At 63.9% G+C, this 57002-nt stretch carries 52 protein-coding genes (1 of these 52 running past the window's edge); 18 read left to right on the top strand and 34 right to left on the bottom strand.

Annotated features, from left to right (window positions below; genetic code table 11):
* From KLP42_RS23500 to KLP42_RS23445, 12 genes are all read right to left on the bottom strand, one after another.
* Window positions 1-407: the beginning of a FecR family protein gene (locus tag KLP42_RS23500; protein WP_215570120.1), read on the bottom strand. It extends 607 nt beyond the left edge of the window; 407 of the gene's 1014 nt are visible here — the first part of the coding sequence; the start codon lies at window positions 405-407; the stop codon falls past the left edge of the window.
* A gap of 143 nt (window positions 408-550) precedes the next feature.
* The gene (locus KLP42_RS23495) at window positions 551-1066 is read right to left on the bottom strand and encodes an RNA polymerase sigma factor (protein ID WP_215570117.1); all 516 of its coding nucleotides are present in this window, start codon (window positions 1064-1066) and stop codon (window positions 551-553) included.
* 221 nt (window positions 1067-1287) lie between these two features.
* A complete protein-coding gene (locus KLP42_RS23490) occupies window positions 1288-1938 on the bottom strand; it encodes a GntR family transcriptional regulator (protein WP_215570115.1) in 651 nt (216 codons plus the stop codon).
* 25 nt (window positions 1939-1963) lie between these two features.
* A complete protein-coding gene (gene hpxZ, locus KLP42_RS23485; protein ID WP_215570113.1) occupies window positions 1964-2338 on the bottom strand; it encodes an oxalurate catabolism protein HpxZ in 375 nt (124 codons plus the stop codon).
* A complete protein-coding gene (locus KLP42_RS23480) occupies window positions 2338-3126 on the bottom strand; it encodes a 5-formyltetrahydrofolate cyclo-ligase (RefSeq protein ID WP_215570111.1) in 789 nt (262 codons plus the stop codon). Before KLP42_RS23480 ends, hpxZ begins: the two co-directional genes overlap by 1 nt.
* A complete protein-coding gene (locus KLP42_RS23475) occupies window positions 3119-3802 on the bottom strand; it encodes a cysteine hydrolase family protein (RefSeq protein WP_215570109.1) in 684 nt (227 codons plus the stop codon). The genes KLP42_RS23480 and KLP42_RS23475 overlap by 8 nt, the downstream gene beginning before the upstream one ends.
* A 14-nt stretch (window positions 3803-3816) precedes the next feature.
* Window positions 3817-5358 (bottom strand): ABC transporter ATP-binding protein, encoded by a 1542-nt coding sequence (locus tag KLP42_RS23470; protein ID WP_215570107.1) that lies wholly within the window; start codon window positions 5356-5358, stop codon window positions 3817-3819.
* On the bottom strand, window positions 5355-6089 hold the full coding sequence (gene biuH / locus KLP42_RS23465) for a biuret amidohydrolase (RefSeq protein ID WP_215570106.1): 735 nt from the start codon (window positions 6087-6089) through the stop codon (window positions 5355-5357). Before biuH ends, KLP42_RS23470 begins: the two co-directional genes overlap by 4 nt.
* Before the next feature lie 9 nt (window positions 6090-6098).
* Entirely contained in the window at window positions 6099-7031 is a 933-nt protein-coding gene (locus KLP42_RS23460) for an ABC transporter permease (RefSeq protein WP_215570104.1), read from the bottom strand.
* Window positions 7028-8137: an ABC transporter permease gene (locus KLP42_RS23455; RefSeq protein ID WP_215570178.1), complete on the bottom strand. Its 1110-nt coding sequence runs from the start codon at window positions 8135-8137 to the stop codon at window positions 7028-7030. The genes KLP42_RS23460 and KLP42_RS23455 overlap by 4 nt, the downstream gene beginning before the upstream one ends.
* 369 nt (window positions 8138-8506) lie before the next feature.
* The gene (locus tag KLP42_RS23450) at window positions 8507-9613 is read right to left on the bottom strand and encodes a BMP family ABC transporter substrate-binding protein (protein ID WP_215570102.1); all 1107 of its coding nucleotides are present in this window, start codon (window positions 9611-9613) and stop codon (window positions 8507-8509) included.
* Between the two features lie 342 nt (window positions 9614-9955).
* Entirely contained in the window at window positions 9956-12616 is a 2661-nt protein-coding gene (locus KLP42_RS23445) for a nitrate reductase (RefSeq protein ID WP_215570100.1), read from the bottom strand.
* 56 nt (window positions 12617-12672) lie between these two features.
* Here KLP42_RS23445 and KLP42_RS23440 point away from each other — a divergent pair, with 56 nt between their 5' ends.
* Window positions 12673-12858, top strand: a complete 186-nt coding sequence (locus KLP42_RS23440; RefSeq protein WP_215570176.1) for a type II toxin-antitoxin system HicA family toxin — start codon at window positions 12673-12675, stop codon at window positions 12856-12858.
* An 11-nt stretch (window positions 12859-12869) separates the two neighbouring features.
* Window positions 12870-13268: a type II toxin-antitoxin system HicB family antitoxin gene (locus tag KLP42_RS23435; RefSeq protein ID WP_215570098.1), complete on the top strand. Its 399-nt coding sequence runs from the start codon at window positions 12870-12872 to the stop codon at window positions 13266-13268.
* 16 nt (window positions 13269-13284) lie between these two features.
* Here the strand turns inward: KLP42_RS23435 and nirD are convergent, their stop codons facing one another.
* The 7 genes from nirD to KLP42_RS23400 all read right to left on the bottom strand — a co-directional run bounded on the left by nirD (window position 13285) and on the right by KLP42_RS23400 (window position 21549).
* Complete coding sequence (nirD, locus tag KLP42_RS23430; RefSeq protein WP_215570096.1) at window positions 13285-13617, bottom strand: nitrite reductase small subunit NirD; 333 nt, start codon at window positions 13615-13617, stop codon at window positions 13285-13287.
* Window positions 13618-13749: 132 nt separating this feature from the next.
* On the bottom strand, window positions 13750-16212 hold the full coding sequence (nirB, locus tag KLP42_RS23425; protein ID WP_215570094.1) for a nitrite reductase large subunit NirB: 2463 nt from the start codon (window positions 16210-16212) through the stop codon (window positions 13750-13752).
* Window positions 16213-16216: 4 nt separating this feature from the next.
* Complete coding sequence (locus tag KLP42_RS23420; RefSeq protein ID WP_215570092.1) at window positions 16217-17017, bottom strand: ABC transporter ATP-binding protein; 801 nt, start codon at window positions 17015-17017, stop codon at window positions 16217-16219.
* An 11-nt stretch (window positions 17018-17028) separates the two neighbouring features.
* Complete coding sequence (ntrB, locus tag KLP42_RS23415; RefSeq protein ID WP_215570091.1) at window positions 17029-17925, bottom strand: nitrate ABC transporter permease; 897 nt, start codon at window positions 17923-17925, stop codon at window positions 17029-17031.
* Window positions 17926-18002: 77 nt separating this feature from the next.
* Window positions 18003-19292 carry a CmpA/NrtA family ABC transporter substrate-binding protein gene (locus KLP42_RS23410; protein WP_215570089.1) on the bottom strand — a complete coding sequence of 430 codons (1290 nt, stop codon included), beginning with the start codon at window positions 19290-19292 and terminating at the stop codon, window positions 18003-18005.
* Window positions 19293-19643: 351 nt separating this feature from the next.
* Entirely contained in the window at window positions 19644-20909 is a 1266-nt protein-coding gene (locus KLP42_RS23405) for a CmpA/NrtA family ABC transporter substrate-binding protein (RefSeq protein ID WP_252193214.1), read from the bottom strand.
* 52 nt (window positions 20910-20961) lie between these two features.
* The gene (locus KLP42_RS23400; RefSeq protein ID WP_215570088.1) at window positions 20962-21549 is read right to left on the bottom strand and encodes an ANTAR domain-containing response regulator; all 588 of its coding nucleotides are present in this window, start codon (window positions 21547-21549) and stop codon (window positions 20962-20964) included.
* Window positions 21550-21741: 192 nt separating this feature from the next.
* Between KLP42_RS23400 and KLP42_RS23395 the strand changes: the two genes are divergently transcribed.
* Window positions 21742-22044: a WGR domain-containing protein gene (locus tag KLP42_RS23395; protein ID WP_502941345.1), complete on the top strand. Its 303-nt coding sequence runs from the start codon at window positions 21742-21744 to the stop codon at window positions 22042-22044.
* Here KLP42_RS23395 and KLP42_RS23390 read toward each other — a convergent pair.
* The 10 genes from KLP42_RS23390 to KLP42_RS23345 all read right to left on the bottom strand — a co-directional run bounded on the left by KLP42_RS23390 (window position 22032) and on the right by KLP42_RS23345 (window position 32595).
* On the bottom strand, window positions 22032-22943 hold the full coding sequence (locus KLP42_RS23390) for an ABC transporter permease (RefSeq protein WP_215570087.1): 912 nt from the start codon (window positions 22941-22943) through the stop codon (window positions 22032-22034). The genes KLP42_RS23395 and KLP42_RS23390 overlap by 13 nt on opposite strands.
* Window positions 22940-24034: an ABC transporter permease gene (locus KLP42_RS23385; protein ID WP_215570086.1), complete on the bottom strand. Its 1095-nt coding sequence runs from the start codon at window positions 24032-24034 to the stop codon at window positions 22940-22942. The genes KLP42_RS23390 and KLP42_RS23385 overlap by 4 nt, the downstream gene beginning before the upstream one ends.
* Window positions 24031-25554 carry an ABC transporter ATP-binding protein gene (locus KLP42_RS23380; protein WP_215570085.1) on the bottom strand — a complete coding sequence of 508 codons (1524 nt, stop codon included), beginning with the start codon at window positions 25552-25554 and terminating at the stop codon, window positions 24031-24033. Before KLP42_RS23380 ends, KLP42_RS23385 begins: the two co-directional genes overlap by 4 nt.
* 3 nt (window positions 25555-25557) lie before the next feature.
* Window positions 25558-26655 (bottom strand): BMP family ABC transporter substrate-binding protein, encoded by a 1098-nt coding sequence (locus KLP42_RS23375; protein WP_215570084.1) that lies wholly within the window; start codon window positions 26653-26655, stop codon window positions 25558-25560.
* A 26-nt stretch (window positions 26656-26681) separates the two neighbouring features.
* On the bottom strand, window positions 26682-28073 hold the full coding sequence (locus tag KLP42_RS23370; RefSeq protein WP_215570083.1) for an amidohydrolase: 1392 nt from the start codon (window positions 28071-28073) through the stop codon (window positions 26682-26684).
* A 1-nt stretch (window position 28074) separates the two neighbouring features.
* Complete coding sequence (locus KLP42_RS23365; RefSeq protein ID WP_215570082.1) at window positions 28075-28740, bottom strand: glutathione S-transferase family protein; 666 nt, start codon at window positions 28738-28740, stop codon at window positions 28075-28077.
* Window positions 28737-29582: an aromatic ring-hydroxylating oxygenase subunit alpha gene (locus KLP42_RS23360; protein ID WP_215570081.1), complete on the bottom strand. Its 846-nt coding sequence runs from the start codon at window positions 29580-29582 to the stop codon at window positions 28737-28739. Before KLP42_RS23360 ends, KLP42_RS23365 begins: the two co-directional genes overlap by 4 nt.
* A complete protein-coding gene (locus KLP42_RS23355) occupies window positions 29579-30232 on the bottom strand; it encodes a Rieske 2Fe-2S domain-containing protein (protein WP_502941344.1) in 654 nt (217 codons plus the stop codon). Before KLP42_RS23355 ends, KLP42_RS23360 begins: the two co-directional genes overlap by 4 nt.
* A 291-nt stretch (window positions 30233-30523) precedes the next feature.
* Window positions 30524-31717, bottom strand: coding sequence for a LysR family transcriptional regulator (locus KLP42_RS23350; protein ID WP_215570079.1), 1194 nt, complete (start codon window positions 31715-31717; stop codon window positions 30524-30526).
* The gene (locus KLP42_RS23345) at window positions 31714-32595 is read right to left on the bottom strand and encodes a DUF1932 domain-containing protein (protein WP_215570078.1); all 882 of its coding nucleotides are present in this window, start codon (window positions 32593-32595) and stop codon (window positions 31714-31716) included. Before KLP42_RS23345 ends, KLP42_RS23350 begins: the two co-directional genes overlap by 4 nt.
* A 157-nt stretch (window positions 32596-32752) precedes the next feature.
* Between KLP42_RS23345 and KLP42_RS23340 the strand changes: the two genes are divergently transcribed.
* From KLP42_RS23340 to KLP42_RS23325, 4 genes are read left to right on the top strand one after another with little or no spacing between them, the layout of a single operon-like run.
* Window positions 32753-33499, top strand: coding sequence for a PIG-L deacetylase family protein (locus KLP42_RS23340; protein ID WP_215570076.1), 747 nt, complete (start codon window positions 32753-32755; stop codon window positions 33497-33499).
* A gap of 59 nt (window positions 33500-33558) precedes the next feature.
* Window positions 33559-34527 carry a VOC family protein gene (locus KLP42_RS23335; protein WP_215570074.1) on the top strand — a complete coding sequence of 323 codons (969 nt, stop codon included), beginning with the start codon at window positions 33559-33561 and terminating at the stop codon, window positions 34525-34527.
* 1 nt (window position 34528) lies between these two features.
* Window positions 34529-35200, top strand: a complete 672-nt coding sequence (locus tag KLP42_RS23330) for a 4-carboxy-4-hydroxy-2-oxoadipate aldolase/oxaloacetate decarboxylase (RefSeq protein ID WP_215570072.1) — start codon at window positions 34529-34531, stop codon at window positions 35198-35200.
* Window positions 35193-36245, top strand: coding sequence for a 4-oxalomesaconate tautomerase (locus KLP42_RS23325; RefSeq protein ID WP_215570070.1), 1053 nt, complete (start codon window positions 35193-35195; stop codon window positions 36243-36245). Before KLP42_RS23330 ends, KLP42_RS23325 begins: the two co-directional genes overlap by 8 nt.
* Before the next feature lie 244 nt (window positions 36246-36489).
* Here KLP42_RS23325 and yghX read toward each other — a convergent pair whose 3' ends face one another.
* The 3 genes from yghX to KLP42_RS23310 form a co-directional block, all read right to left on the bottom strand.
* Complete coding sequence (yghX, locus tag KLP42_RS23320; protein WP_215570068.1) at window positions 36490-37377, bottom strand: YghX family hydrolase; 888 nt, start codon at window positions 37375-37377, stop codon at window positions 36490-36492.
* Window positions 37378-37501: 124 nt separating this feature from the next.
* A complete protein-coding gene (locus tag KLP42_RS23315; protein WP_215570066.1) occupies window positions 37502-38752 on the bottom strand; it encodes an ATP-binding protein in 1251 nt (416 codons plus the stop codon).
* Complete coding sequence (locus KLP42_RS23310) at window positions 38749-39474, bottom strand: response regulator (protein WP_215570063.1); 726 nt, start codon at window positions 39472-39474, stop codon at window positions 38749-38751. Before KLP42_RS23310 ends, KLP42_RS23315 begins: the two co-directional genes overlap by 4 nt.
* A gap of 311 nt (window positions 39475-39785) precedes the next feature.
* Between KLP42_RS23310 and KLP42_RS23305 the strand changes: the two genes are divergently transcribed.
* The 5 genes from KLP42_RS23305 (at window position 39786) to KLP42_RS23285 (ending at window position 49083) form a co-directional block, all read left to right on the top strand.
* Complete coding sequence (locus tag KLP42_RS23305; protein WP_215570170.1) at window positions 39786-41042, top strand: efflux RND transporter periplasmic adaptor subunit; 1257 nt, start codon at window positions 39786-39788, stop codon at window positions 41040-41042.
* Window positions 41043-41050: 8 nt separating this feature from the next.
* Window positions 41051-44218: an efflux RND transporter permease subunit gene (locus KLP42_RS23300; RefSeq protein ID WP_215570061.1), complete on the top strand. Its 3168-nt coding sequence runs from the start codon at window positions 41051-41053 to the stop codon at window positions 44216-44218.
* 9 nt (window positions 44219-44227) lie between these two features.
* Window positions 44228-45736: an efflux transporter outer membrane subunit gene (locus tag KLP42_RS23295; RefSeq protein ID WP_353844917.1), complete on the top strand. Its 1509-nt coding sequence runs from the start codon at window positions 44228-44230 to the stop codon at window positions 45734-45736.
* Between the two features lie 488 nt (window positions 45737-46224).
* Window positions 46225-48390 carry a TonB-dependent hemoglobin/transferrin/lactoferrin family receptor gene (locus KLP42_RS23290; RefSeq protein ID WP_252193213.1) on the top strand — a complete coding sequence of 722 codons (2166 nt, stop codon included), beginning with the start codon at window positions 46225-46227 and terminating at the stop codon, window positions 48388-48390.
* 90 nt (window positions 48391-48480) lie between these two features.
* Window positions 48481-49083: a biliverdin-producing heme oxygenase gene (locus tag KLP42_RS23285; RefSeq protein ID WP_215570058.1), complete on the top strand. Its 603-nt coding sequence runs from the start codon at window positions 48481-48483 to the stop codon at window positions 49081-49083.
* 15 nt (window positions 49084-49098) lie between these two features.
* Here KLP42_RS23285 and KLP42_RS23280 read toward each other — a convergent pair whose 3' ends face one another.
* Complete coding sequence (locus KLP42_RS23280) at window positions 49099-50115, bottom strand: LacI family DNA-binding transcriptional regulator (protein ID WP_215570055.1); 1017 nt, start codon at window positions 50113-50115, stop codon at window positions 49099-49101.
* Window positions 50116-50253: 138 nt separating this feature from the next.
* Between KLP42_RS23280 and KLP42_RS23275 the strand changes: the two genes are divergently transcribed.
* The 6 genes from KLP42_RS23275 (at window position 50254) to KLP42_RS23250 (ending at window position 56480) form a co-directional block, all read left to right on the top strand.
* Window positions 50254-51309: a Gfo/Idh/MocA family protein gene (locus KLP42_RS23275; protein WP_215570054.1), complete on the top strand. Its 1056-nt coding sequence runs from the start codon at window positions 50254-50256 to the stop codon at window positions 51307-51309.
* 3 nt (window positions 51310-51312) lie between these two features.
* A complete protein-coding gene (locus KLP42_RS23270; protein ID WP_215570052.1) occupies window positions 51313-52215 on the top strand; it encodes a sugar phosphate isomerase/epimerase family protein in 903 nt (300 codons plus the stop codon).
* An 80-nt stretch (window positions 52216-52295) separates the two neighbouring features.
* The gene (locus KLP42_RS23265; RefSeq protein WP_215570050.1) at window positions 52296-53531 is read left to right on the top strand and encodes an ABC transporter substrate-binding protein; all 1236 of its coding nucleotides are present in this window, start codon (window positions 52296-52298) and stop codon (window positions 53529-53531) included.
* A gap of 143 nt (window positions 53532-53674) precedes the next feature.
* A complete protein-coding gene (locus tag KLP42_RS23260) occupies window positions 53675-54577 on the top strand; it encodes a carbohydrate ABC transporter permease (protein ID WP_215570048.1) in 903 nt (300 codons plus the stop codon).
* Window positions 54574-55401 (top strand): carbohydrate ABC transporter permease, encoded by an 828-nt coding sequence (locus KLP42_RS23255; protein ID WP_215570046.1) that lies wholly within the window; start codon window positions 54574-54576, stop codon window positions 55399-55401. The genes KLP42_RS23260 and KLP42_RS23255 overlap by 4 nt, the downstream gene beginning before the upstream one ends.
* Entirely contained in the window at window positions 55398-56480 is a 1083-nt protein-coding gene (locus KLP42_RS23250; protein WP_215570042.1) for an ABC transporter ATP-binding protein, read from the top strand. The genes KLP42_RS23255 and KLP42_RS23250 overlap by 4 nt, the downstream gene beginning before the upstream one ends.
* A gap of 214 nt (window positions 56481-56694) precedes the next feature.
* Here KLP42_RS23250 and KLP42_RS23245 read toward each other — a convergent pair.
* The coding region (locus KLP42_RS23245) for a hypothetical protein (RefSeq protein ID WP_215570041.1) at window positions 56695-57002 on the bottom strand (308 nt) is incomplete at its 5' end.

The raw sequence follows: 57002 nt of genomic DNA, 5'->3' as shown, positions 1-57002 counted from the left end.
GTCATGGTGACGTAGTCGGACTGCCAGCGCAGCATGAGGACCGGATACTGATGCACCACGGCGATGGCCAGGAGGAGGGCAGCGGCCGCTGCCCCGACAAGCCTGCCACGCCCAAGGCCTCGCGCGCTGCCTTTCCGCTTTGCTCCGCCCGATCCGCGCTCCTGCGCACGCAGCCTGGAGGCATCGGCAAGCGTGGCGCGGCGCAGCGAGGGCATGGCATGCAGGCGGACGAGTTCGTCGAAGGCGGCGGCTCGCACCGGGTCGCTTCGGCACCACTTGTCGAAGGCGGCGAGCGTTTTTGCGTCCCGGTCCTCGCCGAGGCGCAAAAACCAGTCCAGCGCCTCGTCTGTCGCCTGATCCGGATGCCGATAGCTGCTGCCAGCCCTGTCTTGTCGATCCTGTTTCACTCAGGCTGTCCGTGCATTTGCCGATTGCATGCTCTTATGGGACGTTCGGCAGGGGCCGCCGTCACAATTTTCCCGTCACGACAGTGGCGTATCAGCCCATGGAACGGTTGTGGATGCATGGTGCCCTGCTTTCCTTCCATCTCTCAGCCCCGCTCCAGCCGGGCAATGACATCCCGGCAATGCCCCATCACGAGCTTGATGTCGTTATAAACGGTGTTGCGCGAAACCCCCAGGTGATCGGCGATCTGCTGATAGGTCCAGCCTTCCGCCTGGGACAGGGTCCAGGCATGGCGTGCCCGTGCCGGGAGTTCCTGTAATGCGGCTTCCAGAAGACGTTGTCGCTCCCGCTCCATCAGTTCTTCTTCCGCCGACGCGGCCTCAACGGCCACGTTCTCGACATCGTCCCAGCGGATGTCGCGATCCTCGAAACCCTCGCGGAAACGCCGCTTGCGGGTATGATCAAGAGCCAGATTGCGGGCCGTCTGGTAGAGATAGCTCTCCAGATGCTGGATCGGCGTCGCCTCCAGGGCATGAAGGGTTCTGACATAGGTTTCCTGTGCCAGATCATCGGCCGTCTGCGGGTCCCGCACGATGCGCATGACCAGCCACCACAGCGAGCGGCGGTGCCGCGCAAAGATCGCCCCCAGCATCGCCGTCATCGGCGGCATGCCGCCGCGGCGCTGGCCCTCGCAAGAGAGGCGGCCTCAAGAAAGGCGGGTTCCATCGCGGCAGGTGGCATCGAGCGGCGGCTTTGCGAGACAAAATATGATTGCCCGATGCATGTTTTAAATGTCGCGGCCTGTCAACCGTCTCGCCGCTGTTTATGCCGCCGTTTCGCACGGCTGTCTGCCGCATCGACAGACCGCGGAAGGCGGCGATGCTATCCGCTGATCAGGCTGTGGTAGGCGCCTTCAACCTGGGTGATGTGCGCATGCATCATCCGCTCGGCTTCACTTTGGTTGCCGCGCAGGATCGTCTCGACGATCAGCCCGTGCTCGGCATGGGAACGGGCGAGGCGGCCAAGCGTGGAAAACTGGGCGCGTCGAAAGGGTTGCAGCCGCTGGCGGGTCGAAAGCGTGATTTCTTCCAGATAGGGATTGTGGCTGCCGCGATAGATGGCGCCATGAAAACGTTCATTGGCATGGATATAGGCCTGCCGGTCGCCGGCGGAGACGATCACGGCCATGTCGCCATGCAGGCTGTCCAGCGCGTCGCGTTCCGCGGGTGTCATGCGCAGCGCGCTCAGGCCTGCGCAGAGTGCTTCCAGATGCCCCATCAGCTCGAACATGCCGGTCAGCTTCTCGTCATCCGGCTGGGCGACGACAGTGCGTGCATGCGGTCGCTGGTCAACAAGGCCGCTGGCCGCCAGCTGCTTCAGTGCCTCGCGCACCGGCGTTCGCGATACCGTGAACTCGGCGGCCAGCTGCGTCTCGTCCAGCACGGTGCCAGGCGCAAGCTCGCTGCTGATGATCCGTTCGGCCAGCTGGCGCCGGATGTCCTCTGCCGATGTGCGGGGCGTCTTCTTCAGCACGCTTGCGTCTCATTTCCAGTCGTCTTCATGCGGGCATCATGCTGACATGGGCCGCCACAACCTTCCAGCCATCGGCTGTCCTGACCCATGTCTGCATCTGCCGGCCGATCTCGCCCGGCAGGTCCGGCCGCAAAAAGAGTGTCGAGGCGGTCGCGAAATCGCGGCCATAGGTGGTGATCACCGTTTTCTCCAGCCGACGCGTAAATGGCGCCTGGCTCTTGCGAAAGGCTGTGATCTCGCCATAGCCGTGTTGCACTTCGCTTACCCCGTAGCGGACGGTGGCGGCATTGTCGAGAAACATGGAGAGCAACGTGTCGTTGTCATTGGCCAGCAGCGCCGCCTCGTAGGCGGCGAAGACCGCTTCGACCTCGGCCTGGGTTTCAGGGTGGTTGATCTCCATCAGCCGGTCTTTCTGCGGTTGAGCATGCGGGTCTTCAGCTCGGTGAGGAAGGGAATGGTCTCGAACTGATCCGGTCGAACCCGGTCCCAGTCGACGCCCGCCGGCCGCGGCTGGCGGTTGCCGGTGATGATCAACTCGCTCTCGGTCGCCACCATGTCGAGCGGGCTGTCATGCGGCTCGATTACCACCTCGGGGTCTTCCACCAACTGCACGGAATGCACGGTTGTCACCAGCGGTGTGTCGTCGCTGATGGTGCCGAGTTCGCGGAAGATCGCCGTTTCCAGATCGGCAAAACCGGCACCCTTGCCGGTACGGCCGCCAGCGCGCGAGACCGCGACCGAACCGACGACACAGAAATCCAGCGGCTCGACATCCTCGAAACCGATGCGCTCGCCGTGTTCGACAAACCCTTGGGCGACGGCTGCGAGTTCGAAGGAAATGCCTTTCTCGACCAGCTTCTTGGGATCAAGTCTGAGATAGGGAAAATCCTTGGTCAGATAGGGAACCGGCGCATAGACCGTCTTGCCCTCGTAGAGCGCGCGCAGCCGGATCGGGATCTGCGGCGCGTCCGGGTTCGTCTTGACCGTGCGTGCCTTTTTCCAGGCGTCGGTCCCGGCCAATCGCCAGGCGGCAACATCGGCGCCGACAAAGTTCGGGATCATGCTCCAGGCGGGGCCTATGGCAACGCCGGTCTCCTCAAGTGCGGTCCAGATCCGGTTGCGCACCACATCCTTGCCCGTATTGCGGCCGGCCCAGCGTCCTCTATGCGCGTGTTCTTTCTCAGACATGAGCCATCTCCCGTGTGACGGCGGCTTCCAGCTCGGCAAACGGCGTCGCCCAGCCGACGATGCCGCCCTGTGCGACGATCATCTCGATCGCCATCCGCTTGAATTCAGGGAAATAACTTTCGGTGGCATCCTCCACCAGCAGGCATTCGTAGCCCCGGTCATTGGCCTCGCGCATGGAGGTCTGCACGCAGACTTCTGTCGTCACTCCGGCAAACACCAGATGCGTGACGCCCTTGTTGTCGAGGATCGACTGGATGTCGGTGTTCCAGAACATGCCCTTGCCGGGCTTGTCGATGACGACCTCGCCCATGATCGGCTTCAACGCATCAACGATCTGGTTGCCCGGTTCGCCGCGCACCAGAAGCCTTCCCATCGCACCTTCCTCGCCGATCTTCAGCGGCGCGTCGCCGCGGCTGATCTTCGAGGGCGGGCAGTCGGAAAGATCCGGCAGATGCGCCTCGCGGGTATGCACCACCGGCCATTTCTTGCGGCGGAACAGATCGATGAGTTTCGCGGTCGTCGGAATGATCGCCTCCAGCCGTGTCACGTCATTGCCGAGACTGTCGCCGAAACCGCCCTTCTCGATGAAATCGCGCTGCATGTCGATGACGACGAGTGCCGTGCGGCCGGGCACAAACGGGAAGGGATAGGGGCGGGCGGGAACGGGAAAGGTCATGATGCTCATCCACCTCAATGGCCGGCCATGTGCTGGCCGATGGTGTTGCGGTCGGTCTCTTCGATGGGCGCAACATAGGAAATCGTGCCGCCGGACATCACTGCCACGCGGTCCGCCAGTTCGAGGATCTCGTCCAGGTCTTCCGAGACCAGCAGCACGGCGGCACCGCGATTGCGAGCCTCCATGATCTGGCTGCGGATATCCGCGACCGAGGCGAAATCGAGTCCGAAGCACGGATTTGCGACGATCAGGACGTCCACATCGCCCGACAGTTCGCGCGCCAGCACCGCACGCTGCACATTGCCGCCGGACAGAGTTTCGATGGGCGCGTCGGGGGAGGTGGTCTTCACCCGGTAGCGGGCGATCAACTCCTCCGCCTGGCTGCGCATCGGGCCTTTCGACATCCACCAGCCGAGACTGGTGATCGGCGGCTTGTCGAAAGTACGGAAGGCAATGTTTTCGGCCACACTCATGCGCGGCACGGTGGCATTCTTCAGCGGCTCTTCCGGCAGACCGTAGACCTTGAAGCGATCGAAATTGCCGCGCTTTGGGGTGAAGATCTCGCCATGAATGGTGATTTCGCCATCCGTCAGCGGTCGCTGACCGGCCAGCACCTCGACGAGCGCACTCTGCCCATTGCCGGAGACCCCGGCAATTCCGACAATCTCGCCGCCCTTGATCTTCAGGTTGACACCCTGGATGGCGGGTAGCCCCGCATCGTCCTCGGCGCAGAGGCCGGCCAGTTCCAGCACATCCTTCCGGTCGACCTGTTCGCTTCGTGCCGCCCGTTCGCGCACTTCCGTATCGCCGATCATCATCCGGCTCATGTCCTCGACAGGCGCGGATTTGGCGTCACCCTCGCCGGTCAGTCGGCCGCGCCGGAGAACCGAGAAGCGGTCGCAGAAGGTTTTCACCTCGCGGAACTTGTGCGAAATCATCAGCACGGTGATCTCGCCGCGGTCGCACATGCCGTGCAGCAGACCCAGCATTTCGTCCGCTTCACCTGGCGTCAGCACCGAGGTCGGCTCGTCGAGGATCATGAAGCGCTGGTCGAGGTAGAGAAGCTTCAGGATTTCCAGCTTTTGTTTTTCACCGGCGGAAAGGCTCGCCACCTGCGTGTCGAGCGGCACGCGGAAGGGCATGGTCTCCATGAAGCTGTCGAGCAGCCGGCGCTCCTTCGGCCAGTTGATGACCGAGGGGGTGTCGGCCCGCGAGATGACCAGGTTTTCCGCCGCCGTCAGGCAGGGCACCAGGGTGAAATGCTGGTAGACCATGCCGATGCCATGGGCACGCGCATCACGCGGCGACCGGATGATCACCTCGCGACCATCCAGCATCACCTGGCCCTTGTCGGCGGAATAGAAGCCCATGATACATTTGACGAGGGTGGATTTGCCCGCACCGTTTTCGCCGAGCAGGGCATGGAAGGAGCCGGCCGCGACATCGATCGACACATCGCCCAGCGCCGTGAAGCTGCCAAAGGTCTTGGTCATGCCGATGGCCGACAGCGACGGGGCCTTTTTCAGAGAGGCGGTCTCAACCGCCAGCGCGCTCATGATGGGCCTCCCGGCAGCACCTTGATGAAATCGACCGAGTTGGAAACGGCGCCGAACACGCCGCCCTGCATCTTGATCATGTCGACGGCGGCCAGATGGTTCTCCACCTTCGTCGCCGCACAGCAGTCTTCCAGCAGCAGGCATTCGTAGCCGCGGTCATTGGCGTCACGCATGGTGGTGTGCACGCAGACATCGGTAGTCACGCCGGTAAAGACGATGTTGCGGATGTGCTTCATCTGCAGCACGAGGTCGAAATCGGTGGCGAGAAACGTGCCCTTGCCGGGTTTGTCGATGATGGCCTCGCCCGGTTCCGGCTGCAGTTCCGGAATGATCTCCCAGCCCGGTTCGCCGCGCACGAGAATGCGCCCGCACGGCCCCTGGTCGCCAATGCCGGCGCCGATGCGTTGCGAGCGCCAGCGCTTGTTGGCGGGAAGGTCGGAGAGGTCCGGCTTGTGACCTTCGCGGGTGTGGATGATCGGATAACCCTTGGCGCGCATGGCGGCGAGCACGGTCTGGATCGGTTCGATCGGCTTGCGGGTCAGCGAAATGTCATAGCCCATGCTGTCGACATAACCGCCCGGTGCACAGAAATCCGTCTGCATGTCGATGACGACGAGCGCCGTGTTGTGCGGCCCCCAATTGCCGTCGAAGGGCCAGGGATAGGGGTCGGCGGAAAGCGTCGTGCCGCCGGGAATGAGCGCCTGTTCGATCCGTTCGTCGAGAGACTTCATGTCATGACCTCACTTGGTGATGGAAAGCTCGCCCGGTGCCTCGCGCGCCGCGACCTTGGACCGCGCCGAGGCGATCATGATCAGCAGCGTCAGGATGTAGGGGGCGGCGTTGAAGAAGTAGTAGCCTTGGGAAATCCCGACCGATTGCAGAGAGGGACCAAGCGCGCCGGCGGCACCAAAGAGCAGTGCCGCGAGAATGCAGCGCAAGGGTCCCCAGCGGGCGAAGATGACGAGCGCAACCGCCATCAGGCCCTGGCCGGAGGACAGGCCCTGGTTCCAGGAGCCCGGATAATAGAGCGAGAGGAAGGCGCCGCCGATGCCGGCCATGAAGCCGCCGATGGCGGTGGCGATGAAGCGCACGAGATCGACGGAGACGCCCATGGCCTTGGCCGCCGGCGCGCTGTCGCCGGTCATACGCACGATCAGGCCCCAGCGCGTGTTGCGGAAGGCCCACCACATAAAGACGGCAAGTGCCACCCCGACGAAGAAGAGCGGGTTGACTTCGAGCGCCTGGGCAAGACGCGGATCACCGGTCCAGTCGCCGAGATGGATGGCCTCGAGCCGCGGCGCCTGCGGCTGGATGTAGGGTTTGCCGAAAAAGAAGGCGAGACCGGTGCCAAAACTCATGAAGGCAATGCCGATGGCGATATCATTGACCCTCGGCAGCTTGCAGATGAAACCGTGCAGGGCACCGAGTACGAGACCGGCGCAGCCCGCGAAAAAGACGCCGGCCCAGGGATTGCCGGTCAGGAAGGAGCCGGCATAGGCCACCATGGCGCCAAGCACCAGGCTGCCTTCGAGGCCGAGATTGATGCGGCCGGATTTTTCCGTCAGGCATTCGCCCAGCGCCACGAACATGAAGGGCGTGGAGACGCGGATCGCGCCGCCCAGCATGGCAATCAGAGCGGTGATGAGCGCGCTATCCTGCAGGGTCTCGTTCATGTGCGGTCCTCCGCGCGTTTCGGCTGCAGGAAGGAAATGCGGCCGTAAAAGGTTTCGCTGGTCAACAGCACGACAAAGATCAGACCTTGCAGCACCAGAACGGTGGCATCCGGCATACCCATGCGTCGCTGGATGATGCCGCCGGCAGCGCTGAGCGCGCCGAAGAGTACGGCCACCGGAATGATGGCAAGCGGCACCTGGCGGGCGAGAAACGCCACCAGGATGCCGGTGAAGCCGTAACCCGCCACCAGCGAGGCGTTCGCCTGACCATGCACGGCGGCAACCTCGTAGAAACCGGCCAGACCGGCACAGGCGCCGGCAATCATGGTGCAGGCGACGATCAGCCGGCCGACGGGAAGCCCCTGTGCGAGCGCTGCGCGCGCATTGCCGCCGGTGACGCGGGCCGCAAACCCGAAGGTGGTTCGGGTCATCAGGATATGCAGTCCAATCGCCAGAACAAGGCCAGCCGCCAATCCCCAATGCACCTCCGTGCCTGGAATGGAGCCGATCCGGTAGGCATCGCCGATCGGCATGGTGGAGGGCTTGTTGGCCGAGGCCGGATCACGCAGCGCCCCCTCCACGAAGAAGTTCATGGTGGCGATTGCGATATAGGATAAAAGCAGCGAGGAGATCGTCTCGTTGACGCCGCGATAATAACGCAGCCATCCGGCAAAACCGATCCACAGGCCGCCGGCGAGCATTGCGGTCATCGCCATGATGGGAAGTGTGAGGAACGCCGGTACACCGGCCGTGACGAGGGGAATGGCCATCGCCGCGGCCGACAGTCCGCCCAGTACCAGCGCTCCCTCGCCACCGATCATGGTGAGCCCGATGCGGGCGGGAACCGCAAAGGCAAGTCCCGTCAGGATCAGCGGGGCTGCCCGCTGCAGGGTGTTCTGCAGCGAAAACCCGGACCCGAAGCCGCCGACCCAGAGCAGTTGGAAGAACATCAGCGGCGACTTGCCGAGAAACAGAAGGAAGACGGAAAACAACGCCGCAGAGGCCAGCAGCGCGGCCACCGGGATAAAGATGGATTCGGCGAATTTGAGCGTGCCGACGCTGGGTCTACGCCTCAACGACGTTGCCGAAAGAGATTGAACCGTCATGTCTGCCACGTGTGCTCTCCTCTCACCGGAGATCTGCCCGGACGACGGGCGAACCTGCCTCTTGATGACCCGGCCTGCCGGAACCGGCCCTAGCCGCTGGTGACCGTGCTTTCGCTGCTTATGGGGCAGAGGGACGTCTGGTGTCCCGTCTGCGCTGGCATAGGTGGCGGATCGTCTTAAGACCCCTCCCCAACCCCTCCCCACAAGGGGGGAGGGGCTAACCTGCCGCTCCGTCGCTGCCCCAAATGTCTGGGAACCCGGGTCGGGCAGGTCGGTGCCGCCTGTCTTCTCCCGCTTGTGGGGGAGATGGCCGGCAGGCCAGAGGGGGTCTTTAACGGATTATCCTTCCGCCTGTTGGCAGGCAGCGTCTCAGGTGATCGAGCCCTGGACCCCCTCCAGCAGCCAGTTCATGCCGTCGAGATAGGGGTCGTAATTGTCATAGGTCTTGTCGACCACGACCTTGCCCTGGTTGTCCTTCAGCGTGCCCTTGTAGATCGGCTCACCCTTGACGAGGGCTGCACGTGCGGCATCCGCCGCCTTCTTCGCCGCATCCGTTGCACCGGCGCCATAGGGCGTGGAGCGCAGCATGTCCTTGTCGAAACCGCCGACGAGGAAGTTCGGCAGCGTCTTGGAGGCGGCGATATCGGCGGCAAACGACTTGTAGATCGTCTCCCACTTGTATTCCGCGCCGGTGATGAAACCCTTCGGTGCGAGCGGCGCCTGGGAGGCATTGTGACCGAGGCTCTTTACGCCGCGCGCTTCCGCCGTCTCGATCACCACCTTCGGGCTGTCGACATGGCAGGTGATGACGTCGCAGCCGGCATCGACCAGCGCGTTCGTGGCTTCGGCTTCACGGACCGGCAGCGACCACTCGCCGGTGAAGATCACGCGGACCGTCGCATCCGGCTTGACCGAACGGGCGCCGAGCAGCACGGAATTGATGTTGGAGAGCACCGACGGAATGGGTTTTGCCGCCACGAAGCCAATCTTGCCCGAGGCGGAAGACAGACCGGCGGCGACACCGTTCACATAATGCGCCTGGTTGAGATAGGGGAAATAGGAACCGGCATTCTTCGGGTCCTTGTCCTTGCTCCACAGCGGCGCCGCATGACGGAACTCAACCTTGCTGTATTTCTTGGCAAGATCGACGACGAAGGGATTATAGTAACCGAAGGAGGTGGCGAGGATGAGGTTTGCGCCATCGAGGTTGATCATGGATTCCATCGATTTCGCGACGGCATCCGTTTCCGGCACGTTCTCTTCCTCGATCACGGTGACGCCCGGCACTTCCTTCAGCGCCTTGGCGGCAACCGCGTGCGCCTGGTTCCAGCCGAAATCATCGCGCGGGCCAACATAAACGATGCCGACGGTGACGGCGGCTTGCGCGCGGGCAATATGGTAGGGCAGGGCGCTTGCGGCGACACCGGCAAGGCCGGTCTTCAGCAGCGAGCGACGGGACAGATCGAATTTGGACATGGACACTCCCCTCTTTTCCAACCCGTCATGGGTCGTTCTGGAAACTGGTCTGCAAGGGGCGTGCCAGATGCCTGGCGGATGGCCACGGCCGCGAAGTCCCTGAAAAACAACGGCAGGGTAGGGTCACTCTGCGTTGAATGAAGAGCGTAATTAATAGGCGTAAGTTTTATGATGCATATTTTTTATCCTTTATCTGTTCTGTTGCATACAATTGCGGCGGGCGCGACACAGGGCGGCGACGGTCGCGCTGGGTGATCCTGATGGGTATTGAAGCGGCAGTGCCGACGGATCGACAGCCGGTCCTGCCCGATCGGGCTCGATGCAGGGCCCGTCCGGGCATGATCATTCGGCCGCGATAGGCTGCATGGACTGGAGGATCTTGCGGATCTCGGGGCGGCAGGAGCCGCAATTCGTTCCCGCCCCCGTCCGCGCCCCGATGGCCTGTACGCTGAGACAACCGCTTTCGGCGGCGATGGCGATCTCGTTGACACCGATGCCGAGGCAGGAGCAGAGGATCGCCCCCTTGTCGGGCTGGTCTGCCGGAGGTCGCCCGGCAATCAGGCGGCCGCGTGTGCGGCGGTCCGGATGAGGCTTTGCCAGCTGCTCGACGGCCCAGGGGCGCGAGACAGCGACCGGCTCATCCGAAACGAACAGCAGAGCAAGCAGCCGGTCCGCGGCAAAGACCGCCAGCCGCACGTCCCGCCCGTCGCGGGCAGTATAGCCGGTCATTTCCGCCTCCGGCGGCAGGTCGAAGGCGGTCTGCAGCCAGGGTTGCCAGCCGGTTTCGGGGGCTGCTCCCGCCAGTTCCATTCGGTAGCCCCCCTCGCATCGGGCGAGCGCCCAATAGGTGAAGGGAAGATGATCCGGTTTGCGGATGCTGATTGCGAAGCCCTGGCAGGGGGCTGCGTGCCGACGCAGCGAAACGGCCGCATGCTTCAGGGCGGGCTGGCCGGAGAGACGGTCGCGCCGCCCGGGGATCAGCGCGTCTATGCGCCCGCAGGCGGCGGTTTCATCCGTCCAGTGCATGGGAACGAAGACGGCGCCGGCGGCCTGTCGCGGGGTCACAAGCGCGCGCACCACCACCCGCCCGCCGGTCGTGCTCTGCAGTTCCACCAGGTCGGCGTCGGAGATCCCTTGCGCTGCGGCATCCTCCGGGTGAATTTCCGCAAAGGGTTCGGCCAGGTGCGCCGACAGCCGGGCGCTTTTGCCGGTGCGCGTCATGGTGTGCCAGTGATCGCGCACCCGACCGGTATTCAGCACGAAGGGGAATGCCGGGGAGGTTCGAGTTTCGGTGTTTGTCGTCACGGGCACGAAGCGCGCCCGTCCATCGGAATGGAAGAAGCGACCATCGCCGAAGAAGCGCTGGCCCGATGGTGCGCTGTCCTGCGGCTGCGGCCACTGGAACGGTTGCAGCGCCGCATAATCCGTCTCCGTCGCGCCGGCGTAAGCGCCGATGTCGAAATCCCGGCTGCCGCCATTCTCGAAGGCGGAGAGGGCCGCATGTTCGGCAAAGATCTCGTGCGGCGCCTGATAGGCAAAGGCATCGGCAAAGCCCAGCCGCCGGCCCACTTCCGCCATCTGCCACCAGTCCGGCCGTGCCTCGCCGGGGAGCGGCAGGAAGGCGCGCTGGCGGGAAATGCGACGCTCCGAATTGGTGACGGTGCCGTTCTTTTCGCCCCAGCCGATGGCGGGCAGCAGGACATGGGCCAGACGCGCCGTATCGGTCTCAGTTTCGATGTCGGAAACGACGACGAAGGGACAAGCTTCGATGGCGGCCTTCACGCGGTCCGCATCCGGCATCGAGACCACCGGGTTGGTCGACATGATCCACAGCGCCTTGATGCGGCCGTCGGCCACCGCCTCGAACAGATCGACGGCCTTCAGGCCGGCATGATCGGCAATCGCCGGCGCCTGCCAGAAACGCTGCACCCGGTCACGATCCTGCGCATCCTCGATCGACATATGGGCTGCCAGCATGTTGGCAAGGCCGCCGACTTCGCGTCCGCCCATGGCATTCGGCTGGCCGGTCAGCGAGAAGGGACCCATGCCGGGGCGACCGATGCGCCCCGTGGCAAGATGGCAGTTGATGATGGCATTCACCTTGTCCGAGCCGACGGAGGACTGGTTGACCCCCTGGCTGTAGCAGGTGACCACCTTTTCGGTTTCCGAAAACAGCTGGAAGAACTGCCGGACCTGCGGGGCGGGCAGGCCCGTCGCCGCGGCGACCGTCGCCGGCTCCGACTGCCCGGCGGCCATCAGCGCGCCGGCAAAGCCATTGGTATGGGCGGCAACGAAATCCTGATCGATGTGGCCCGTATAGGCGAGATGGGCCAGAAGGCCGTTGAACAACGCCACGTCGCCGTCCGGCCGCAGGGCGAGATGCAGATCGGCTAGATCGCTGGAAGCGGTGCGGCGCGGATCGATCACCACCACCTGCATGGCGGGCCGTGCGGCCTTGGCGGCGGCAAGACGCTGGTAGAGGACCGGGTGGCACCAGGCCATGTTGGAGCCGACCAGCACCACCAGATCGGCAAGCTCCAGATCCTCGTAGGTTCCGGGCACCGTGTCCGAACCGAAGGCGCGTCTGTGTCCGGCAACCGAGGAGGCCATGCAGAGCCGGGAATTGGTGTCGATGTTGGCCGAGCCGATGAACCCTTTCATCAGCTTGTTGGCGACATAGTAATCCTCGGTCAGCAACTGGCCAGACAGATAGAAGGCGACGGCATCCGGCCCGTGGTCGCGGATGGCGGCGGAAAAGGCGGAGGCAACCGTATCAAGGGCAATGTCCCAGCTCGCCCGCCGGCCACGGATCATCGGATAAAGCGCGCGCCCGTCCATATCGAGCGTTTCGGCAAGCGCCGAACCCTTGGAACACAGCCGGCCGAAATTGGCCGGATGATCCGGATCGCCGCGGACGCTGACATCGCCCTTTTCATCGACCGTGGCGATCACACCGCAGCCGACGCCGCAATAGGGACAGGTGGTGCGGGTTTCAACGGGCATGGGCTTGGCTTCTCTGATTTCCATGCGCATATATATGCGTATCGGAAGACTGAGGCATCGAACGAGATTGCCGGGAGATCATCCTGCGCCTCAAGGACGAAGGTTTCGAACTGGTGGCGGTGCGGGGCTCGCACCACAAGTTCCGCAAGGAAGACCAGACCGTCGTCGTTCCGCACCCGAAGAAGGATGTGCCGCCGGGTATAGCGCGCGCTATTGCCAAACAGGCCGGCTGGATCGAGTAGGAAGACAGCGCATGCGTCATTACATTGCCCTCGTGCACAAGGATGCGGACAGCGCCTTTGGTGTCAGTTTTCCGGATGTGCCGGGCGTCTTTTCCGCTGCGGATGCGGAAGAGGACATCATCGCCAATGCCATTGAGGCGCTGCGGCTCTGGGCGGAGGATGAAGCGCTGCCTGCACCCTCGGCAATCGAACAGATCATCAAGCGCGACGATATCCGGGCGGAACTGGCGACTGGCGCCTTCCTTCTGCGTGTGCCGTTGATCGAGGACGACAGTCGTGTCGTGCGCGCCAACGTCACCTTTGAGGCCGGCATGCTGAAGGCCATCGATGCGGAAGCGGCTCGCCGCGGACTGACTCGGTCGGCCTTTCTCGCCAGCTGCGCGCGCAAGGAAATCGAAGCGGTCGGATAGCTTCGCCCCATCATCCTCACTCCGCCGCCACCATCATCGGGGCCTTCAGCAGGATCGACAGAGCGCCATTGTCGTTGCGGATCTCGAAGGTCTGCACTTCGCCCTCGTCCGCACCCTGGGCCATGCCGTTTTCCAGCGAGATTACCCAGTTGTGCAGCGGGCAGGTGACCGACTTGCCGTGCACGATGCCTTCCGACAGCGGGCCTGCCTTGTGCGGGCAGCGGTTTTCGATGGCGAAAACCTCGTTCTCGCTCGTGCGGAAGACGGCGATCGTGAGGCCGGGCGTCTTCACACAGCGGGCGCCGCGCAGCGGAATGTCGTCGATATGGCCGATGTCTGTCCAGTTCATGGGATATGTCCTCTTCGGGATGTGATCCCCTCTCCCCGCATGCGGAGAGAGGGCTAGGGTGAGGGGCAGAGATCGAAAACAGCCCCTCATCCGCCCTTCGGGCACCTTCTCCCCGAGGGGAGAAGGGGAGCCTCATTCCGCAGCCTCGCCGTAACCCACGGTCGCCATCGGCTTGAACTCGTGCTTGTCCTTGCCCGAAACACGCTCCGACCAGGGGTCGACCTGCGCGAATTTCTGGGAGAAGACGAAGCGGTCGTAAAAGGCCTTGCGCCGCTCGACATCCCCGAGGATCTGCCGGCGGATCTCGTCATGGCCGATGCGTTTCGCCCATTTGTAGATGCGCTCCAGATAACGCGCCTGCTCGCGATACATCTGCGTCAATGCCACGATCACTTCGAGCGCCTCGTCCTCGGTCTTCACCAGACCCAGAACATCCGTCCCCTTGATGTCGAGGCCGGCGGCCCCCGCAAAGTGGATCTCGAAGCCTGAATCCACGCAAATGACGCCGATATCCTTGCAGGTGGCTTCGGCGCAGTTGCGTGGACAGCCGGAAACGGCGAGTTTCAGCTTGGCGGGCGTCCAGGACCCCCACATGAATTTTTCGATGCGGATGCCGAGACCGGTCGAGTCCTGCGTGCCGAAGCGGCACCAGTCGGAGCCGACACAGGTTTTGACCGTGCGAAGGCCCTTCGCATAAGCCTGACCGGAGATGAAACCGGCCTGTCCGAGATCGGCCCAGACGGCAGGAAGATCTTCCTTCTCGACGCCGAGCAGATCGATGCGCTGGCCGCCGGTCACCTTCACCATCGGGATCTGGAATTTGTCGACGACATCGGCGATCGCCCGCAATTCCTTGGCATTGGTCACCCCACCCCACATGCGGGGAACGACGGAATAGGTGCCGTCCTTCTGGATATTGGCATGCACACGCTCGTTGATGAACCGCGACTGGTAGTCGTCGGCATATTCATCCGGCCAGTCGCAGACGAGGTAGTAATTCAGCGCCGGGCGGCATTTGGCGCAGCCGCAGGAGGTCTTCCATTCCAGTTCCTGCATGACGGCCGGAATGCTCTTCAGGCCCTTGGCCTTGATCAGGCGGCGCACATCATCATGGCCGAGATCGGTGCAGGTGCACATCGGGGTGACAGTGGCGGGATTGTACTTGTCGCCGAGCGTCAGCGTCATCAGCTGCTCGACAAGGCCGGTACAGGAGCCGCAGGAGGCAGATGCCTTGGTGTGTGCGCGCACCTCGTCCAGCGAGGTCAGGCCCTTGCCCGTGATGGTGGACGTGATCTTGCCCTTGCAGACGCCGTTGCAGCCGCAGATTTCCGCATCATCCGGCAAGGCTGCAACGGCCGCCATAGGGTCCAGCGGAGACCCTCCCTGATAGGCCTGGCCGAAGATCAGCGTATCGCGCATCTCGGAGATGTCGGTCTGCTTCTTTTTCAGGTCGTTGAACCAGGCGCCATCGGCCGTTTCGCCGTAAAGCACCGTGCCGATGATGCGGTTGTCCTTGATCACCAGGCGCTTGTAGATGCCGGCGGTGGCATCGCGCAGGACGATTTCTTCGCGATCCGGGCCTTCGGCAAAGTCACCCAGCGAATAGAGGTCGATGCCGGTGACCTTGAGTTTGGTCGGCGTGTCGGAATGCTTGAAGGCGGGCGTCTTGTTGCCGGCAAGATGCGCGGCGGCAATGCGGGCCATCTCGTACAGGGGAGCTACGAGACCATAGACCTGGCCGCCGACTTCTGCGCATTCGCCGAGCGCCATGATGTGGCCGTCGGAGGTCAGCATGCCGTCATCCACCACGATGCCGCGGTTGACGGCAAGGCCTGCCTCCTTTGCCAGCTGAACGCTCGGGCGGATGCCGACCGCCATGACGACAAGCGAGGCGGGAATGGTGCGTCCGTCATCCAGTTCGACGGCTTCAACTTTACCGTCGCCCAGGATCGCCTTGGTATTGGCCTTGCAGATCACCTTGATGCCGCGGTCTTCCAGCGCCTTCTGCAGGAGATAACCGGCGGCCGGATCGAGCTGGCGTTCCATCAGGTTCGGCATCACATGCAGCACGGTCACGTTCATGCCGCGGGCCTTGAGGCCGGCTGCAGCCTCAAGGCCCAGCAGCCCGCCGCCGATCACGATGGCGTCTCCTCCCATCTCGGCAGCGGCAAGCATGGCCCCGACATCATCCAGGTCGCGATAGGCAACGACACCAGGCAGGGTATGGCCCGGCACGGGAATGATGAAGGGGTTGGAACCGGTGGCAATCACCAGCCGGTCATAGGCAACCGTGATCCCGTTCTGCGATGTCACGGTTCGGTTGGTTCGATCGATCGAGACGATCTTTTCGCCGCGATGGAGCGTCACGCCATGGGTTTCGTACCAGGCATCGCCATGGATGATGATGTCCTCATAGGTCTTTTCGCCGGAGAGAACCGGCGACAGCATGATGCGGTCGTAGTTCACCCGCGGTTCGGCGTTGAAGATGGTGACGTCAAACTGGCCGGGTGCCTGTTCGAAGAGATGCTCCAGCATGCGCCCCGGCGCCATGCCATTGCCGATGATGACGAGTTTTTCGGTTTTTCCGTCCGGCATGGGGTCACTCCGCCGCTTCCACGAAGCGGTGACGCTCGTAGAGGAACTTCAACACCGCCTCGCGGCATTTCAGGTAGGTGCGGTCCGATGCCAGCTCGATGCGGTTGCGGGGGCGTGCGATCGGCACGTCGAGGATTTCGCCGATCTTCGCCGCCGGGCCATTGGTCATCATCACGATGCGGTCGGAGAGCAGGACGGCTTCGTCCACGTCATGGGTGATCATGATCATCGTGTTGCCGAGCCGGGCATGGATCTCCATCACCGCATCCTGCAGGTGGGCTCGGGTCAGCGCGTCGAGCGCGCCGAAGGGTTCGTCCAGCAGCAGCACCTTGGGCTCCATCGAGAGCGCGCGGGCAATGCCGACACGCTGCTTCATGCCGCCGGAGATTTCCGCCGGGCGCTTGTCCTTGGCATGCGCCATCTGCACGAGATCGAGATTGTGCATCACCCAGGCATGGCGCTCGGCCTTGCTCTTCTTGCCGCGGAAGACCTTGGAGACGGCGAGATCGATGTTTTCGTAGACGGTGAGCCAGGGGAGCAGCGAATGGTTCTGGAAAACGACTGCCCGTTCGGGGCCGGGCGCATCCACATGTTTGCCATCGAGAAATACGGCGCCGGAGGTGGCGTCGATCAGGCCGGCAATGATGTTGAGCACGGTGGACTTGCCACAGCCCGAATGGCCGATGATCGAGATGAATTCACCCTTGTCGACGCCGAGCGAGATCTGCTTGAGAACTTCGCTTCGGGTGCCGTTGCGCTCGAAGGTCTTGTCGATGAATTCCAGCGAAAGATAAGGTTGTGCCATGACGGATCTCCTCAGGCGTTTGCGGTGCCGCGGGTGACAAGACGCCCGATGAAGGCGATGAAGCGATCGAGGAAGAAGCCGACCACGCCGACGTAGATCAGGGCGACGATGATGTCGCTGATCAGCGACGAGTTCCACGCATCCCAGATGAAGAAGCCGATGCCCACGCCGCCGATCAGCATTTCGGCGGCAACGATTGCGAGCCAGGAGAGGCCGATGCCGATCCGCAGGCCGGTGAAGATGTAAGGGGCTGCCGCCGGCAGCATGATCTTGGCGAAATATTCAAAACCGTTGAGGCGCAGCACCTTGGCAACGTTCTGGTAGTCCTGCGGGATGTTGCGGATGCCGACGGCGGTGTTGATGATGATCGGCCAGATGGCGGTGATGAAGATGACGAAGATGGCGGACGGATTGCCGTCGCGGAAGGCGGCAAGCGACAGCGGCAACCAGGCGAGCGGCGGTACCGTGCGCAGCACCTGAAAGATCGGGTCGAGGCCGCGCATTGCCCACTGGCTCTGCCCGACCAGCACACCGAGCGCAACGCCGGCCACGACCGCAAGCGCGTAACCGATCGCCACGCGCTGAAGGCTGGCGAAAATATGCCAGAACATGCCCTGATCGATGCCCTGGCCGACATAGAAGGGATGGGCGATCAGTTCCCAGCTTTCTTCCAGAACGCGCGACGGCGAAGGAAGGCTCGAGGTTGGCGAAGAACAGACGAGCTCCCAGAGCATGATCATCAGCACAAGCGTGATGAGGGGCGGCAGAAGCTGCGCCATCATCTGCCGGGCATTCCGCATCAGCCGCGTACCGAACGGCTTTGTGGCCGGTGACGGGGTGAACGTGACCACCTGCGCGCTCTGCGCCGGTTTCTTGTCTTCCTTGAGGTTCAGCTGGGTGACGGACATCGCCGCTCTCCTTTTTGTTCACGTCGGGGTCTGGGCGGCGCGCATTGCATGCAGCGCCGCCCGCGGTCGCCGAGGGGTCAGGCCATGCGGGTGATGCTGAGGCTTTTCAGGTAGGCTGCCGGATCTGCCGGATCGAAGACCTTGCCGTCGAAGAAAGTTTCCTTGCCGCGCGAGGTGGAGGTCGGAATGTCGGAAACGCCCAGTTCCTTGGCGGCCTCGCGCCACAGGTCCTCGCGATTGACCTTCGCCACCATTCCCTTGATGTCGAGGCCGGGCTCGAACTTGCCCCAGCGGATGTCTTCGGCCAGGAACCAGGCGTCGTGGCTCTGGTAGGGGTAGGAGGCGTGGTCGCGCCAGAACTTCATGAAATGCGGGCTGTCTTTCACCAGCTTGCCGTTGCCATAGTCATATTCGCCCTTCAGGCGGTCAACGATGTCCTTCGACGGCACGTTGAACCAGGACCGCTTGCCGACGATTTCGGCCAGTTCGTCCTTGTTCTTCATGTCGTCGCACCACTGGGCCGCTTCCAGCACTGCCATCAGCAAGGCCTTGGTTGCCCGCGGGTTTTTCTCCACCCAATCGGCGCGCATGCCGAGCGACTTTTCCGGATGCTTGTTCCAGATTTCCGCCGTGTTGACGGCGGTGTAGCCGATACCCTGATTGACCAGCTGTTCGTTCCAGGGTTCGCCGACACAGAAACAGTCCATCGTGCCGACCTTCATGTTCGCCACCATCTGCGGCGGCGGAACGACGATGGTCTCGACATCCTTGTCGGGATCGATGCCGCCGGCCGCCAGCCAGTAGCGGATCCACAGGTCATGGGTGCCGCCGGGGAAGGTCATCGCCACCTTGGCCGGGTTGCCGGCAGCCTTCTTCTTGGCGAAGGTTTCCTTGAGGACGCCCGAATCCAGGCCCACCTTCAGATCGGCATAGGCTGCGCCGACGGAAATCGCCTGGGCGTCGAGGTTGAGGCGCGCCAGGATCACCATCGGCAGCGGCTGGTTGTTCTGCGTCACCTTGCCGGCCGAGATCAGGTAGGGCATCGGCGTGAGGATGTGCGCGCCATCGATGCCATTGCCGGCCGAGCCCAGCACCAGATTGTCACGCGTCGTGCCCCAGGAGGCCTGCTTGACGACCTCGACATCCGGCATGCCATGCTTGGCAAACAGGCCCTTTTCCTTGGCGACGATCAGCGGCGCAGAATCGGTCAGTGCGATGAAGCCGAGCACGGCCTTGGTGGTTTCCGGGCCAGCTCCTTGCGCAAAGGCGCCGGAAGGGAAGGCCGTCTTGACTGCGCCCATCAGCGCGGCGGTGGCCGAGGTCTTGAGGATGGTGCGGCGTGTCATGCCATCTGTGGTCTTCGTCATGCGCAGGTTCCCCTCTTGCGTCGTAACGTGGATTTTCGGGCACAAAAAAACGCCGCTCGGAGATTGCGCCATCGCGGATCCCTTGGGTGGATCGCGAGCTGCAAAAACCTTGCGACGTCGATGTCTTTGAGGAACGCCTATCGCGCGTTCCGGTGCGCTGGTCGCCGTTGACCGGTGCGATGAGAACTATGCAATGCGCGTGCCAGTTTTCTCGGATTCGTCCAGCGCGTTGATTTCAAATGATGATCTTGAACATCCGCATGCCGCCCCGTCTCCGGGGCGCTATAATGTTTGTGCCTAAATAGGCGGCGATGGTGGTGGACATGCCGATCTGCTGTGCAGCAGCGGTAATCAGACGTCTTCTTCGCTGCGATCCTGGGCAAGCCTGTTGCGCACCGGAAAGGCCTGCGCATAGGCTTCGAGCGCGTCCGGGTCAAAGACGAAACCATCCATGAAACGGTCATCGGTGGAGGCCCCTTCGATGCGCAGATCCCCGTCGGTGGGCATGGCGGCGGAGGGCAGGGCGGCCCGATACAGGTCCGGCCGATAGGCGGCGGCGGCGGCGCTGACGCCCGCGGCGCTGAAGCCTGCCTGGCCCCAGCGGATCATCTGGCTGTAGATCCACAACGCCTTGCTGGGGCGCGGATAATTGGCATGGCCTTCGTGGAAGATGAAATACCGGTCGATCACGCGCCGGTTGCCGCGCGCGTCCAGGCTGAATTCACCGGCAAGCACATGGCGGATGATGTGTACGGGCGCGGCAATGTAGCGGCTGTCCGCCAGCACCTGCGCCAGTGCGTCGTGGTTTTCGGCGCGGTCGCACCAGCGGGCCGCGGCATCCAGCGCGACAATCAGGCGGGAGACGCTCTCCGGATGCGCTTGCGCCCAGTCCGGGCGCATGCCGATGACCTTTTCCGGGGCCGACGGCCAGATGTCCTGCTTTGCCGCCACGATACGGCCGACGCCGCGCTCGGAGGCGACCATGTTCCAGGGGGCCCCGACGCAGAAGCCGTCAATGGCGCCTGCCGCCAGTGCGTCCGAAGTCAGTGGCGGTGGCACCACCACCATCTTGACGTCACGGTCCGGATCGATGCCGCCCGCTGCCAGCCAATAGCGGAATTCGTAATTGTGCGAGGAGAAGGGGTAGGTCATGCCGAGCGTCGGCGGCATCTCGCCGCGCATGCGCATGTCCCTCAGAACGGCGGCCAGTGCCTTTGCATTGTCCAGCGCGGAAGCTGTTTCGGACAGGCCCGCCACTTCCTGCATCCGGGAAAACAGGCGGGTGGACAAGGTGATGGCATTGCCGCCGCGGCCGAGCGAGAAGGGTGTTATGGTCGGCGACGGATTGGAGCCGAGCCCCAGCATGGACGCGACGGGCATCGGCGACAGCATATGGGCGATATCGAACTGCCGGAAGGCAAGGCGATCGCGCACATTGGCCCAGGATACGTCCTTCACCAGATCGAGCGTCAGCCCCTCGCGGGCAGCAAATCCGAATTCCGCGGCGGCGATCAGAATAGAGGCATCGACCAGCGGAATGAAGCCGGCACGCAGGGTCTTCGGGTCACCGGCAGCGATGCGGGCGGGTCCGGACAGGGTACTGCGGTTGTCTGCCATTGCCATCATCTCCACTCCGGTACTCCTGTCGCCGGATGCTGCTGCCGTGTCGTCACATCAGCAATCCGGCGGCCGTGACCACGCTTTGCGCGATCTCGGACATCTTTTTCTTTTCATTCATGGCCGTCTGGCGAAGCAGCGTGAAGGCCTGCTCTTCGGAAAGGCCGCGCATCTTCATGAGGATGCCCTTGGCGCGCTCGATGATCTTGCGCTCCTCGAGCGCCGAGCGCGCGTCGGCCAACTCCCGCTGCAGGCGGGTGAAGGCGTTGAAGCGGGACACGGCCATGTCGAGGATCGGCTTCACCCGCTCCTTCTTCAGCCCGTCCACCACATAGGCCGAAACGCCGGCATCCACGGCCGCCTCGATGGAGGCGGTGTCCGACCGATCGACGAACATCGCAATCGGCCGGCTGACCGAGCGCGTCAGCTGGAAAAGATGCTCCATCATGTCGCGGTTCGGGTTCTCGATGTCGATGATGATGACATCCGGGGCAAGCGTCTCGATCAGCCGCGCGATGCCGTGAACCTCGTGCACGATCGTCACATGGCGATGCCCGGCCTCATGCAATCCTTCCTCGATGATCGCCGCGCGAACGGCGTTCTCATCGATGACCAGGATGGTGAGATCGAGATGGTTCATGGTCTGGACCAATGGCTGAAGGCTTGGGTCTTTGCAAGTGCATTTGCGCAAGATCTAACCAAAAACAAGGAATGATGAAATTTTGCGCAGAATGGCTCATGCGTCGCCAGTCTTGCATCACCAAACGGAATCGGTGGGCGCCGACCGATTCAGAACTCTCGTTGGACGCGGCTATCGTCTGCGGCGATTCTGATGCGCATGACGATCACGCAGCCTTATCATCTTTACATCGAACGGCGCGACAGCACGAAGAACATGGCGCGCTACTACGTCATGGAGATTTCGCCGACCCTGTTCGGCGAAATCTGTCTTACCCGCAGCTGGGGCCGCATTGGAAAGAGCGGCCAGAGCAAGCAGCATCACTTCTCCCGCGAGGAGGATGCGGTGCTCCTGTTCCTCCGGCTGCTGCGCCGGAAGCGTGCCCGGGGTTATGGCCCGAAGCGGCATAGGCCCTTGGGCGACGGGCAGCCGGATGATCAGCCTCAGGGCTTGTAGGGTTCCCCAAGCGAGGCGACGCCGTTCAGCTTCAGCAGGCGCCGGTTGGAGGAGATGATGCCGAGCACCAGGATCGTCACCAGATAGGGCAGGCTTGCCAGCAGTTGCGAGGGCAGTTCCACGCCGCCCGCCTGCGCGGCAAGGCCGGCCAGCGACACCGCGCCGAACAGGCAGGCGCCGAGGAAGATGCGGCCCGTCAGCCAGGTGCCGAACACGACCAGCGCGATCGCGATCCAGCCGCGGCCGGCAATCATGCCATCAGCCCAGAGCGGCGTGTAGACCGTCGAGGCATAGGCACCGGCAAACCCGGCCATCACGCCGCCGAACAGCACCGCCGCCACCCGGATCAGGATGACCGGATAGCCGATGGAATGCGCTGCCTTCGGATTTTCGCCGACTGCGCGCAGCACCAGTCCCAGCTTGGAAAAGGCAAAGCCTGCCCAGATCAGAAGCGTTGCGAGAAGCGACAGCCACACGACGATATCCTGCACGAAAAGCCCGCCGACAACGGGCAGATCCGCAAGGCCCGGCAGGGCGAGTTTCGGCAGGCCTTTCACCGTCAGGCTCTCATAGGTCTTGCCGAACAGGGCGGAGAGGCCCTGGCCGAAGATGCCGATGGCAAGCCCCGCCGCCACCTGATTGGCCTGAAGGCCAAGCGTGACGAAGGCGAAGATCAGCGCCAGCAGGGCGGCGCCCAGCCCGCCCGCGACGAAGGCCAGCAGATGGCCGCCGCCGTGATAGACCACGATGAAGGCGAGCGCAGCACCCAGTGCCATCAAGCCTTCGACGCCGAGATTGAGCACGCCGGCTCGTTCGGCCACCAGTTCGCCGAGGGCCGCCAACAGGAAGGGCGTTGCGGCGGCGAGCATGCCGGCCAGGATGAATTCGACGGCATTCATGCCCTGCTCCCTGTGCTGGCGGACGGCCATTCGAGGCGATAGCGGACGAAGGCCGTCGCGATCAGATAGGCAATCAGCAGGCTGCCCTGAAACACCCGTACGGCGGCAATCGGCAGATCGGCGGAGACCATGGCATTGTCGCCTCCGATCGAGAGCGCCGCCATCACCAGCGCGGACAAGACGATGCCGAGCGGATGCAGGCCGCCGAGATAGGCGACGATGATTGCCGAATAACCGTAGCCGGTGGAAATGGAGCGCTGCAGCTGGCCGAGCGGGCCGGCGACTTCGGCCGCACCCGCCAGCCCGGCGGCAAAGCCGCCGATCAGCAGCGACAGCCAGATGGCGCGTGCCTCCGAAAAACCGGCATAGGCGGCGGCCCGTGGCGCAAGCCCGCCCACTTCCAGCCGATAGCCGGGAAAGCTCCGCTGCATGAACACGAAGGCAAGGCCCGACAGCAGGAAGGCGATCAGCAGCGAGACGTTGACGCGCGTTCCCTCGAAGAGGAGCGGCAGCATGGCATCATACTGGAACATCACCGATTGTGGAAAATTGAAGCCGTTCGGGTCCTTCCACGGGCCGAGCAGCAGATAGTTCAGCACCTGCGCGGCGACGAGGCTCAGCATCAGCGACACGAGGATTTCGTTGGCATTCAGCCGCACGCGCCAGAAGGCGGTGATGGTAGCCCAGAGCGCTCCGCCTGCGGCGCCGGCCATGAGCATGGCGGGCCAGATCCAGGCACCGGTCGCCTCCGGATACCAGACGGGGATCGCGGAGGCGAAGATCGCGCCCAGAATGAACTGGCCCTCGGCGCCGATGTTGAACACCTTGGCGCGAAAGCCGATCGCCAGCCCCTGCGCGATCAGGAGCAGCGGTCCGAGCTTCAGCAGCACTTCGGAAAATGAGGCCCAGGACAGGAAGGGTTCCAGCAGCATGGCGTGGAACACGGCGCCCGGCTGCTTGCCGATCGCCACATAGAGCAGAAGGTTGACAAGGGTTGCGCCGGCAAGCGCAAAGAGCGGCGCCAGCAGCTTGACGGTGAGCGAGGCGCGCTCGCGGCGTACCAGATGCGGCATCGAATGGCGTGCGCTCATGCGGGCTGCGCCTCCCGCGCATCTTCGGCGCCGATCATGTAGCGGCCGATCTCCTCCGGCTTCGTATCGCGGGCATTGAGCGGCGCGCTCAGCATTCCCTTGCGCAGCACCTGGATCTGGTCGCACAGGTCGAACAATTCCTCCAGCTCCTCCGAGATCACGAGAATGGCCATGCCCTCGTTGCGCAGCGCCATCAGCTTGCGGCGGATTTCGGTGGCGGCGCCGATATCGACCCCCCAGGTGGGCTGCGCCACGAAGAGCAGCTTCGGCTTCAGCATGATTTCGCGCCCAACGATGAATTTCTGCAGATTGCCGCCGGAAAGCGCCCCGGCTTCGGCCTCTGCGGAGGGCGTGCGCACGTCGAAATCGCGGATGCAGTCTGCGGTGAAGGTGGCGGCGCGGGCGCGGTCGATCAGCCCGTACCGCTGAAGCCCGAGCGGATGCGCCGTCAGGAGACTGTTGCGGGTCAGCGAAAGCTCGGGCACCGCGCCGCGACCAAGGCGGTCTTCCGGCACGAAGGCAAAGCCGAGCCTGCGGCGTTCCGCCGGACCGAGATGGCCGACGGGCTGGCCCATCATCTGCACCTGTTCCCGCCGCGCGGCCGGCAGCCGGTTTTCGCCGGAGATGAAGGCGGCAAGCTCCGCCTGACCGTTGCCGGAGACGCCGGCAATTCCGAGGATCTCTCCGGCCCGCAGACCGAGGCTGACGCCGGAGAGCGCCACGGCGAAGGGATCGTCCGGCGTGTCTTCGAGACCGATCAGTTCCAGCCGCTTCTCGCCGACCGGTGCCGCCGCGACGGGTAGCGGTTCCGGCATGTCGCGGCCGATCATCATGCGCGCCAGATCGTGGGCGTCATGGGCGCGCGGGTCGACGTGGCCCGTCACCTCGCCGCCGCGCAGGATGGTTGCCCGGTCGCAGATGGCGCGGATTTCCTCCAGCTTGTGCGAGATGAACAGGATCGAGACCCCGCCATCGCGCAGGCGCCGCAGGGTGTCGAACAGCTTCTCGACGGCCTGCGGCGGCAGGACGGAGGTCGGCTCGTCAAGGATCAGGAGCCTGGGGTCGCTCATCAGGCAGCGGATGATCTCCACCCGCTGGCGCTCGCCGACCGAGAGCGCATGCACATGCGCCAGCGGATCGACGTCCAGACCGAATTCCTCGCCAAGCGCGCGGATGCGCGACAGAAGCGCCTGCCTTCGCCCCGGCACCACCAGCGCGATGTTCTCGATCACCGTGAGTGTTTCGAACAGCGAGAAATGCTGGAACACCATGCCGATGCCGAGCTTGCGGGCCGCCGCCGGGGAGGAAAGGCGCATGGGGGCGCCCCTCCAGAGCATCTCGCCCTCGTCAGGCGTTTCCACGCCATAGATGAGCTTCATCAGTGTGGACTTGCCGGCGCCGTTCTCGCCCAGGATGGCGTGAATGGAGCGCTCGCCGACCTCCAGCGAAATGCCGCGATTGGCCCGGACGGGGCCATAGCTTTTCGTGAGGTTGCGGAGGGAAAGAAGCGGCGCCGTCATGGATCACTTCGGCAGCGGCGCCACGACACCCTTGACGTGCCAGTCCATCGCGACGATCTCGCCATCGGCCATGGTCTTGCCGGCGGCAACGCCGACGCTGCCATCCGCCTTGGTGATCGGCCCGGTGAAGGGCGAGAAGCTGCCGGCGGCGATCTTGGCTTCGACATCCTTGATCTTGGCCATGGTGTCGGCCGGGATGGCCGGGTTCCAGTCGACCACTTCGACAACCTTGTCTGCCACGCCGAGGAAGGCATTCGCACCCTTGAACTTGCCCGCCAGATGCGCATCCACCTGTGCCTTGAAGTAGGGCGACCAATCGGTGGCCACGCAGCCGAGATAGGTCTTGGGCGCGTATTTCTTCATCGAGGAATTAAGGTTGAAGCCATAGACGCCCTGCTCCTCGCACAGCGAGATGACGGAGGGCGTATCCTGCGCGTTGGAGAAGATCACGTCGCATTTCTGCGCGATCAGCGCCTTGGCCGCTTCCTGTTCCTTGGCCGGATCGAACCACGAATTGACCCAGACCACGGAGATCTCGATGTTCGGATTGACCGCCTGGGCGCCAAGCGCAAACGCATTGATGGAGGTGATCAGTTCCGGGATGGCGAAGGCCGAGACGGAGCCGAGCTTGCCGGTCTTGGACAGCGCTGCAGCTGCCATGCCCATCAGGTAGGTACCCTGGAAATACTTGGCGGCAAAAGGCGAGAAGTTCGGCGCGACCTGGAAGCCGGAGGCGTGCAGCACGGAGACCTTCGGGTTGCGGCGGGCGATCTGCAGGGCGCCGTTCTGGTAGCCGAAGGAGCCGGCGACGAGGAAATGGTTTCCGTCGGCCACCGTCTTGTTCATGATGCGGTCGGCATCCGGGCCTTCCGCGATGTTTTCCAGTACGGTGATCTTCACCTTGTCGCCATAGGCGGCCTTCACCGGCTCAAGGCCGGCCTTCAGTGCATGGCCCCAGCCCACGTCACCGATCGGCGAGGGCACGACGAGGGCGATGCCGAGCGGTTCGGCAGCGGTGGCGAGACGGCTGCCAAGCGTTGCCGCAACGCCGGTCGCTGCGGCGCTCTTCATCAGGTGTCTGCGTGTGATCGAATAGGACATTCCTGTTCCCCTGTTTTGTGAACGTCTCAGAATTGAACCGTGGCGAGGGCGGCTTCCGCCTCCGCCGCAAGCTTTGCCTCGTCAAGGCCCGGAAACTCGCCCTTCCTCCAGACGATACGGCCGTTGATCATCGTCATGTCGGTCGCCATCCCGACACCGACCTTGGCGAGCAGGCTCAAGGGGTCGTGGCGGGTGCCGACATAATCCATGCGGCGGGTGTCGATCGCGAAGAGATCGGCGGCCAGGCCGGGCGCAAGCCGGCCGATATCGGCGCGGCCGAGCAGCGAGGCACCGCCCGTCGTCGCATAGGCGAGGAAGGCGGCAGGCTCCGGCACCGGATGGCTGCGGGTGGCGGCCACGAGGCATTGCAGCATGTAGCCGGAATGGATGCAGTGCATCAGGTTGGAATTGTCGTTGGAGGCAGCGCCATCGCAGCCAAGGCCGATGCGCAGGTTGAGTGCTGCCATGGCCGGAATGTCCGTCACCTCCGCGCCGACCAGATAGACCGGCTCCGGACAATGGGAGAGGCCGGTGCCATCCGCCGCCATGCGGGCAAGCTCCGCATGCGAGAGCTCCCAGCCATGCGCGTAGAAGGCATCCGGCCCGGCAAAGCCCATCTCGGCGCAGTAATCCACGGTGCGCATGCCGTGCCGTGCGGCAATCACCGGGCTTTCCCCTTCGCCGACATGGGTATGCATCATCACGCCACGATCACGGGCAAGGGCGACGCTCTCCACGAAGGTCTCGCGGTAGCAGTTCACCGGCTGGCAGGGAGCGACCACCACCTGGCGCATACTGAAGCGGCCGGCGTCGTGATAGGTATCGATCACGCGGGCGCAATCGGCGATGAACTCGTCCGTCGTCTCCAGCATCTCGTCCGGAATGGTCGAGCCTTCGGATTTCGGCAGCGTATTGCCGCCCCGGCCGGCGTGAAAGCGCATGCCGAGCAGGTCTGCCGCCTCGAACTGGCGGTCGATCAGTCGCTTCCCGGCATGGCGCGGAAAGCAGTACTGGTGATCGAAGGCGGTTGTGCAGCCATGCTTGATCAGTTCGGCCATCGCCGTCAGCGAGGAGTGGTAGAAGCAGTCTTCGTTCAGCCGCGAAAACACCGGATAGATGCGGTCCAGCCATTCGATGACGGACAGCTTCGTCCAGTCGAGATCGGCGCGGTTGCGCACGAAGGTCTGGAAGAAATGGTGGTGGGTGTTGACGAGGCCCGGATAGACGAACCAACCGGAAGCGTCGATCACCTCGGCGCCGGCGGCTTCCTCCGTTGCCGAAAGGTTCGGCCCGATGGCAAGGATTGCCGGACCCTTGGTCAGAAGGTCGACATGACGCAGAACCGTCTGCCCGGTGCCGTCATCAACGATCACCGCATCGGCGCCGCGCAGCAGATATTTTGTCGGTTGGGTGACCATGTCAGGCAGGCTCCCCTTCCGCGCCATGCACGGGTTCCGGCTTCAGCTCGTGCAGGCGGTGGATGCCCGGCATCTCGATGAAACCCGGCAGCGCACGGATGGCCCGCAGCCACAGGCGGATCGACGGATAGGGATCGAGCGAGACGCTGCCATCGGGTGCCAGCGCCACATAGGGGAAGCAGGCGATATCCGCGATCGTCGGCCGGCCGGCCACAAGGAAGTCCTCTCCGTGCAGGCGCTGCGCGAACAGGGCCGCCTCCAGTTCCCGCAGCGCCGCAATGCCGGCAGCCTGCAGGGCGGCCAGATCGCCGGGACGCAGCAGCATTTCGCAGAGGCGTGCGCCGCCGAGGCTTGCCGTCAGCCGCTGCGCGAAGGAAAGCCACTGCTCGGTGCGGGCGGCCTCGGCGGCCGTGTCGCGGCCCAGCCAGTCCGGGGAGGTGAGGCTTGCCAGATAGACGAGCATGGCAGCACTTTCCGTCAGGCGCAGCTCGCCATCTTCCAGGATCGGGATCGAGCCGGCCGGGTTAAGCGCAAGAAGCTCAGGTTTGCGATGTTCGCCGCCCGGATGGAAATCCACCGCGCGCAGCTCCAGAGGAATGCCGAGAAGGGCTGCCAGCAGGCGCACCTTGTAGCAGCTCGGCGATAGGATGTAGTCGTAAAGCTTCATTGCGCCACCAGTTGCGCGCCATAGGTATAATTGTGCCGCTTCAGCCAGCGCCGATACGCGACGGAGGTGAGGTCGGCGCGGGTGGGAATTTCCATGCCCGGATCGAGCGGCAGGCGGCGCGGGATCTGGTTTTCCAGAATCGAGCGGTCCTGCAGGAAGATCATCTGCTGGAAATGGATGAGATCGGTCATCGGCGTAACGTCGTCATAGAGCGCCATCCACGGCCAGACGTCGCAGAGTTCCTCGGTTAGCGGCTGCACGAACAGGGTAATGACATCCCATTCGCCGGGGCGTGCGGGACAAGTCTTGTAGAGCACGGAACAGGTCGGCGCCGGCACCCGGTACATGTAATCGGTGGTGATGCCGCCGGAGGCGGACTTTGCGGCCTGCGGCTGGTAGAATCTCACCTTGGTCGCCCAGACCTCGTCTTCCTTCTCGCGGATTTCCACCTCGTAGCGCTCCACCTCCGTATGCGGTTCGGCGCCGAGGATGTCGGTATGGACGAACGGGAAATGGGCGATGTCGAGAAAGTTCTCGACCGCCCGCAGCGGCGAGCAGCGCACCCGCACGACGCCCACTTCCACCAGACGCCGGCCTGGCTGATCGGCTTCCGGAATGGCGAACAGCGGCCTCGTCGGCTGTCCGAGCGAGGTCCACACATGGCCGTGGCCGACAACGACCGGCAGCGCCCGGCCATCGGCTGTCTCGACGGCAACCGCGCCGCCGGGCGTTTCACGCAGGCGGATCTGTTCGCCCATCAGCATGGTCTGCTGCCCGCCGGCATCCACCTTGCTGCGCAGACCCACCGGATACCACTCGTCGCGCATCGCACCGGTCGTCATGCTGCAGCCTCCGTGGCGAGCGCCGTTTCCGCTGTCCGTCGCAGCGCTTCAGTGGCACTGGAGATGGCCAGGCGCTCTTCGAGCGTTGCATCCGACGGGGCCAGCACATGCACCATGCTCGTACCGTCCGGCTGCGGGGCGCAAAGCAGGATGACGGATAGACCGGCAAGCTCGCCCTGCATGGATCCGTCAGCGCTCGCCCGCCCGTTGAGCGCAACGAGGATGGCTGTCGGTGCCGCAGCAAAGGCAAGGCTGCGAAGGGGAGTGTGATGGGAGAACCGCGGCGGCTGCGATTCCGTCTGCGCCAGCGCCAGCCACACCACGCCGCCGGTTTCGCAAACCGTTGCCGTTGCGACGCGGATCGCGGCAGGCGGCTCGAGGTCCGGATGGGCGGGAATGCGCAGACAGTGGCCGTCCTGGCTGTAGCTCCAGCCGTGATAGATGCAGGAAAGCGCCTCCCCGCGCACGAACCCGTGCGAGAGCCGCATGCCGCGATGCGGACAGCGGTCGGCGGACATGGAAAGCCTGCCGCTCGCGCTGCGCCAGAGTGCCATCGGACCGCTTGGCGTCTGCAGGGGAATGACGGTCGCCGGTGGTATGTCAGACGACAGCGCTACCGGCATCCATCCTGACGATCCTGTTGATTGCATGGAGATTTCGTCCCGTCCTCTGCCGTGTGCCGCGAACCCTCGCCGGGTACGGAACACGGTCATCTACGGGTTGACTATGCATATTTTATTGGCACAGGCAATCGTGGTTAGAAAATAGGCTGTGCGAAATTTCCCCCTGAATTACAGGGGTCAGGGCAGGGATGTCTTGCCGTGCCGGAACGAAGGCCGCGCCTGGTCCATCGCCAGCTTCTGCGGGCACGGCATCGCGCTGTCAGCCCTTTGTGACTCCGGCGTGCCGTGCGCCCCCTATCAGGGGCCATGGAACAGTTATCATTGTTCGCCGCCCCTGCCTTCAGAGCCGCCGGCGGCGGCAATGAGGCTCAGCATCCGCTTCTGCGCATGGGTCGGGCGCCAGTTCTGCCGGTAGGTCAGCCCGATCGGACGCAGCAGGTGATCGGTCGGAAAGGCAAGCGAGGCCATCAGTCCGCGATCGCATTCGGGTTGAGACTGGTGGCGTGACAGGCAGCCGAGATGCTGCCCGTCAGTCACCAGTTCGCGCATCAACAGCAGCGACCCCGACTCGATGATGCGGGCGGGCGGCGGATGGCCGGTGGCGGTGAACAGGGTTTCGAACTGGCTGCGGGTCGGCGTGCCGGCGCGCGGGACCACCCAGGGATAGGCGAGCAGATCATTGACCGAGATGTCGCGTCGACCGGCCAGGGGATGGTCGGGACCTGAGAGCAGGGCCAGCCGATCGTCGAACAGACGTTCCTGCGTGATGTCGCCGATCGGGGCGGGGTCGCGCAGGGCGCCGATCAGGAAGTCGATCGCCCCCCGTCTCAGCCCGCCCAGGAGTTCGTCATAGGGACCGTCCAGAACGCGCACCGGATAGGTGGGTCTTTCACGGCGGAAGAGGCTCAGCGCATGCGGCAGGAGGACCGATCGCGCCAGCGGCATGGCGCCGATCACCACGCAGCCGGCTTCGCCGCCACTGAAATCCGCAAGTTCGGCCTCCGCCTGATCGAACTCGCAGATCGCCAGACGCGCCGCCTGCACCAGGGCCTGACAGAGCCGCGTGGGCAGAATGCCGAAGGAGGTGCGTTCGAACAGGCTGCGCGCCGCCTGCTGCTCTACCTGGGTTACGGCGCGGTGGACCGTCGGCTGGGCAAGGCCCAGCCTGCGGGCGGCCAGGGTGAAGTTCTCGCATTCGCCAACGGCGATCAGTGCCTGCAGTTGCGCATAGGTGAGCGTGATCTTCAATCGCGGGGACAGTTCGTCGATCACCGGATCGAGCAGCGCGAAGGCGCTGTCCACCCGGTGCTGCAGAAGCTGGCCGCGGGCGGTGAGAAAGAAGCCGTGACGGCTTCGGTCGAAAAGCGGCCCGCCCGCTTCGCGCTCCAGCTTGGCGATTGCCTGTGTCACGGCGGGCTGCGAAATGTGCCAGATCCCGGAGGCGGCGGTCAGCGTCCGCAGGCTGGCGACGGCGCAAAACAGGCGCAGATGACGCAGGTTCCGGGAGATCATAGACGCTCGATCACCCGGTCAGCCCGTGCCGCGAGATCCTCCGCGCCGGGGTCGAGATCGAGCCCGGCGAGGCAGTGCTGCCATTCCACGGTGCTCCGGCTCATCCAGTCCGGCAGGCCGAAGGCCGTCAGCATGGCGCAGACCTCTTCCATTTCGGCGGCGCGACGCCCGCCATGCACCAGCATTCGTTCCAGATTGTAGGCGCCCCGCCGGCGCCAGTCGATGCCGGGATCGGAAGCCTGCAGCGAGGCGATGACGGCCTCCTCCACCCCGGCGCGCCGTGCCGCCAGCAGGCATTCACTGGTCAGGGCCTCCAGTCCCTTGACGATGATCGAGCGCAGCATCTTGATGCTCGATGCGTCCCCCACACGCTCCCCCGCTACCTCGGGCCGCATGCCAAGCTGCAACAGCAACTGGCGGGCGCCCTTCGCATGTGGTCCCGCCAGAAGAACCGGCACCTCGTGGCGTTTCGGATAAACCGGCGCCATGATCGCCATGTCCACATAGCGGCCGCCGGCTGCCGCGATCACCTCCGCGGCCTTCTGCTTGGTCTGCGGCGCACAGGAATTGCCATCCAGCCAAAGCGCCCCGGTGGCGAGTGAGGCGGCGCACGCCTTCGCGGCATCAAGCGCCTGGTCGGCCGTGACGAGGCAGAAGATGAGTTCGGCACCGGCTAGCGCAGGGCCGGGCGAGGCATGGCCTTCCACTCCCGCCTGCCGGCAGCGGTCGCGGACGAGTGTACCGTCCTCCATCAGCTTACAGTCATAAGCGCGGATCGCCGCGGTGCCCGGATTGTGCCAGTGGACGGCGATCGCATGTGACGCCTCGCCGAAGCCGACAAAGGCGATGGCGGGAAAATTGCCTGCGGACTCAGTCATCGGGTTCCTCCTTCCGATGGCCGCAACATTGCCAAACTGCGGCAGGCTTTTCCATGCTCTATAGCATCAACTTATGGTCGCCGCCTGCCTTTCGATTTGATTTGCCCTCCGCTGCGGCGCATGCCTTGCACGACAAAAAAAGCGAGGAGACATGGCCATGTCCAGGGAGAATCCGGCGGCGAAGACCGCTCTTGTCATCAGCGCCCATGCGGCCGATTTCGTCTGGCGTTGCGGCGGCGCCATCGCGCTGCATGCCGCCAAGGGTTATCAGGTCACGGTGGTGTGCCTGTCCTTCGGCGAGCGCGGCGAGTCCGCGAAGCTCTGGAAGCAGCCGGGCATGACGCTGGAACGGGTGAAGGCTGCTCGCCGCAGCGAGGCGGAAAAGGCCGCACAGGCGCTCGGTGTCCATAACCTGATCAGCTTCGATCTCGGCGATTATCCGCTGCGGCTGACCGACGAAGACAAGTACCGGCTGGTCGATGTGATCCGCGACGTGCAGCCGGCCTTCATGCTCAGTCACTCGCAATATGATCCCTACAATACCGACCACATGTATGCGACGCAGGTGGCGCTGGAAGCGCGGATGATCGCACAGGCCTGGGGCCACAAGCCGGGCCAGAAGGTGCTGGGCGCGCCGCAGCTCTATCTGTTCGAACCGCACCAGACCGAGCAGATGGGCTGGAAGCCGGACGTGTTCCTCGACATCACCCCCGTATGGGACAGCAAGCGCGCCGCCATCGAATGCATGGAGGGCCAGGAGCATCTGTGGGATTACTATACCCGTGTTGCCGAAAACCGTGCCAACCACTTCATGCGCAATTCGGGCGGCCAGTCCGGCGGTCGGCAGGCGAAATATGCCGAAGGCTTCCAGGCGATCTTTCCGCGCACGGTGGACGAGCTTTAGGCATCACGGACAGGCCGGCCCCGGCAGGCCGGCGATCTGGCTAAGAGGGAGGAGCCCGCATGTCGCAGCCGTCCAATCCGTCTTTCGATATCGCCCATCTGGGGCATGTCGAAATGTTCACCGACCGGTTCGAGGACAGTCTCGATTTCTTCGTCCGCATCTACGGCCTGAAGCTCTCCGGGCAGGATGAGACCTCTGCCTATCTGCGGGCCTGGGACGATTACGAATACTGCACGCTGAAGCTGACGCGTGCGGCGACCACCGGCGTCGGCCATATCGGTTATCGCGCCGCAAGCCCGGAGGCGCTGGCGCGCCGCGTGGCGGCGATCGAGGCCTCGGATTATACGGTGCATGGCTGGGTCGAGGGGGACCAGAGCCACGGCCGGGCCTTCCGCTTCGAGGACCCCTTCGGCCACATCTTCGAGATCTACTGGGAGACACGCTGGTATGCTCCGCAGGAGGAGGCGGAGCGCGCCGCGCTGAAGAACACGGCCTCGGCCTTTTCCGGCGCCGCGCCGCGCCGCATCGACCATCTCAATCTTCTGAGTTCCGACGTGCGGGAGTTCCGTCGCTTCATGGAAACCTGCCTTGGCTCGCGCGTTACGGAGATGATCCAGCTCGACAATGGCCGCATCGGCGGCTGCTGGTTCACCGTTAACAACAAGACCTATGACCTTGCCTGCACCGAAGAGCATGGCGGCGGCAATGGCCGCCTGCACCATGTCACCTATGCGACGGATCAGCGCGAGGACATCCTGCGCGCTGCCGACATTTTTCTGCAGAACGGCGTGCACATCGAAACCGGACCGCACAAGCATGCGATCCAGGGCACCTTCTTCCTCTATGTCTGGGAGCCGGCCGGCAATCGCGTCGAACTTGCCAATGCCGGGGCGCGGCTGATCCTTGCACCCGACTGGGAACCGATTGTCTGGACCGAAACGGAGCGGCGCAAGGGCCAGGCCTGGGGCCTGAAAACCATCGAAACCTTCCACACGCACGGCACGCCGCCGGTGAAAAAGGAGCATTGATATGGGCGTGGTTGTTCAGAAGATCGAACGCGCGGCGGCCAGCGTCATCGATGGCCTTGCGGCGGCAGGCGTTGCCACCGTTCACGAGGCGCAGGGCCGCAGGGGCATGCTGTCAAGCGCCATGCGGCCGATCTATGCCGGCGCCCAGATCGCCGGCTCCGCCGTCACCATTTCGGCGCCGCCCGGCGACAACTGGATGGTGCATGTGGCGATCGAGCAGCTTAAGCCGGGCGACATCCTGGTTCTGGCTCCGACCAGCCCCTGCGACAACGGCTATTTCGGCGATCTGCTGGCCACCTCCGCCAAGGCGCGCGGCTGCCGCGGCCTGGTCATCGATGCCGGCGTTCGCGACATCCGCGACCTGACCGCGATGGGTTTTCCCGTCTGGTCGAAGGCTGTTTCCGCGCAGGGCACTGTCAAGGAAACGCTGGGCTCCGTGAATGTGCCCGTCGTCTGCGCCGGAGCCCATGTCGAGGCCGGCGACGTCATCGTCGCCGATGACGATGGCGTCTGCGTCGTGCGGCGCCTGGAGGCGGAGGTGGTGCTGGAGGCGGCGCAGAAACGGCTTGCCAACGAGGAGATGAAGCGCCGGCGTCTTGCCGCCGGGGAGCTCGGGCTCGACATCTACAACATGCGCCCGGCACTCGAAGCCAAGGGGCTGAAATATGTCTGAGGGCATCCGCTGCCTGTGGATGCGTGGCGGCACATCCAAGGGCGCCTATTTCCTGAAGGAGGATCTGCCGGCGGACCCGGCCGACCGCGACGATCTGTTGCTACGGATCATGGGCTCGCCCGATCCGCGCCAGATCGACGGCATTGGCGGGGCAGATCCCCTGACCTCGAAGGTCGCGGTATTGTCTGCGCCGAGCCGGCCGGATGCCGACGTGGACTATCTGTTCCTGCAGGTCTTTGTCGACAAGGCGCAGGTCAGCGACGCGCAGGGCTGCGGCAACATTCTCGCCGGCGTCGGCCCGGCGGCGATCGAGCGCGGTCTCGTTGCGGCTTCCGGGGACGTGACCGAGGTGCGCATCCATATGGTCAACACCGGCGAGGTTGCGGTGGCGCGTGTTGCGACACCCGGCGGGCGGGTGGATTATGCCGGCGACACGCAGATTGCCGGCGTGCCGGGCTGCGGTGCCGCGGTGCCGCTGCTGTTCATGAACACGGCCGGCTCCATGTGCGGCGCACTGTTGCCGACCGGCAGGGTCGTGGACGTGATCGATGGCGTGGAAGCCACGCTGATCGACAACGGAATGCCCTGCGTCATCCTGCGTGCCTCGGATTTCGGCCTGAGCGGCGCGGAGAGCCGTGAGGCGCTGGAGGCGGACGAGACGCTGAAAGGGCAGATCGAGGCCCTGCGCCTGAAGGCCGGGCTGATGATGAACCTCGGCGACGTGACGACCGCTTCGGTGCCGAAGATGACACTCGTTTCCGCGCCAAGGGCCGGCGGAGCGATTGCCACGCGCAGCTTCATTCCGCATCGCGTGCACGCTTCGGTCGGCGTCTTTGCCGCCATCACGGTCGCGACCGCCACGCGGATTGCCGGCAGCCCGGCTGAAGCCCTGGCCGTGCAGCCGCCGGACGGGCGCTATCTGGTGGAACATCCGACCGGCGCCATGGAGGTCTTCCTCGACATCGCCGACGACGGAACGCTGCTGGGCGCAGGCTCGGTGCGCACCGCCCGCAAGCTGTTCGACGGATGGGTGTTTCCACGCTGAACTGCCGGGCTGTTTGGCGACAGTCGCGGTGGAACTGCGCAGAGGTTCGGCGTCCGGACCGGCATCAGGAGGGGTAACGAGACCATGCCGGCGCCCCCGCTCGCAGGGCCGCCAGCAGTGGCAGAATGGCGTCCCTTCCACGTCGTCCGTCGCAGGCTCCCGTGAGGCTTGCGTTGTGAATCGAAGAGCTGCGGGACCGGAGCCAACCGGATGGCTGCGGCTGCCGGTCGCTGCTGCCTCTCGTTCAGACGAGATAGCGCCTGAACCAGGCGATGGTCCGCTCCCAGGCGAGCTTTGCTGCTGCCTCGTCGTAGCGTGGCGTGGAATCGTTATGGAAGCCGTGGTTCACGCCGGGATAGATATAGGCCTCATACGTCTTCTGATTTGCCTTCAGCGCTGCCTCATAGGCCGGCCAGCCCTCGTTGATGCGGGTGTCCAGCTCCGCATAGTGAATGAGAAGCGGCGCCTTGATGCGCGCCACGTCTTCGGCGCGCGGCTGGCGGCCATAGAAGGGAACGGCTGCGGCAAGTTCCGGATAGGCAACGGCCGCGGCATTGGCCACCCCGCCGCCATAGCAGAACCCGGTTATGCCAACCCTGCCGGTCGACTGCGAATGGGCCATCAGGAATTCCACCGCCGCGAAGAAATCATTCATCAGCTTCTGCGGATCGACCTGAGCCTGCAGTTCGCGTCCCTTGTCGTCATTGCCGGGATAGCCGCCGACGGAGGTGAGCCCGTCCGGTGCAAGCGCGATGAAGCCTTCCTTTGCCACGCGCCGCGCGACATCCTCGATATAGGGGTTGAGCCCGCGATTTTCATGGACAACGACCACCGCCGGGGCCTTTCCCTCCAGCCTTGCAGGCCTGACCAGATAGGCGCGCACCTGGCCGTTACCCTTTTCGGAGGCGTAGGTGATGTATTCCGCAACGATGTCGGGATCGGTGACCTCCACCTGCTGTGCCAGCGCGTAATCCGGAGAAAGCTGCGCCACCAGCGCTGCGGCCGTCATACCGCCCACCGCGAACTTCGCGGCGCGGTCAAGAAACTCGCGCTTGGTGATCCTCCCATGCGCGTAGAAGTCGTAAAGCTCCAGAAGCTCCTGCGGAAAATCCCTGGCCGTCAGTCTCGTCATCGTCGTCTCCCTCCAGACATTGCGCGTATAACAGCACAGGATTCGGATGCGCGTGCAGAAGGGATCTCTTTTATAAGCGGAGAGGCAATCACGTTTGCGTCACCTGCGAGATGCCGGCCCGTGCTCAGGCCAGCGGCAGGCGAACCGTCTGCAGCAGGCCGCCGGTCGGACGATTGGCGATCTCGATGTCGCCACCGAAGCGGTTGACGATTTCCTTGGCGATGGCAAGCCCGAGGCCGGCGCCCGGAGCGGTCTTGCGCCGGGCCGGATCGACGCGGAAGAAGGGCTCGAAGACCTGGCCGAGCAGATCCTCGGGAATGCCGGGACCGGCGTCGACAATCGTCAGGATGGCATCTGTGGCGCTCGTGTCGAGGGTCCAGTGGGCACCGCCGCCATGGGTGGCGGCATTGATGACAAGGTTGCGCAGTGCCCGCTTCAGCGCCATGGGATGCGCGAGAACCGTTGCCTGTCCCAGATGGTCGAGGCAGACGGAGAAGCCGATCCTGGCGAGCTCCTCGGTGATCAGGCCCACCATCAGGTCGAGACGGATCAGTTCCGGCCCCGCATCGCTGGTTTCTTCCCGTACCAGCCCGATGGCGCTGTCGGCAATCGAATCCAGTTCCTCAAGGTCCGACAGCCATTTTTCGCGCTCCTCGTCGCTCGAAATGAATTCCGCACGCAGCCGCATGCGGGTCATCGGCGTGCGCAGATCATGGCCGGCCGCCGCCACCAGCCGCATGCGGCTTTCCAGCGCGCTGCGCAGGCGGGCGCTCAGCCGGTTCAGGGCACGGGCAGTGGCCCGCACCTCGCGGCTACCCTCCTCCGGGATCTGGGGCAGTCGTCCGTCCTGCCCGATACGTTCGGCGGCCCCTTCCAGAAGCTCCAGCGGCCGGGTGATCTTGGAGGCGATGAAGAAGGAGATGGCGAGGCTGCCGAGCACGATCAGCAGCATCCAGCCGCCGAGGATATAGGGCCAGTCGGAGGGCGGCGCCCGGTGGGGAATGCGGAAGACGGCCCATTCGCCATCCGGCGTGCGAACGCTGGCCATCATCGGAGGCGTGCCGCTGGTCTTGTTGACCAGGGCCTGCATGTGAATGCCGTCCTGCCTCAGCATGTCGAGCAGCGCGTCCGTCAGACGCTCGTGGTACTGACCCTCCGGCGGTCGGCTTTCCAGATCCGCGCCCGCGGCAATCGCGCCGTCCCGATCCGTTGTGATGAGCGCCAGCGTCAGCCGCATCTGCGATACGACCGGGGTCAGGATCTCGCGCGCATCCGGCGGTTCCAGCACCCGGCTCGCGGCAAAGGTGGCAAGTCCCACCACGGAGACGATGGACAGGACGAGAAGGGCGGCAATGCGGTGGTAGAGGGATTTCATCGCGCAGCCGCAAGGGTTCGGACCGTCACCGTCAGCTGATAGCCTCCGTTGCGCACGGTCTTGAAGATCATCGTTTCGGTGTGCTCGTTGAGCTTTCGACGCAGCCTGCTGATCAGAACGTCGATCGAGCGGTCCATCGGGTCGCGGTTGCGGCCCTGCGTCAGGTCCAGCAGCTGGTCACGCGACAGAAGCCGGCCGGGGCGTTCGAGAAACACCTGCAGGAGGTCGAATTCGGCGCCCGTCAGATCCAGCTGTGCCCCGCTCTCGTGGCGCACCAGCCGCAGGGCGGGATCGGCCTCGAAGCCCTCGAAGAAGTAGAGGCGCGCAGCCGCCGGGCTTTCCGGCGCATGCGTCATGCGCCGTAGGATTGCCTTGATGCGGGCCAGCAGCTCGCGTGGGTTGAAAGGCTTGCCGAGATAATCGTCGGCGCCGATCTCCAGCCCGATGATCCGGTCGACGTCTTCCTTGAGTGCGGTCAGCAGGATGATGGCAAGCGACGGGTGCCGTTCCCTCAGCATGCGGCAGATGTCGAGCCCGGATCCATCCGGCAACATCACGTCGAGAACCACAAGGTCGGGCCGGCTGGCGGCGACCATCGCCTCGCATTCCTTCCGGTCCGCGGCCACGGTGACGCGCATGCCCTGCTCGCCCAGATAGCGCGACAGCAAAGAGCGGATTTCACGGTCGTCATCGACGATCAGGATGTGGCCGCTGCCATTCATGGGATGTCCTTTCCTCTCCGCCGCCTCTGCCTAGCCGATCGGCGGAATGGACGTTCAGAAAAATTGTAACCCAATGTTTCTCGCAGGACCGCGGAAACATTCTGTTACAAAAATCCCGATCCACAACATGTTCGGACACAAACAGCCCAAACTCGGAAACGGGAGGCTTGTAAGACAGGGCCAGTAACCGGCTGGGGCGGGCATGCCACGGTGATGGCGCCGGTCCTTTGCTTTCTGGTGCCGGACGGGACGGGAACGATCCTTGTTGTCCCCTCGGCGCATTCTCTTCCGTTGGAACGGTCCCCGTGTCGATGTCACTCTGCCTGTCTTCCCGTCGCGCCTTTCCCCACATTCTGGTGCGCCTGCCCGCGGCTCTTGCCGTCCTGTCGATGATCGGCCTTGCCGGCTGCAGCGACGGCGGCCAGCAGGGCGGCCCGCCCACAGCCAATGTCCGTGCCCAGGTCAGCGTCGTGACACTGCATCCGCAGTCTGTGGTGCTGACGGCGGACGTACCGGGGCGCACCGCCGCCTCGCTGGTGGCGGAAGTCCGTCCACAGGTCACCGGCATCATCCGTGCCCGCAATTTCAAGGAGGGCAGCGAGGTTGCGGCGGGTGACATTCTCTACGAGATCGATCCGGCGGCCTATCAGGCGGCCTATGACAGCGCCGTTGCGGCCCTGAAGAAGGCGGAGGCAGCAGTGCCGAGCGCCCAGGCCAAGGTTGACCGCTATCGCAGCCTGACCTCGCAAGAGGCGGTCAGCAAGCAGGATCTCGACGATGCGGCCTCCACGCTGGCACAGGCCCAGGCCGAAGTTGCCGCCGAAAAGGCCGCCGTCGATTCCGCCCGCATCAATCTCGATTACACCAAGATCCGCGCGCCGATTTCCGGACGCATCGATGCCTCCTCCGTCACGGTCGGCGCGCTGGTGACCGAGGCGCAGACGACGGCGCTGGCCACCATCAACCAGCTTGACCCGATCAATGTCGATGTCACCCAGTCGAGCACCGACCTGCTGGAGCTGCGCCGCGCCATTGCCAGCGGCCAGATCCGGTCCTCCGGCACCAATGTCTCCGTCGCGCTTCGGCTGGAGGACGGCTCGCGCTACGAGCTGCCCGGAACCTTCCAGTTCGCCGAAGCCTCGGTCGCTGCGACCGTCGGCACGGTGACGGCGCGCGCCACCTTCCCGAACCCCGACCGTCTTCTGCTGCCGGGCATGTATGTCCGCGCCACCATCGAGGAGGGCGTCGCCCCCAACAGTTTCCTCGTGCCGCAGCGCGCGGTGACCCGCAATCTGAAGGGTGCGGCCGTTGCCTTCTTCGTCGATGCTGATGGAACCGTGCATCAGCGCGAGCTGACGGTGCGCCGCAGCGTGGGCAATAACTGGCTTGTCGCTGGCGGTGTGGCCGACGGTGATCGTGTCGTCGTCGAAGGCATCCAGCGCATTCGCGACGGTCAGGCGGTGACGGCAAGCGAGGTCGAGATCGACGAGGCAACCGGCGACATCAAGCAGATGGCGCTTGCCGCACCCGCCAGGGATGCCGCCGCCCCCACGCATTCCATCGATTGAGGTGATCCTTGTCCCGCTTTTTCATCGCAAGGCCCATCTTCGCCTGGGTCATCGCCATCGTGATCATGCTGGCCGGCCTGCTGTCGATCAGCACGCTGTCGGTCTCGCAATATCCGCAGATCGCACCCACCACGGTGCGCATTTCCGGCACCTATTCCGGCGCGGATGCGCAGACGGTTGAAAACTCGGTGACCAAGATCATCGAGCAGGGCATGACCGGGATCGACAATCTCGATTACATGACGTCGACCTCGCAGTCGAACGGGCAGACCTCGATCTCGCTGACCTTCACCAATGCGGCCGATCCGGACGTGGCCCAGATGCAGGTGCAGAACAAGCTGCAGCTGGTGGAGGCGCAGCTGCCGCAGAGCGTGCAGAACACCGGTCTGACGGTGAGCAAGTCCAGCTCCAGCTTCATGATGGTGATCGGCTTCGTCTCCACAGACGGGAAGCTCACCACCACGGATCTGGCCGACTACGTCAACAGCACGCTGAACGATACGATCAAGCGCGTCGAGGGCGTCGGCGACACGCAGCTGTTCGGCTCCGGCTATGCCATGCGCATCTGGGTCGATCCGGACAAGCTGCAGAAATACGATCTGATGATCAGCAATGTCACGTCGGCCATTGAGGATCAGAACACGCAGGTCGCGGCCGGCCAGCTCGGCGCGCTGCCGCAGCGAAAGGGGCAGCAACTCAATGCGACGGTGACCGCCAAGAGCCGTCTGCAGACGCCCGAGCAGTTCGAGAACATCATCCTGAAGAGCAACAGCGACGGGTCGCTCGTGCGGCTGAACGATGTTGCGACCGTCGAACTGGGAGCGGAAAGCTACAACACATCGAGCATCTACAACGGCAAGCCGACGGCTGGTCTCGCCATCAACCTGGCCTCCGGTGCCAACGCGATCGATACCGCAGGGGCGGTGCGTGCCACCATCGACAGCCTGAAGGATACGCTGCCGCCGAACGTGGAGGTCGTCTACCCCTATGACACCACGCCTTTCGTGCAGCTGTCGATCGAGGAGGTCGTCAAGACCCTGTTCGAGGCGATCGTTCTGGTCTTCGTGGTCATGTTCGTCTTCCTGCAGAATTTCAGGGCGACGCTGATCCCGACGCTTGCCGTGCCGGTGGTTCTGCTCGGCACCTTCGCGGTTCTTGCCGCACTCGGCTATTCGATCAACACGCTCACCATGTTCGGCATGGTGCTGGCCATCGGTCTCCTCGTCGATGATGCGATCGTCGTGGTGGAGAATGTCGAGCGCGTGATGGAGGAGGAGGGGCTTTCGCCCCGCCAGGCGACGATCAAATCGATGGGAGAAATCACCGGGGCACTGGTCGGCATTGCGACGGTGCTATCGGCGGTATTCATTCCGATGGCCTTCTTCTCCGGCTCCGTCGGTGTCATCTACCGGCAGTTCTCGGTCACCATCGTGTCCGCCATGCTGCTGTCGGTGCTGGTCGCCCTCGTGCTGACGCCGGCGCTCTGTGCCACCATCCTGAAAAAGCCGAGCCATGATGCCAAGAGCAAGGGCATTTTCGGCCTGTTCAACCGCGCCTTCGATCGCAGCACGCGGGCCTATCAAACAGGCGTGGGCGGCATCCTCCGGCGGCGTTTCGTGTTCCTGGCGCTCTTCGTCCTGATCGTCGGCGGCGTGGCATTCCTGTTCAACCGCCTGCCCAGCTCCTTCCTGCCGGAGGAGGACCAGGGCACGTTGATCACCAGCGTCCAGCTTCCCGTCGGCGCGACCGCCGACCGCACCATGAAGGTGCTGCAGCAGGTGACGGATCACTATCTCAAAGACGAGAAGGACTATGTCGCCGGCGTGATGGGCGTCGTCGGCTTCGGCTTCGGCGGGCAGGGGCAGAATGTCGGCATCGCCTTCGTCAAGCTCAAGGATTTTGCCGAGCGCAAGACGCCGCAGGCGAAAGCCCAGGCGATTGCGCAGCGAGCCCGCGCCGCCTTTGCCAGAATCACCGATGCCAATGTCTTTGCGCTGGCGCCGCCTGCCATTCCCGGCTTCGGCAATAATGCAGGTTTCGACTTCTACCTGAAGGACGTCACCGGCGTCGGCCACCAGAAGCTCATTGAAGCGCGCAACCAACTGCTCGGCATGGCCGGCAAGAGCAGCAAGCTCGTCGGTACCCGTCCCAACGGCCAGGATGATACGCCGCAATATTCGATCGAGATCGACCAGGACAAGGCGAGTGCCTTCAATCTCGACCTTTCCGACATCGACAGTACGCTCGCCACGGCCTGGGGCGGCGATTATGTCAACGACTTCATCGACCGCGGTCGCGTAAAGAAGGTCTATGTTCAAGGTGACGTGAGTTCCCGCATGCAGCCGGAAGACTTGAAGCGCTGGTATGTCAAGAATTCCGATGACGAGATGGTTCCCTTTGCAGCCTTTGCCAGCGGACAGTGGAGCTTCGGTTCGCCGCGCCTGGAACGCTACAACGGCTCGTCTGCGGTGGAAATCCAGGGCTCTGCCGGCCCCGGCGTCTCTTCCGGCGATGCGATGAACGAGATCGACGCGCTGGTGGCCAAGCTGCCCAAGGGCTTCTCCCACGAATGGACCGGTCTTTCGGCGCAGGAGCGACTGTCGGGCAGCCAGGCAACGCAGCTTTACGCGATCTCCATTCTGGTCGTCTTCCTGGCGCTCGCGGCCCTTTACGAAAGCTGGTCGATTCCCTTCGCCGTCATGCTCTCGGTACCGATCGGGGTGTTTGGCGCGCTGCTGGCGGCAAAGCTGTTCGGACAGTCGAACGACGTCTATTTCAAGGTCGGACTGCTGACCACCATCGGTCTTGCGGCGAAGAACGCGATCCTGATCGTCGAATTCGCCATCGAGCAGCAGCGGCGCGGGCTGGACATCGTCCAGGCCACGCTGGAGGCGTCGCGCCAGCGACTGCGACCGATCCTGATGACCTCGCTTGCCTTCATCCTTGGTGTTCTGCCGCTCGCCACGGCCAACGGGGCCGGTTCGGGCAGCCAGAATTCCATCGGTATCGGCGTGATGGGCGGCATGATCTCCGCGACCGTGCTCGGGCTCTTCCTGATCCCGCTCCTGTTTGTCGCCGTGCGCCAGGTCTTCAAGGGACATGTCGGGCCGGTCGAAGACGAGGAGACAGCGGGCAGTGCGCCCGCTGCCGACACCCCTTCCGAACACAGCCATTGAAGGCCTGCCATGACGATGATCGCTGCTGACCCCAGACATTCCGACCGCCGCATGACTGTGCGAACCGCCCAACTGGCCGTGCTGCTTGCCACGTCCATGCTTAGCGGCTGTGTCGTCGGGCCGGATTACACGAAACCGGATCTTGCCCTTTTCAGGAACTGGACGGCATCTGCGGGCAAGGAGGTGCTCAAGCCGACGCAGCTTGCCGGCTGGTGGAAGGGGCTTGGCGATCCGCTGCTGAACGATCTGGTCGAGGAGGCGGTGAGGGGCAACCTCGATGTTGCCACGGCCAAGGCGAACCTGCGGCTGGCGCGCGCCACCACGCGCAGCACCGAAGGCGCCCTGCTGCCGAGCCTCAGCCAGTCCGACAGCGCCACGCGCAGCCGCAGTGTCAGCGATGGCGATGCGTCCTACAACACGCAATACAAAGCCGGCTTCGATGCCAGCTGGGAGATCGACCTGTTCGGCGGCAACCGACGGTCGCTGGAAGCCGCGCGTGCCAGTGAAGAAGCCGAGGAGGAGACACTGCGCCAGACGCTCGTCACCCTCGTCGGAGACGTCGCCTCCTATTATGTCGAGGCGCGCGAATATCAGGCGCTGGTCAATCTTGCGGAACGCTCGGCGAAGTCGCAACTGCAGGTCTTGGCGCTGACCAGACGCCAGTTCGAGGCCGGCGAGGCCACGGGCGTGGATGTTGCCAAGGCCGCTGCCACGGCCGCCTCGACCGAAGCCGACATTCCCTCCTATCGCATTTCCTATGCGCAGGCGGTGCATCGTCTCGGCATTCTCATCGGCCAGACGCCGGATGCGGTGGAGGCACGGCTGAAGAAGCCGGCGCCGATCCCCGTGCCGAAGCGGACCATGCCCGCCAGTATTCCGGCCGAAATCCTGCTCAACCGGCCGGATGTGAAGGCGGCGGAGCGTGAACTGGCGGCCTATACGGCAAAGGTCGGGGTGGCGCAGGCCGCGCGCTACCCCTCGATCAGCCTGACCGGCGATGTCACCACCTCGGCGTCCAGCGTTTCCGATCTGGCGCGCAAATCCACCATCGGCTGGACACTCGGCCCGAGCGTGTCGATCCCGCTCTTCCAGGGCGGCCAGTTGAAAGCCGCCGTCGATGAGGCGAAGGCCAGACGCGACACGTATTTCGTCGCCTACCAGTCCGCCGTGCTGACCGCGATGGAGGATACCGAGAACGCCATCATCGGCATGACGCAATCGCGCCTGCGCGAGGAGAAGCTGCGCCAGTCGGTGGCCGGTTATCGGCAGGCAACGGAACTGTCGCGCAGCCTCTTCCAGTCGGGCGCCTCCGATTTCCTCGACGTCCTGGACGCGGAGACCTCGCTCTATTCGGCAGAGGAAAGCTACATCCAAAGCACCGCCAACACCGCCACCTATTTCATCTCGCTGAACAAGGCACTGGGCGGCGGCTGGTCCGGTACGATCGATGCCGATCAGCCTCTGGTCGTGGACAGGAACGAGGGGCCCCATGTGCAGAAGGGAGAAGTGCAGAAGTGAGACGGAACCTGCGCCTTTGCGGCACTCGGCCGGTCCAGCAGCCCTTTAGGCGCATGTCGATGTCTGACGCTTCCTTCGCTTTTGCCGGGCGCTCGCTCGGGCTGGAGATGATATTCGATTAGCAGAAGAGAGGCCCCCCTGCCGCTTCCTCTGCTAGAGGCCGGTCCCAACCTCCGGGACCGGCCTCACCCTTTTCAGGCCGCGCGAAATCAGCGCCGCCGGTGACATGCCAGGCATGTCCGAAGTGCAGGAAAGATCCGTTTGTTGCAAATTTGCGACAGGGCATTTTGAGGGTATTTCCCAATGTTTCTGGCGCCTCTTTTATCTTGATCATCATAATCATGTTTATTTAACCCATTGGCAGAGTTCGAGTTTGCACCGCGTGCGAGCCGACCTGTCGCAGGCGCTACCGGCCCTGCGCGCCGATGTTTCTTTGATGACGAATGAAGGGAAAGACAGTGAGTGTTTCATGCCATCGCAGGGCATTGATGCTGTTCACGGCATTGAGCCTGATCAGCGGGGCCGGCCATGCCGGCGCGCAGGACAGCGCATCCCAGACCGACAAGAAGGAGGAGGCCACGGTCCTGCCGAAAGTGGTCGTCAAGGGCGACCGCGTGAAGGGCAGCGTCGACGACACGCCGCTTGCCACGAAAACCGATCGCGAGACGCTCGCCAAGCGTGACATCCAGTCGATCGCCGATCTTGGCAACACCGAGGAGGCTGGCGTCAGCTATTCGTCACGCTCCAAGGGCTTTGCGCTGCGCGGCCTTGACGACGACCGCATCCTGACGACCATCGACGGCATCGCCATTCCCTATCTCGATGACAGGCTGGCGTGGAATTTCTCGTCCGGCGGCGTCGACAGTTTCGACTTCAGCTCGCTGGCCGGCGTCAGCATCCTGCGTGGTGCCGATTCCAGCCGCGCCGGGTCCGGCGCGCTTGGCGGCGCGGTCGTTCTCAGGACGCTCGAACCCGAGGACCTGATCGGCGAAGGCAAGGACTGGGGCGGCTTTGCCACGACGCTGTATGACGGTTCCGACCGGTCGATCAAGGGTGCGGCGGCGCTGGCAAAGAAAATCGACGGCACCTCGCTTCTGCTGCAGGGCAGCTACAAGCGCGGCAACGAGACCGATACCAAGGGCACCAATGACGGCACGGGCAGCACCCGTACGGTGGCCGATCCGGCCGATACCTATACCTCGAACCTGCTCTTCAAGCTCAGGCAGGAACTGGAGGGCGGACATACGATCGGCCTGACGGCCGAACAGTTCAAGAGCCGGGAAGATTCGGACAAGATGTCGAGCTATTCCTCGACCTATACGTCCTATGACTACCATTCGGACACCACCCGCGATCGTGTCTCCCTCGATTACGAATACGAGGCGATTGCCGAGGATGCCTGGCTGAAGAGCGCGCGTGCCTCGCTGTACTACCAGCACATGGACCGTGACGAAGGCTATCTCGCCACCCGCACGACGGCACCCGTCGGCACCTATGGCCGCTCTACGGAAAGCCGCGAAAACACCGTAGGCTTCATCGGTTCAGCCAGCAGCGAATTTCAGACGGGTCTCTTGAAGCATGAGGTCACCGTCGGCACGGACCTCGCCTTCTTCGGCACCCACAGCTACACGACCGGGACCGACACCTGCGGCACCAATTATGTCAGCGCCTGCGCCTATTATCACGTCAACCAGTCCGACACGCCGGATGTCGACGGCAGCCGCATCGGCGCCTTCATCGATGACCGGATCGAGATCGGCAATAGCGGCGTCTCGGTCACTCCCGGTCTGCGCTTCGACTATTTCGATTATCGCCCGCAGGCGAGTGCGGCCTACGAGGCCAATGACGGCTATTCCGGCCTGCCGGCCTCGGTTTCCGATTCCGCCTTCTCGCCGAAACTGCGTGCCGAATGGGCCGTGTCGCCCGAGGTGACGCTGTTTGCCCAGTGGGCCATGTCGTTCCGGGCCCCGACGGTGGCGCAGCTTTACGGCAATTACGACAACGCTCCCTATTATCGCATGGTCGGCAATCCGGATCTCGATGCGGAAACCGGCAATGGCTTCGAGCTGGGGGCCGATCTCGGCTCGGCGGATCGCGGCCTCAGGCTCAGCACCTTCTATAACCGCTACCGCAACTTCATCGATACGGAAGTCTCGGCGGAATCCGGCTACCGCCTTGGCACCTATCGCTATTTCAACCGCAACCGGGTGCGCATCTATGGCGCCGAGGCCAAGGCGCATGCGGATGTCGGCCACGGCTTCGAACTGCATTCCTCGCTCGCCTATGCCAATGCCGAGGATCTGGATACCGGCGAGGTTCTCGATTCGGTTGCGCCGCTGAAGGCCATCATCGGTGCCGGCTACAGCCAGGACAATTGGGGCACGAACGTCGACTGGATCCTGTCGAAGGGCGTTTCCAACCTCTCCACCGCAACCTACAAGGCGCCGGGCTACGGGATCGTCAACCTGACGGCCTGGTGGGAGCCGGAGCAGTTGAAGGGCCTGCGTGTCCAGGCCGGTGTCTACAATCTCTTCGACAGGGAATATTACGACGCGATGGAGACGAAGGATGTCACCTCTGTCACCTCCGCGAACCGGGCCTTCTATTCCGAACCCGGCCGCTACCTCAAGATTTCGCTGACGAAGACCTTCTGATCTCGTAAGAGACTATCAGCTTTCGGGCATGCGGTGCCGCAGGTGCCGCATGCCGATCCCGTTCAATGCGAGAGAGCAAAGACAAAGCCGATGACCATTCATCCCGCCGCCACCGCCGCAGAAAGCCGCACGGCCCGCCTGCGCGCCGAAACCCACCCCACCCACGAGCGTCTGGACGGACGCATCATGTCGCTGAAGCCCTTTGACGACAGGAACAGCTATCTGCGCTTCCTGCAGATCCAGTGTGCGTTCCATGCAGCCATTGAAACGCTTTACTCCGATGAATGGCTGGCCCGCCTTCTGCCAGACCTTCAGGAGCGCTGCCGCCTGGAGCAGGTGCGGGCCGATGTGACCGATCTCGGGGGAGAGCCGGTTCGTCTCGCTGCGGCGGAGATGCCGGTCATCGAGGGCGCCGAAGCGCTCGGCTGGCTCTACGTGGCGGAAGGCTCCAATCTCGGCGCTGCCTTCCTGCTCAAGGCGGCAAGGGAGCAGCTTGGCCTGTCGGAGGAATTCGGCGCCCGCCATCTGGCCGGCCACCCGGAAGGGCGCGGCCTGCAGTGGCGCCGTTTCACCGCAGCACTCGATGCGGTTGAGCTCGGCGCCGAGGACGACTCCCTGGTCATCGAGGGAGCCCACAGGGCCTTCGAATTCGTGCTGTCACGGGTCGAGGCTGAGGCGACCGGCGCCGCCTGAGGGCTTCAGCCGAGCTCAACCGCTTTCGCCCTCGATGAAGTTCATCGGCCAGAGGCACTGGCGCGGCGCCTCCGGATAGGCTTCGGCAAAGGCTGGCATGGTGGCGAGCAGGCTTTCTGCCACCGCCACGCCGAGATCGCGCAACGCCGGGCGGAAACAGGTCAGGCGCGGTGAGAGAAACTGCGCCATCGGGCTGTATTGCCCGATCACGGCCACGTCGCGGCCGGGCATAAGTCCGGCCTCTTCCAGCCCGCGATAGAAGCCGATCACGGTGGCTTCGTTCAACAGCACCATGGCGGTCGGCTTGGTGGGCGCGGCAATGAAATTCTGTGCCAGCCGGTATCCGCCGCTCTCGTTCGGCCTGGAGCGGAAGACATGCGCAGGATCCAGCGTCAGTCCGTGTTGTGCCAGTGCCGCGCGGCACCGATCCTCGAAGACGTAGCCGAGATTGATGTCGCCCTCCGGGCGGCCAATGGCGATCCTGCGGTGCCCCTGCGCGACAAGTCGCTCGATGGCGGTATCTGCCATGCCCTCGAAGTCGAGATCGTACCAGGGCTGGCCCGCATCGTTCTGGCTGCGCCCCAGCGAGATGAAGGGAATGCCCGTCTTGTGCAGGGTGCCGAAGCGCCCATCCCTGTAGCGGGTCGCCGATAGGATGATGCCATCGGCAAAGCTGCGCGCCACCACCCGCTTCAGATAGGCGTCCGGGTCTTCTTCCGATGAGCAGAGCAGGGCGACGAGATCGAGCTTGTGGCGCGCAAGAACGGTCTGCACGCCGTCGAACACGCTCATGAAGAAGGTATCGCCCTGGCCGGTGATGTCATGGCCTGTCTGCATCATGAAGCCGATGATGCCGGTCGCCCCCTTGCGCAGCGACCGCCCGGCCTGGTTGGCCACATAGCCGAACTTCTCGGCCGCCTCGAACACGCGCCTGCGGGTTTCCTCGTTGACATCCGGCTTGCCGTTCAAGGCGCGCGACACGGTGCCGATCGAGATGTCGAGATGATCTGCCAGCTGGCGAATGCCCTTCATGTGTCCCTTGCGTCCCCTCTGCTCCGTTATCGTTTACGGAAAGCCTCTTGACAGGGCAAGTCCCTCGCAACTAATCTCGTAAACGTTTACGGACTGCGACGGAAGAGGAGTTTCGCCGCACCCGCGAGGAGGATTTCAGTGACTTACAGAGCCGTTTTGTGCGGGTGCGGAGCCATGGCCAGGGGCTGGCTGAAGGCGCTGCAGGATGATCCCGAGCTGGGGCGCGATGTTGCGGTCGTCGGACTGGTCGATCTCGACCGGGCGGCTGCCGAAAGGCTTGCGAACGCATTCGGCCTCGATGGCGCGGTGCTTGGCACCGACCTTGCCGATGTGCTGCAGGCGACCGGGGCCGACATGGTGTTCGACGTGGTGGTGCCCTCGGCGCGTGCCCGGGTGGTGGAGACCGCCTTCGCCCATGGTTGCCATGTCCTCAGCGAAAAGCCGCTGTCGGTCTCGATGGACGAGGCGCGCCACCTTGTCTCTCTGGCGCGTCAGGCGGGGCGTGTCCATGCCGTCGTGCAGAACCGCCGCTTCATTTCCGGCATTCGCCGGCTTCGCCGCGTGGTGGAGGAGGGGTTGATCGGCACGCTGACGGGCGTGCACTGCGACTTCTTCATCGGTCCGCATTTCGGCGGCTTCCGCGAGGAGATGGACCATGTGCTGCTTCTGGACATGGCAATCCACACGCTGGATGCTGCCCGCTTCGTCTCGGGTAAAACGCCGCTTTCCGTCTATTGCGTTGAAACCAATCCGGCCGGTTCCTGGTATCGGCATGGCGCGGCTGCCACTGCCGTCTTCCGCCTGTCCGATGATGCGGTGCTGACCTATCGCGGCTCGTGGTGCGCGGAAGGCCGCCGCACCAGCTGGGAAAGCGCCTGGCGGCTGGTGGGCTCGAAGGGCATGCTGACCTGGGACGGCGAAGATGCCTTCGAGGCGACGGTGGCCGGCGATGAGCCCGGTCTGCTGCGCGGCTTCCGTTCGGTCGATGTGCCGGAGGCGCCGAGCGAGGCGCAGACGCACGGGCACCGCAGCGTGCTTTGCGACTTTGTGGCGGCGATCCGCAGCGGCATGACGCCCGAGACCGTCAGCCACGACAACATCCGCAGCCTCGCCATGGTGTTCGCCGCCATCGAAAGCGCCCGCACCGGCCAGGTCGTCGATATCCAGGCCGAAGGCCAGACAGAAGGAACGTGATCCATGAGCGACCCCGCCCAGTCCATCCGCATCGGTACCATGATCAGCGCCTCGGCCGGCAAGGCGGCCGAGCGTATCGGCCAGCTGGCCGAGATGGGGTTCGAAAGCTTCCAGCCCTTTTTCTGGCAGACGACCAACGGTCAGGATCTGGCAGATCTCGGCAAGCGCTGCGTCGAGGCGATCGGCGACCGCGACATCACCATCTCCACCCTCGGCATGTTCGGCAATCCGCTGGAGGGCACCGACCTTGACCTGCAGACGCTTGAAGGCTGGAAGGATTGCATCGACAACGCACATCACTTCGGCGCCACCTGCGTTGCCGGCTTCACCGGCCGCCTGCGCGGCAAGCCGCTGCCGGACAGCCTGCCGCGCTATCGCGAGATCTGGAGCGAGCTTGCGCGCCGCGCGGCCGACAAGGGTGTGAAGATCGCTTTCGAAAACTGCGCCATGGATGGCAACTGGCAGACCGGCGACTGGAACATCGCGCACAATCCCGACGCCTGGGAGCTGATCTTCAACGAGACCCCGGACGATCATATCGGCCTGGAATGGGAGCCGTGCCACCAGATGGTCTATCTGATCGAGCCGTTGCCGCAGATCCGCAAATGGGCGCACAAGTTCTTCCACATCCATGGCAAGGACGCGACGATCCGCTGGGACGTGATCCGCGAGCACGGCATCTTCGGCAAGCATCCCTTCGTTTTCATGCGCACGCCGGGCTTCGGCGACACCAACTGGACCGACGTGATCTCGGAGCTTCGGCTCGCCGGCTGGTCCGGTTCGATCGATATCGAGGGCTGGCATGATCCCGTCTACCGGGACGCCCTGGAGATGACCGGCCAGGTGCATGCCCTCAATTATCTGAAATCGTGCCGGGGCGGGACCTTCGTCTCCGACCCCGCGTGATGAGGCTGTCGTTGCCGGCAAGGAGGAAGCCGGCGGCATGGCATGAACCGATCGGAATGGTCAAACTCTAGGAGGAGAGCATGTCTATTCGTATGTTTCTGATGGCGGGCGCGGTCGCGCTTGCCGCAATTCCGGCGCTCGGGGTCTCAAGCGTGGGCGCGGAGGAAATCACGCTGCGCATCTGGAGCCTGGACAAGCCGGAACAGCCGGCCTGGAACCTGGCGCGCGAGTTCGACGACAAGGAGCCGAACATCAAGGTGGAGTACCGTCTGATCCAGTTCGATGATGTCGTCAGCGAAGCCATGCGTGCCTATTCCACCGGCCAGGCGCCGGACATCATCGCCATCGACAATCCGGAGCATGCGCTGTTTGCCTCGCGCGGCGCCTTTCTCGATCTGACCGACAGGATCGCCAAGTCTAGCGTGATCAGGAAGGAAAACTATTTTCCCGGTCCGCTGAACTCGGTGACGTGGAAGGACAAGCTCTACGGCGTGCCGAAGGCGACAAACACGATCGCACTCTACTACAATGCCGACATGTTTCGCGCCAAGGGGCTTGATCCCGACAAGCCGCCGCAGACCTGGGACGAGTTGCTGAGCGCGGCGCGAAAGCTGAACGATCCCGCCAGCAACGTCTATGGCCTCGCCTTCTCCGCCAAGGCCAGCGAGGAGGGAACCTTCCAGTTCCTGCCCTGGGTGCAGATGGCGGGCGGCAGCTACAGGCACATCAATTCCGAAGGGGCGGTGAAGGCGCTGACGGTCTGGAAAACCCTGATGGACGAAAAGCTCGCCTCGCCCGACAGCCTGACGCGCGGCCAGTGGGATTCGACCGGCACCTTCAATTCCGGCAATGCCGCCATGGCCATCTCCGGCCCCTGGGAGCTCAACCGCATGTCGAGCGAGGCGAAGTTCGACTGGCGCGTGACGCTGCTGCCGGTGCCGCAGCCGGGTGCTGAACGGTCTTCCGCCATGGGTGACTTCAACTGGGCCATCTTCTCCTCCACCAAGCACCCGGCGGAAGCCTTCAGGGCGCTTGAATACTTCGCCTCGCAGGATGACAAGATGTTCGCGAAATACGGCCAGCTGCCTGCCCGTTCCGACATCACGCTGCCCGCGACCGGCGATGCACGCAAGGATGCGGCGCTGAAGGTCTTCCAGGAACAGCTGACCTTCGCGCAGGCCCGCGGACCGCATCCGCAATGGTCGAAGATTTCCAAGGCGATCCAGGATGCCATCCAGGCCGCGCTGACCGGCCAGATGTCGCCCAAGGATGCTCTGGACCAGGCCCAGAAGAAGATCGACGCGGTTCTCGGCTGAACCGTCGATGCCACCGGCGGGGAGGGCCCCTTCCCCGCGCCACCTCACGCGCCTTCCGGCTCCTCCCGGTCGGCGGCTGCTCCGGCCTTGCCGGGGTGGCTGCTGACCGGGGGCGGGAGCCCCCTTTGCCGAGGATGAAACCGTTGCGCAAATTTGCACAGTCCCTCACCGACGGACGCGGATTCGACATCCTGCTGGTTGCCGTGCCGCTCGCCTTCCTGCTGGCCTTGTCCGGCCTGCCGCTCGTCTACAACGTGTTGATGAGCTTCCAGGAGGTGGACATGTTTTCGCTGGGCAGCGTTGTCCGCCCCTTCGTCGGCTTCGCCAACTATACCGCCCTGTTCGAACAGCCGGAAACCTGGCCGATCTTTGCCAATACGGCGATCTTCGTCAGTGCCTCGATTGCCGGCCAGTTCCTCATCGGCTTCGGGCTTGCCCTGTTCTTCTGGGTGAATTTTCCCGGGGCCTCCTGGCTGCGCGGTCTTTTCCTGGTCTCCTGGGTCATGCCGGGGCTGGTGGTCGGGGCGATCTGGAACTGGATGTTGTCGGGCGATTTCGGCGTCATCAATTTCCTGCTGCGCGAAAGCGGCATCATTTCCGGCAATATCTTCTGGCGCTCCGATCCCGCTTACGCGCTCTGGGCCGTGATCCTCGCCAATATCTGGCTCGGCACCTCCTTCAACATGATCCTGCTGTCGGTCGGGCTTTCGGCAATCCCGGCGGATCTGTACGAGGCGGCGGAACTGGACGGAGCCAATCTCTGGCAGCGTTTCTACACCATCACCCTGCCGATGATGCGCTCCTCGATCGGCGCCGTCGTCTCGCTCGGCCTGATCTTCACGCTGCAGCAGTTCGACCTGTTTGCCGCCATCACCTCTGGCGGGCCGAACAATGCGTCGAATGTCGCGCAGTACTGGGCCTGGGACCTGTCCTTCAAGCAATATGATTTCGCGCGCGGCGCGACGATCTCCGTCATCATGATCCTCTTCGTCATGCTGGCCTCGGTGGTCTATGTCCGCTCCACCAGGCAGGAGGTGCGCGGATGAGCGAGACCTGGCGCAACCGCCTGATGCTGCTGATCGCGCTTGCGATGGCCGCGATCTACCTCTTTCCGCTCTACTGGATGTACATCACGACGCTGAAGAGCGGCTCGGCGATGTTTGCGACACCGCCAAGCTTCTGGCCCCATGATCCGCAGTGGAGCAACTACATCTATGTGTGGGAGAGCCGCAATCTGGCCCGCTATCTCGGCAATTCGCTGGTGATCGCCACGGGCTCGGTCGCCCTCATCACCGTGCTGGGCACCGGCTGCGCCTATGTGCTGGCGCGCTATCGCAACGGCTGGATCGATGCCGGCCTGTTCCTCATCCTGATGCTGCAGGTGCTGCCGGCCTCGCTGATGATCACCCCGATCTTTGTCGGTTTCTCGCAACTCGGTCTGCTCGATTATCCGCGCCTCGCCGTGGTGCTGGCCATTGCGGCCAAATCCATGCCTTTCTTCGTGGTGCTGGTGCGCGCCACCTTCATGAGCGTGCCGATCGAACTGGAGGAAGCGGCGCTGGTCGACGGCAATTCCCGCGCCGGTGCCTTCCTGCACATCGTTTTGCCGCTGGCGCGCAACGGTATTCTCGTCTCCGCCATCCTGATCTTCATGCAGGCCTTCGGCGAGTTCGTCTATTCGAAGTCGATCATCCAGGCGGTGGAGTACCAGCCGGCGAGCGTGGGGCTGAACTCGTTCATGGGGCCGAACACCAATGAGTGGAATTCCATCATGGCCTTTGCAACGATCTATGTGACGCCGATCCTCGCCATCTTCGTTCTCTTGCAACGCCGGATCGTCTCCGGCCTGACCTCCGGAGCGCTCAAATGACCCAGCAGATCGAACTTTCCGGCGTCAACAAGTATTATGGCGCCTATCATGCGCTGCGCAATATCGATCTGGCCATCCGCAAGGGCTCTTTCGTGGCGCTGGTCGGTCCGTCCGGCTGTGGCAAGTCCACGCTGCTGCGCGCGCTGGCGGGGCTCGAGAGTATCTCCACAGGCGACCTGTTCATTGCCGGCCAGCGGATGAACGGCGTGCCGCCGCGCAAGCGCGATCTCGCCATGGTGTTCCAGTCCTATGCGCTCTATCCGCACATGACGGTGGAGGAGAACCTTACCTATTCGCTGCGCATTCGCGGCGTGAAGCGCGCCGAGGCGAGGCGGGCGGCCGAGGAGGTGGCGGCAACCACCGGCCTCTCGCATCTGCTGAGACGCTATCCGCGCGAACTGTCCGGCGGTCAGCGCCAGCGCGTCGCGATGAGCCGCGCCATCATCCGCCACCCGAAGGCCTTTCTGTTCGATGAGCCGCTCTCCAACCTCGATGCTGCCCTGCGCGTGCACATGCGCAAGGAGATCCGCACGCTGCACGATCGGCTCGGTGCCACCTCCGTTTATGTGACGCATGATCAGGTGGAGGCCATGACCATGGCCGATCATGTGGTGGTGATGCGCCAGGGCGTCATCGAGCAGCAGGGTGCGCCGCTCGATCTCTATGACCGGCCGGTCAACCGCTTCGTGGCCGGCTTCATCGGCTCGCCGGCGATGAACTTCATTCCGGCTGTCCGGCGGGGAGGCGAACTGCATCTGGACCTGAGGCCCGGCCCGGTGCAGCGGCTCGCCGTCGAGGCGCCGGTGCGGGAGGGCGAAGGCGTGGTCATCGGCCTGCGACCCGAGCATCTGAGGCGGGTGCCTGAGGCACAGGCCAGGCTTGCCCTGCCGGTCGGTGCCATCGAAAGCACCGGATCCAGCACCTATCTGGTGTCGGATACGCAGCCGGAAATCAATGTGGTGATCGGCGAGCGCCTGCGCGTCGCGCGTGGCGAGACCGTCTTTCTGGATTTCGACCGCGACAATCTGCATCTCTTCGATACCGGGAGCGAGCGTCGGCTGGACACGAGGCCGCGCTGAGGCTGCCGTCCGGTCGCGGATGATCTTGACAAATGGGAACATTTCCCATTTATTGGAAATGCGATGTGGTTCAGCCTGTTACCCCAACAATGGCGGCCGCATTGACCACATGGCGCCCTGCCCAGCCCCCGCCGTCGGGGATGGGTGCCATGTGGTATTCGCCATCTTCACGCTTGGATCATCGCATTTCCGCGCCTTAGTCACCGGTCACCGGTCATCGTTCGCACGGGGAGCTTTCTGTGTCTGCTCGCGAGGAATGCGCGGTACGCGTGCATTCCAGCCTGTCACGGATGCGTTTCACGGGTATGTTACGGGTGACTGGTGCGGCTTTTTGGTATCCTTGCAGAAATAACTGTTTTAAATCAGTGGTTTGAGACGATTCTGACATGCTTCGGAAAAAACCGGATTGACGATATAGGATGGTATCCGTATAAGCCGTTTCACCAACGAGGGCGGCGGCGCTGCTGGCGACGGAGTTACTCGTTCTGGTGAAATTGTCGGATTGGTTGGCTTTTGCTGATT

It is taken from the genome of Rhizobium sp. CSW-27, assembly GCF_018760785.1.
In the GTDB taxonomy this organism is placed as follows: Bacteria; Pseudomonadota; Alphaproteobacteria; order Rhizobiales; family Rhizobiaceae; genus Neorhizobium.
The sequence above is the reverse complement of the archived record's forward strand: the minus strand, read 5'-3'. Positions and strand labels throughout refer to the sequence as shown.

Bases quoted from the DNA above. Each gene is read 5' to 3' on its own strand.
- KLP42_RS23495 (WP_215570117.1), bottom strand. From the start codon at position 1,066: ATGACGGCGATGCTGGGGGCGATCTTTGCGCGGCACCGCCGCTCGCTG.
- hpxZ (WP_215570113.1), bottom strand. From the start codon at position 2,338: ATGGAGATCAACCACCCTGAAACCCAGGCCGAGGTCGAAGCGGTCTTC.
- KLP42_RS23480 (WP_215570111.1), bottom strand. From the start codon at position 3,126: ATGTCTGAGAAAGAACACGCGCATAGAGGACGCTGGGCCGGCCGCAAT.
- KLP42_RS23475 (WP_215570109.1), bottom strand. From the start codon at position 3,802: ATGACCTTTCCCGTTCCCGCCCGCCCCTATCCCTTCCCGTTTGTGCCC.
- KLP42_RS23470 (WP_215570107.1), bottom strand. From the start codon at position 5,358: ATGAGCGCGCTGGCGGTTGAGACCGCCTCTCTGAAAAAGGCCCCGTCG.
- biuH (WP_215570106.1), bottom strand. From the start codon at position 6,089: ATGAAGTCTCTCGACGAACGGATCGAACAGGCGCTCATTCCCGGCGGC.
- KLP42_RS23460 (WP_215570104.1), bottom strand. From the start codon at position 7,031: ATGAACGAGACCCTGCAGGATAGCGCGCTCATCACCGCTCTGATTGCC.
- KLP42_RS23455 (WP_215570178.1), bottom strand. From the start codon at position 8,137: ATGACGGTTCAATCTCTTTCGGCAACGTCGTTGAGGCGTAGACCCAGC.
- KLP42_RS23450 (WP_215570102.1), bottom strand. From the start codon at position 9,613: ATGTCCAAATTCGATCTGTCCCGTCGCTCGCTGCTGAAGACCGGCCTT.
- KLP42_RS23445 (WP_215570100.1), bottom strand. From the start codon at position 12,616: ATGCCCGTTGAAACCCGCACCACCTGTCCCTATTGCGGCGTCGGCTGC.
- KLP42_RS23435 (WP_215570098.1), top strand. From the start codon at position 12,870: ATGCGTCATTACATTGCCCTCGTGCACAAGGATGCGGACAGCGCCTTT.
- nirD (WP_215570096.1), bottom strand. From the start codon at position 13,617: ATGAACTGGACAGACATCGGCCATATCGACGACATTCCGCTGCGCGGC.
- nirB (WP_215570094.1), bottom strand. From the start codon at position 16,212: ATGCCGGACGGAAAAACCGAAAAACTCGTCATCATCGGCAATGGCATG.
- KLP42_RS23420 (WP_215570092.1), bottom strand. From the start codon at position 17,017: ATGGCACAACCTTATCTTTCGCTGGAATTCATCGACAAGACCTTCGAG.
- ntrB (WP_215570091.1), bottom strand. From the start codon at position 17,925: ATGTCCGTCACCCAGCTGAACCTCAAGGAAGACAAGAAACCGGCGCAG.
- KLP42_RS23410 (WP_215570089.1), bottom strand. From the start codon at position 19,292: ATGACGAAGACCACAGATGGCATGACACGCCGCACCATCCTCAAGACC.
- KLP42_RS23405 (WP_252193214.1), bottom strand. From the start codon at position 20,909: ATGGCAGACAACCGCAGTACCCTGTCCGGACCCGCCCGCATCGCTGCC.
- KLP42_RS23400 (WP_215570088.1), bottom strand. From the start codon at position 21,549: ATGAACCATCTCGATCTCACCATCCTGGTCATCGATGAGAACGCCGTT.
- KLP42_RS23395 (WP_502941345.1), top strand. From the start codon at position 21,742: ATGCGCATGACGATCACGCAGCCTTATCATCTTTACATCGAACGGCGC.
- KLP42_RS23390 (WP_215570087.1), bottom strand. From the start codon at position 22,943: ATGAATGCCGTCGAATTCATCCTGGCCGGCATGCTCGCCGCCGCAACG.
- KLP42_RS23385 (WP_215570086.1), bottom strand. From the start codon at position 24,034: ATGAGCGCACGCCATTCGATGCCGCATCTGGTACGCCGCGAGCGCGCC.
- KLP42_RS23380 (WP_215570085.1), bottom strand. From the start codon at position 25,554: ATGACGGCGCCGCTTCTTTCCCTCCGCAACCTCACGAAAAGCTATGGC.
- KLP42_RS23375 (WP_215570084.1), bottom strand. From the start codon at position 26,655: ATGTCCTATTCGATCACACGCAGACACCTGATGAAGAGCGCCGCAGCG.
- KLP42_RS23370 (WP_215570083.1), bottom strand. From the start codon at position 28,073: ATGGTCACCCAACCGACAAAATATCTGCTGCGCGGCGCCGATGCGGTG.
- KLP42_RS23365 (WP_215570082.1), bottom strand. From the start codon at position 28,740: ATGAAGCTTTACGACTACATCCTATCGCCGAGCTGCTACAAGGTGCGC.
- KLP42_RS23360 (WP_215570081.1), bottom strand. From the start codon at position 29,582: ATGACGACCGGTGCGATGCGCGACGAGTGGTATCCGGTGGGTCTGCGC.
- KLP42_RS23355 (WP_502941344.1), bottom strand. From the start codon at position 30,232: ATGCAATCAACAGGATCGTCAGGATGGATGCCGGTAGCGCTGTCGTCT.
- KLP42_RS23350 (WP_215570079.1), bottom strand. From the start codon at position 31,717: ATGATCTCCCGGAACCTGCGTCATCTGCGCCTGTTTTGCGCCGTCGCC.
- KLP42_RS23345 (WP_215570078.1), bottom strand. From the start codon at position 32,595: ATGACTGAGTCCGCAGGCAATTTTCCCGCCATCGCCTTTGTCGGCTTC.
- KLP42_RS23340 (WP_215570076.1), top strand. From the start codon at position 32,753: ATGTCCAGGGAGAATCCGGCGGCGAAGACCGCTCTTGTCATCAGCGCC.
- KLP42_RS23335 (WP_215570074.1), top strand. From the start codon at position 33,559: ATGTCGCAGCCGTCCAATCCGTCTTTCGATATCGCCCATCTGGGGCAT.
- KLP42_RS23330 (WP_215570072.1), top strand. From the start codon at position 34,529: ATGGGCGTGGTTGTTCAGAAGATCGAACGCGCGGCGGCCAGCGTCATC.
- KLP42_RS23325 (WP_215570070.1), top strand. From the start codon at position 35,193: ATGTCTGAGGGCATCCGCTGCCTGTGGATGCGTGGCGGCACATCCAAG.
- yghX (WP_215570068.1), bottom strand. From the start codon at position 37,377: ATGACGAGACTGACGGCCAGGGATTTTCCGCAGGAGCTTCTGGAGCTT.
- KLP42_RS23315 (WP_215570066.1), bottom strand. From the start codon at position 38,752: ATGAAATCCCTCTACCACCGCATTGCCGCCCTTCTCGTCCTGTCCATC.
- KLP42_RS23310 (WP_215570063.1), bottom strand. From the start codon at position 39,474: ATGAATGGCAGCGGCCACATCCTGATCGTCGATGACGACCGTGAAATC.
- KLP42_RS23305 (WP_215570170.1), top strand. From the start codon at position 39,786: ATGTCACTCTGCCTGTCTTCCCGTCGCGCCTTTCCCCACATTCTGGTG.
- KLP42_RS23295 (WP_353844917.1), top strand. From the start codon at position 44,228: ATGACGATGATCGCTGCTGACCCCAGACATTCCGACCGCCGCATGACT.
- KLP42_RS23290 (WP_252193213.1), top strand. From the start codon at position 46,225: ATGCTGTTCACGGCATTGAGCCTGATCAGCGGGGCCGGCCATGCCGGC.
- KLP42_RS23285 (WP_215570058.1), top strand. From the start codon at position 48,481: ATGACCATTCATCCCGCCGCCACCGCCGCAGAAAGCCGCACGGCCCGC.
- KLP42_RS23280 (WP_215570055.1), bottom strand. From the start codon at position 50,115: ATGAAGGGCATTCGCCAGCTGGCAGATCATCTCGACATCTCGATCGGC.
- KLP42_RS23270 (WP_215570052.1), top strand. From the start codon at position 51,313: ATGAGCGACCCCGCCCAGTCCATCCGCATCGGTACCATGATCAGCGCC.
- KLP42_RS23265 (WP_215570050.1), top strand. From the start codon at position 52,296: ATGTCTATTCGTATGTTTCTGATGGCGGGCGCGGTCGCGCTTGCCGCA.
- KLP42_RS23255 (WP_215570046.1), top strand. From the start codon at position 54,574: ATGAGCGAGACCTGGCGCAACCGCCTGATGCTGCTGATCGCGCTTGCG.
- KLP42_RS23250 (WP_215570042.1), top strand. From the start codon at position 55,398: ATGACCCAGCAGATCGAACTTTCCGGCGTCAACAAGTATTATGGCGCC.